The following is a 56,011-nucleotide window of genomic DNA, read 5'->3' as shown; positions in this document are numbered from 1 at the left end:
TGCTCTACCAGCTCGGCGCCCTGATGGCGATCGCCAGGAGCGAGCGGGTCGCCGTCTCCCACATCAGCTTCCATGCGGCCATGGGCAATATGGTCAACCGCGATCCCGTACTCGCCGACCTGATGATGGATGCGATCGCCACTGTGGACCCCGGTCTCGTGGTCTTCGTCACGTCGGGCAGCGAGATCGAATCGGCGGCCAGACGTGCGCGCCTGAAGACGCTGGCGCTTTTCCTCGCGGACCGTGCCTATGATGCCGCTGGCAAACTCGTCGCGCGCGGGCTGCCGGGCGCCGTCATCAAGGACGAAGCCTCGGTGCGCGCCCGCGTGCGGCAATTCCTGCTCGACGGGACCGTCCGCACGATCGACGACGCCGTGATCGCCATGCCGGCGCGCTCCATTCTCGTTCACAGCGACACACCCGGCGCCCTCGAACTTGCCGGCATCGTGCGCGGCGAGATCGAAGCCACGGGTGCGGCACTCGCTCCCGCTGCCGAACTCGCCGAATGATACAAGTCCGATCGCCCGCGGGCGGTCCATAACTCCAATCCCTCACCAGAGGACCATTCCGATGTCCATCAAAGCCGACCGCCTGAAAAACGTCTCCATTTCAGCATCCGCCGCCATGACCCAGCGCGCCAGGGAGCTTGCCGCCAAAGGCGTCCAGGTCGTCAGCCTCTCCTCCGGCGAGCCGGATTTTCCCACTCCGACGCATGCCATCGAAGCGGCGCATGCGGCAGCGCTTGCCGGCGATACGAAATATCCGCCGATGGACGGGACGCCGGCCCTCAAGGCCGCGATCATCAGGAAGTTCAAGCGCGACAACAATCTCGACTATGACGCCAGCCAGATCGTCGTCTCGGGCGGCGGCAAGCAGGTGATCTTCAATGCGATGCTCGCAACCTGCAATCCGGGTGACGAGGTCGTCATTCCGACACCCTCCTGGGTCAGCTATGCCGATATCGTCAAGTTCGCCGGCGGCGTACCCGTCGCCGTTCCCTGCCACGAACAGACCGGCTTCAAGCTGCGCCCGGAGGACCTGGAGGCGGCGATCACGCCGCGCACCAAATGGCTCTTCCTGAATTTCCCGAACAATCCGACCGGCGCGGCCTGCTCCCGGGCCGAGATGGCCGCCATCGCCGAGGTGATGCTGCGTCATCCCCACGTCTGGATCATGACCGACGACATCTACGAGCACCTTGTTTATGACGACTTCCAGTTCTGCACCGTGGCGGAAGTCGAGCCGAGGCTCTATGAACGCGTCCTGACGATGAACGGTGTCTCCAAGGCTTACGCGATGACCGGCTGGCGGCTCGGTTTCTGCGCCGGCTCGAAAGAGCTGATGGCAGCCATCAGCAACGTCAACGGCCAGAATGGCGGCGGCATCGCAACGCTGACGCAGGCGGCCGCGACCGCCGCACTCGACGGACCTCAGGATCTCCTGAAGGAGCGGGCGGCGATCTACAAGACGCGGCGCGACTTCGTCCTCGACAAACTGTCGGAGGTGGAAGGGCTGCGCTGCCACAGGCCGGAGGGCGCCTTCTATATCTATCCCAATATATCGGGGCTGATCGGCAAGACCAGCAAGGGCGGGCGAAAGATCGAGACGGATGTCGACTTCGTCATGGCGCTGGTGGAGGAGCATCATGTCGCGACCGTGCAAGGCGCGGCTTACGGAATGAGCCCCTTCTTCCGCATTTCCTACGCCACCAGCATGGAAAAGCTCGGCGAAGGCTGCGCCCGCATAGCTCAGTTCTGCAAGGATATGCGCTGACGCGCGGAGCTTAGCCTTTCAGCCGCGCCGTCAGCCCGAGAAGGATGTCCCGGACGGCAAGGGCCGGCTCCGACAGCGGGTTCTGGTCGGAAACGCAGAGCGACAGGGTTTCCTCTATCCTCGGCGAGACGAGCCGGCAGATCAGCGGCTCGCTCGATTCCGAGACGATGCGATCGGCGATGGCCTTCGGCATGATCGTCGCGCCGAGGCCGCTCGCGACCGCACGGGCGAGGGTCCGTACGATTTCGACTTCCGCCACGACCTTCAGATTGGTGCGGGTGCGCGTGAAGGCGGTATCGACCGCCCGGCGGACGAAATTATAGGCCGGCGGCAACAGCATCGGTATCCCGTCGAGCGCGCTGACCGGAACGGGTTTTGCATCCGCCTCGATCGCAAAATCGCGATGCGCCACCAGAAAAAATTCCTCGCTCAGGATCGGCTCGAACCGCACGCCCTTGATCGGGCCGGTTCCATGCAGAAGCGCCATCTCCAGCCGGCCGTTCATGATCATCTGGCTATAGGTCTGGCCGACGCTTTCAGTCAGATGCAGCAGGATGCCGGGATGCAGTTTCCGGGTCTCCGCCAGCAGATCGACCGAGAGCGTCGCGGCGCTGCTGAACGGCACGAGACCAACGGATACACGCCCGGCAAGCGAATTGCCGGCCGCCGAAGCATCGGCCTGCGCCTGCTCCATCTGCCGGAGGATGATCTGCGCATGGCGGTACACCGCATGCCCGGCATCGGTCATGCTCACGCCCTGCTGGCTGCGGATCAAAAGCTTGTGGCCGAAATGCTCCTCCAGCGCCGCGAGCTGCTGGCTCAGCGCCGGCTGGGCGATATGCAAGAGATCCGCCGCGCGCGTGATGCTGCCGCTGTCGACGATCACGATGAAAGATTTGAGGCGTCTGATGTCCATGAGGATCGGGGTACCATTCTGATCTGCATGGCGGCATGTTTGCAGAGGCGCATTGCTTTTGCAACGCGACACGGTCTCAGGCAAGGCCGCACCGGGATGCCGGCATTACCGTTTTCTCTTCTTCGGCAAGCCGCACCTGCTCCATAACCGTTGCTTATTGCTCCAAAGATAATCGGTCTTAGGCAAGGGGTTAAAGCTTCGCTACTGTCTCAATCAACAACAAGGGAACGACAATGCCATTCTCCGACTACAAGACCGCACTGATAACAGGCGCATCTTCCGGAATCGGCGCAGCCGTTGTCGAGCGGCTCCGCCGGGAGAACATCGAGGTCCATGCCGTTGCCCGTAGCGCCGAAGCGCTGCAGCAGCTGGCCGCGCGGACGGGCTGCATCCCTCATGTCATCGATGTGACCGACCGCAAGGCAATCGCCGAACTCGCGGATCGGGTGGAATTCGACATTCTCGTCAACAATGCCGGCGTCGACCGGCCGAAGAAATTCCTCGAAGCCGACGAAGGCGACATCGATCTCCTCATCGACGTCAATCTGCGGGCCGTCCTGCATATCTGCCGCCTGGTGGTGCCGGGCATGGTGGCGCGCGATCGCGGCCATGTCATCAATATCTCGTCGATCGCCGGCGCCTACAATTTCGGCGGCAACTCGTCCTATCACGCCACCAAGGCAGGGGTGAGCATGCTGTCCAACCAGCTGCGCATCGACGCCTTCGGCAAGCGGGTGCGCGTCACTGAGATCTGCCCCGGCCGGGTCGCCACCGACATTTTCAATCACGTCCACGGCAATGACCCGAGCGTCCGGGAACGGTTCATCGACGGCTTCGAATTGCCGCAGGCGGCTGACATCGCGGACGCCATCGCCTTCGCCATCGCAGCTCCGGTGGCCGTCAACATCGGGCACATGGAGATCACGCCGACGCTGCAGGTGATGGGCGGCCTGCAGACGGCGAAGCCGCAGCCTGTGGCGAAGACGGATCAATCCGGGGAACCAAAACCGTGAGCGGCTTCGACCTTTCGGCAATCCTCGGAAATCCGGAATATGCCGCCATGCTGCTGCATGGCATTGAGATGACCTTCATCATCTATGCCGGTTCCTGGTCGCTGGCGATGACGCTGGCGCTGCTGCTGCTGGGTCTGCGCCTATCCCCCTTTCGTTTCGGCGATCCGTTGGTCGCCGCTTACGTATCCTATCACCGCAACGTCCCGACCCTGGTGCAGCTCATGCTCTGGTATTTCGGGATCTTCACACTGATGCCGAACGGCATCGCGACATGGCTTGCCAGCCACAACGCGGAAGCCATCTTCGCGGTGGTCGGGCTCGGGCTCTGCCAGGCCGCCTACTTCAGCGAAGATCTCCGTTCGGGCGTGCGCTCGGTCAGCGACGGCCAGATGCAGGCGGCGCGCGCGCTCGGGCACGGCTACGTCTCGGCGATGCGTTTCGTCATCATGCCGCAGGGCGTGCGCAATGCGCTGCCGCCGCTCATCAATCACAGCGTCTCCCTGTTCAAGAACAGCAGTCTCGCCGTCGTCATCGGCGCGTCTGAACTGACGCATGCCGTCAAGGAAATCGAAAACCTCAGCTTCCGCACCTTCGAGGTCTACCTGATCGGCACGGTCCTCTACCTCTTCTTCTCACTCGTGATCATGAGCATCGGCGCCTATCTGTCGATGCGCGCAGATCCTGCCAGGAGTGCGCGCGCATGATCCAGGACATGATCGCCATCGTCCGCGACTACTGGCTGCTGCTGTTGATCGGCCAATATCCGAACGGACCGCTCGGCGGGCTCGCCAACACGCTGATCCTTTCGGCGCTCAGCATCATTCTCGCCTTTCCCGTGAGCATCCTCTTCGCAATGGCGCGGCTTTCCAAGTCGCCGCTGCTGCGCTGGCCGGTCACCGCGCTTGTCTATTTCACCCGCGGCGTGCCGCTGCTGATGCTCATCCTGTGGAGCTATTTCCTCGTGCCGCTACTGACCGGCGCCGATGTGCCGAGCTTCGTCACCATGCTGACGACCCTCGTGGTCTATCAGAGCGCGTTCCTCAGCGAAGTCGTCCGCGCCGGCATCGTCGCGCTCGGACCGGGCCAGATGGATGCCGCGCGTGCGCTTGGCCACGGCTATATGGGCGCGATGCGCTATATCATCCTGCCGCAGGCGCTCTACAACATGATCCCGAGCATCATCTCCACCTTCGTCTCGACGATCAAGGATACGACGCTCGGTTATGTGATCAACGTGCCGGACCTGACCTTTGCCGCAAGCCAGGTCAACAACCAGCTCCTGACGCAGCCCTTCCAGGTCTTCCTCATCCTGGCGATCGTCTACTTCATCATCTGCTGGACGCTCACCTACTTCGCAAATCGCCTCGAGCGGCGCATCACGCGGCGGCGTGCGGGACTTCTCAACGTTCCCACGGCCTCCCTGGCCGCGCCATCGAAAATCGTATCGGAGCAGCTATGACCATGTCAGTTTCCGCGCAGGAATCGCAGACGATCCGGCTTTCGCAGGTCTGCAAGAGTTACGGTGACTATCCGGTCCTGAAGAACATCGATGCTGATGTCGCGCGCGGCGAGGTGGTCGTCATCTGCGGTCCATCCGGTTCGGGGAAATCGACGCTGATCCGCACGATCAATCGCCTGGAAGAGATCAACAGCGGATCGATCAGGCTCGACGGGCAAGACATCCACGCGTCGATGCGGGCGAAGGAGCTCAACGCAATGCGCAGCCGGATCGGCTTCGTATTCCAGAACTTCAACCTCTTTCCGCATCTTTCGGTGGCTGAAAACGTGTCGATGTCACCGATCCGGGTGAAAGGCGTGGCGCCGGATGTCGCGCACGAGAAGGCGCTCAAGCTCCTCGACCGCGTCGGCCTCGCCGACAAGGCCCGAGCCTATCCCGGCCAGCTCTCGGGCGGCCAGCAGCAGCGGGTGGCGATCGCCCGCGCTCTTGCCATGGAACCGCCGGTGATGCTGTTCGACGAGCCGACGAGCGCGCTCGATCCCGAAATGGTCGGCGAAGTTCTCGCCGTCATGAAGAGCCTGGCGTCGGAAGGCATGACCATGCTCTGCGTCACCCACGAAATGGGTTTCGCGCGCGAGGTCGCCGACCGGATCTGGTTCATCGATGCCGGCCAGATCATCGAAATGGCGACGCCCGAGGACTTCTTCACCAATCCGACCCATCCCCGGGCTCAGCGTTTCCTCGCTGATCTCAGGCATTGATACCAACCACCAAAAACAAAGGAGAACAGCAATGAACTGGAAATACCTGAGCCTCACCGTCGCATTCGCCGGCCTGGCCGCCGCCATGCCCGCAAAGGCCGATCAGCTCGACACCATCATGTCGGCAAAGACCCTGCGCTGCGCGACTTTCGCCGACGTTCCTCCCTTCGCTTCGCCCGATCCGAAGACCCGCGAAATGGCCGGTTTCGACGTCGATCTCTGCGGCGCCATCGCCAAGGAATTGGGCGTCAAGGCTGAAATCAAGCCGGTCTCGGTCGAAGCCCGCGTGCCCGAGGTCAAGCTCGGCCGCGTCGATATCACCGTCGCCAACCTTGCCTATACGCTGAGCCGCGCCGAGCAGATCCAGTTCAGCGATCCCTATTATCTCGCCAAGGAAATGCTGATCGTGCCGGCGGACGATGCCGGCAAGACGAAGGCCGATTACGCAGGCCAGCGCATTGCGTCGACCAAGGGTTCGACCTCGGAAATGTCGATCAAGCTCAACAAATCCGACCCGCTGACCTTCCAGGATACCGCCTCGGCCTACCTCGCCGTTCAGCAGGGCAAGGCGCGCGGCATGGTGGCGAACACCATGACGACGACCAAGTTCGTCAATGAATCGAAGAGCAAGGGCAAGGAAATGCGGATGATCGAGGAGCCGATGCTCTACCAGCCGATCGGCATCGGCATGGCCAAGGATCAGCCGGCGCTGACCGCCAAGATCAACGAGATCCTGCACAAGCTCGACGAGTCCGGCGAGATCAACAAGATCTGGGACAAGTGGCTCGGCCCGAGCACCGAGTACAAGATGACCCGCACCGACAAAGTCGTGCCGCTCACGCAGCTGAAATTCGACCCGATCCCGTAGACCGACCGGTCTCGGAACCTCCCGAAGACAATGCAACCGAGATCAGGCGGCGGGATATGCCCGCCGTCTACCAACGATGTGAGGCATCCATGATTCATATAAAAGATATCGCTGAACGGCCCAGCAAAGCTGACATCGAGGCCGTTTCGAAATTTTCGCCGGCGACCATCCACGAAGCCCAGGGGCGCCGCGGCGCACTCTCCTCGCGGCTCAAGCCCGTCGACTACCGCATGAAACTCTGCGGCCCGGCATTCACGGTCAAATGCGCACCGCGCGACAACATCATGCTGCAGCTCGCCATCAACTACGCAAAGCCGGGTGACATCATCGTCGTCTCGGCGGGCGAATACGAAGAGGCCGGCTCCTTCGGCGACGTGCTTGCCAACGCCTGCCTCGCAAAGGGCATCGGCGGCCTCGTGACCGACACCGGCGTGCGCGACACGCTGCAGCTGCGGGAACTTGGCTTTCCCGTCTTCTCGCTCAGCGTCTGTATCAAGGGAACCGTGAAGGAAACCATCGCAGCCGTAAACGACCCGATCATCGTCGGCGGCGAAATCATCAATCCCGGCGACATCATCGTCGGCGATGCCGATGGACTGGTGGTCGTGCGCAGGCAGGAAGCGCAGGAAGCCGCGAGACTTTCGCAAGCCCGCGAAGATGCCGAAGCCGGCTATATCGCAGCCTACAAGCAGGGCAAGTCGGTCATCGAGGTCAGCAAGCTGGAACCGGTGCTGAAGGCCAAAGGCCTCGTTGTCGATATCTAGGACGGCATTGCCGCTGTGTTGCAAGCCGGCCGGCCATTCCGGCCGGCTGCCGGATGATCGCATGACGCCATGGCCTGGCTTCTGTTCCATAATTCCGCTTATGCAACATTTGTTATAACATTACATCTTTTGTAAAGATGCAGTGGCCCATGTACGAGCGCACCTGCTCCCCTCCTCACGTCCCGCGAAATCGACTGCCACAGTCCTCGGAACCCGCTCCACGTTACTTTTCAGCGCCGGGGTTGACATGAACTCGATCGAGGACGTAGCCTCCGCAGCATTCACCAGGGGGGTCCCGGCAAGGGGCTGAGATACTGCTGGACAATACGGCTTTGCCTGTTGTGGCGCAGTGACCCGTTGAACCTGATCCAGTTCATACTGGCGTAGGGACGGTGCAAGCGCTCGAAGGCTTCGGATTCCCGCATGGAATCCATGCCGGCGTCTTTTCATCATTCCGGCTGACTGACTGGGTCTCCAACTGAACTTTGGAGCCTCAAACCATGACCATTGCCGCAAAGACCTTCACCCCAACCGTCACGACCGGCCCGTTGCCGGCATCGAAAAAGATCCACATCGCTGGCGAGATCCATGCCGACATCAAGGTCCCGATGCGGCAGATCAGCCTCCATCCGACTTCCGGCGAGCCGCCGGTCATCGTCTATGATTCCTCCGGCCCCTACACCAGCGAAGGCGCCGATATAAGTATCGAAAAGGGTCTTGCCGCACTGCGCCGCGACTGGGTGTTCGCCCGCGGCGACGTCGAGCTCTATGAAGGCCGCCGCATCCGTCCCGAGGATAACGGCTTTGCCAGCGGCGAGCGGCTGACGCCCGAATTTCCGGCAAAACGCCAGCCGCTGCGGGCCAAGGACGGCAAGGCCGTCACGCAGCTGGCCTATGCGCGGGCCGGCATCATCACGCCGGAGATGGAATTCATCGCCATCCGCGAAAATCTCGGCCGCAAAACGCAAGCCGGGGCGATGCTTCGCGACGGCGAGAGCTTCGGCGCCCACATTCCCGACCATGTGACGCCGGAATTCGTCCGCCAGGAGGTCGCCGCCGGCCGGGCGATCATTCCGGCCAACATCAATCATCCGGAATCGGAACCGATGATCATCGGCCGGAATTTCCTGGTGAAGATCAACGCCAATATCGGCAACTCGGCCGTCACCTCGTCGATGGCGGAGGAAGTCGAGAAAATGGTCTGGGCCTCCCGCTGGGGCGCCGATACCGTCATGGACCTTTCGACCGGGCGCAATATTCACAATATCCGCGAATGGATCATCCGCAACTCGCCGCTGCCGATCGGAACCGTGCCGCTCTACCAGGCGCTGGAGAAGGTCGAGGGCATCGCCGAAAACCTCACCTGGGAAATCTATCGCGATACGCTGATCGAGCAGGCCGAACAGGGCGTCGATTACTTCACCATCCATGCCGGCGTGCGGCTGCACTACATCCCGCTGACCGTCAACCGCGTCACCGGCATCGTCTCGCGCGGCGGCTCGATCATGGCGAAGTGGTGCCTGCACCATCATCGCGAGAGCTTCCTCTACGAGCACTTCGAGGAAATCTGCGACATCTGCCGCGCCTACGACGTCTCCTTCTCGCTCGGCGACGGCCTGCGCCCCGGCTCGATCGCCGACGCCAACGATGCGGCGCAATTTGCCGAACTCGAAACGCTCGGCGAGCTGACGAAGATCGCCTGGGCAAAGGATTGCCAGGTGATGATCGAAGGGCCGGGCCATGTGCCGATGCACAAGATCAAGGAAAACATGGATAAGCAGCTTGCCGTCTGCGGCGAGGCGCCCTTCTATACGCTCGGGCCGCTGACGACCGACATCGCCCCCGGCTACGATCACATTACCTCTGGGATCGGCGCGGCGATGATCGGCTGGTTCGGCACGGCCATGCTCTGCTACGTCACGCCGAAGGAGCATCTCGGCCTGCCTGACCGCAACGACGTCAAGACCGGCGTCATCACCTATAAGATCGCCGCCCATGCCGCCGATCTCGCCAAGGGCCATCCTGCGGCGCGCATCCGCGACGATGCGCTGTCGCGCGCCCGTTTCGAATTTCGCTGGGAAGATCAGTTCAACCTTTCCCTCGATCCCGAGACGGCCCGCTCCTTCCACGACGAGACGCTTCCGAAAGAGGCGCATAAGCTCGCCCACTTCTGTTCGATGTGCGGCCCGAAATTCTGCTCGATGCGAATATCGCATGATATCCGCTCAGAGGCGCAGAAGGAGGGTCTGGAAGCCATGGCCGCCCGTTACCGCGATGGCGGTGACCTCTATGTTCCCGCCTCTTCGATCGAAGCGCCGGGAGCTTGAGATGCGCGTCCTCGTGAAAGGGGCCGGCGTCGCCGGCCTCGTCGTCGCCCATGAACTGCACGCCCGTGGCGCCGAGGTGAAGGTCGTCGATCCCCACGTAAATTTCGATCACGCAGCATCCTGGCTGGCTGGCGGCATGCTGGCCCCCTGGTGCGAGCGGGAAAGCGCCGACGAGGCCGTGCTCCGGCTTGGCGTGCAGGCCGCCGACCGCTGGGATGCGATCCTGCCCGGCGAGGTCATCCGCAACGGCACGCTGGTGGTCGCGCCGGCGCGCGACTATGTCGAGCTGAAACGCTTTGCCGGCCGGACGAGCGGTTATCGATGGGTGGAAGAGGAAGACATCGCCTTGCTCGAGCCGGCCCTTGCCGGCCGGTTCCGCCATGGCCTGTTCTTCCCGGAGGAAGCGCATCTCGATCCCAGGCAGGCATTGGGCGCGCTGAAAGAAAAGCTGGCGGCACAGGGCGTCGTCTTTGCAGCCGACGATGCGGAGGATGGCGATTTCTCCGATATCATCGATTGTACGGGCGCCGCACGCATCGGACAGATTGACGATCTGCGCGGCGTACGCGGCGAAATGCTCTATCTGCATACCGACGAAATAGAGCTGTCACGGCCCGTCCGCCTGCTTCATCCCCGCATCCCGGTCTATGTCGTGCCTCGCGGCGGCGGCCTCTTCATGGTCGGCGCGACCATGATCGAGACCGATTTCGGCGGGCCGATCACCGCCCGCTCGTTGATGGAATTGCTGAATGCGGCTTACACGCTGCATCCAGCCTTCGCTGACGCTGCTCTCGTCGAAACCGGCGCCGGCATTCGTCCGGCTTTTCCCGACAATCTTCCGCGGGTCCTGCGGCAAGGCAATGCCGTGGTCCTCAACGGCCTTTATCGTCATGGATTTCTCCTGGCGCCTGCAATGGCGGCACAAGCCGCGGATCTCGTCTTTTCCGAACGAACGAAGCAAAGGAGCTCCCAATGCGTCTGATCATCAATGGCGAACCCCAGACCACAGCCGCAACCACCCTTTCGCAGCTGCTGATCGCCCTCGAATACGAAGGCGAATGGCTGGCGACCGCGGTCAACGGCGAACTCGTTCCTCGCGAAGACCGCGACGATCACGCTCTTAACGACAATGACAGGATCGAAATCCTGACCCCGATGCAAGGAGGCTGACATGCTTGATCTTTACGGAAACCAGATCGGATCGCGGCTTCTTCTCGGCACCGCGCGTTACCCCTCCCCGGCGGTGCTGGCCGAGGCCGTCAAGCGATCCGGAACGGACATCGTCACGGTGTCGCTGCGGCGTGAAACGGCCGGCGGGCGCAACGGCGGCGCATTTTTCGAGATGATCCGCGCGCTCGGCGTGCGCGTGCTCCCGAATACGGCCGGCTGCCATGGCGTCTCCGAGGCGGTGCTGACGGCCAAGATGGCGCGCGAGGTGTTTCAGACCAATTGGATCAAGCTCGAGGTGATCGGCAATCACGACACACTGCAGCCTGACGTCTTTGCGCTCGTGGAGGCCGCACGCATCCTCGGCAGTGAAGGCTTCGAGGTCTTTCCCTATACGACGGACGATCTGGTCGTGGCCGAGCGTTTGCTGGAGGCGGGATGCAAGGTGCTGATGCCCTGGTGCGCGCCGATCGGAACGGCGGCGGGGCCGCTCAACCTTTCTGCCCTTCGCACCATGCGCGCGCATTTTCCCGATGTGCCGCTGATCGTCGACGCAGGGATCGGGCGGCCGTCGCATGCGACGATCGTGATGGAACTGGGGTTCGATGCGGTCCTGCTCAACACCGCGGTTGCCGGCGCGGGCGATCCCGCCGCCATGGCGGAAGCCTTTGCCAAGGCGATCGATGCCGGCAGGCAGGCATTCGGCGCCGGCATGCTGGAGCCGCGCGATATGGCGGTTCCCTCGACGCCGGTCATCGGAAAGGCGGTTTTCGCATGACGCTCGATCCCTTCTACCTGATCGTCGACAGCGCCGCCTGGATCGAAAGGCTGGTTCCGCTTGGCGTCAAACTCGTGCAACTGCGTGTCAAGGAGCGAGCGCTGCCTGACATACGCGCGGACATACGCGTGGCAAAAGCCGTCTGCGAGGCGCATGGATGCCAGCTGATCGTCAATGACCACTGGCGGCTTGCGATCGAGGAAGGCTGCGATTTCATCCATCTCGGCCAGGAGGATCTGGCCGCCGCCGATCTTGCCGCCATCCGCAGGGCCGGCCTGAAACTGGGCCTTTCCACGCATGACGAGGCGGAACTGGAAGTCGCGCTTGCGGCCCGCCCGGACTATATCGCGCTCGGGCCGATCTATCCCACCATCCTCAAGGCCATGCCCTGGGCGCCGCAAGGCCTTGAGCGCCTGCGCGACTGGAAGAGCCGCATCGGCCCGCTACCGCTCGTCGCCATCGGCGGGCTGAACGTGGAACGGATCGGCGGCGTGTTCGAAAACGGGGCCGACAGCGCTGCCGTCGTCACCGACATCACACGCAATTCCGATCCCGAGCGACGAACGCTCGAGTGGATTGCAACAACCCGCACATTTTGCCGAGAGGGGTGAAGAAGGATCGGCAGACTTCGCGCCTTGCCAAATTTTGTCATAGTGGCTAACTTACTCTCTATGAGCACCATGAATATCTCGTTGCCCGACAGCCTGAAACACTTCGTCGATCAGCAGGTCGCCGGACGAGGTTATGGTACGAGCAGCGAGTATGTACGCGAGCTCATCCGTCGCGATAAAGAACGGCAGCACTTGCGCGATCTCCTGCTTGAAGGTGCGTCATCTGAAATGACAGAGCGGGTTGATGCCAACTATTTCAACAGCTTGCGTGACCGCGCCTTGAAACAAAGCTCCAAGTGACTGCCAAGTCTGTTATCCCCCGCCAATCGGCTCGTGAGGACGCTGAGAGTGCTGTGGATTACTATGCTCGCGAGGCGGGCGCCCAAGTCGCGGTAGACTTCGTTGATGCGCTGCAATCGACATATGCTTTGCTCGCCGAGCATCCTGCGTCGGGTTCTTTGCGCCAGGCATACGAACTTGGCCTGCCCGATCTGCGCAGTATAAAGCTAAGGGACTTTCCCTATATCGTCTTCTATCTCGAGCAGGCCGATCATGTCGATGTATGGCGTATCCTCCACGACAAGCAAGATATCCCGGCATGGCTCCAAGAGTCCGGAACATCCAACTAATCCGGCACCCGCATGTTATGCTCAAACGGCTGTCGCCGATAAGAGCGCGGCATCAACCTACCTATCCTGAAGATCGTCCGGTCCATAAACCTGGCTGGAAAACCGGCCGTCCATGTTAGATGTGCAAGGCGCTTCCCAATGCCTTCGCCGCTGCCTCCATGATCGCTTCGCTGCGGGTCGGATGCGCGTGGATGGTGCCGGCGATGTCTTCCAGGCGCGCGCCCATCTCGATCGCCAGAGCAAACGCGGCCGAAAGTTCGGAGACCCCTGCCCCCACCGCCTGCAGGCCGAGAACGAGATTGGTGTCGGCGCGGGCCACGACGCGGACGAAGCCCTCTTCCGACAGCATTGTCATCGCCCGCCCGTTGGCGCTGAACGGAAACTGACCGGTGCGGATCTCATAGCCCTGCGCCCGCGCCTCCGCGGACGAGAGGCCGGCGCTGACGATCTCGGGGTCGGTGAAGCAGATGGCGGGAATGCAGCGCTTGTCCCAGGCCCGCTTCTTGCCCGCAATGATTTCCGCCACCATCTCCCCTTGCGCCATGGCGCGATGAGCCAGCATCGGCTCGCCGGTCACGTCGCCGATCGCATAAATGCCGCGCATCGAGGTGCGGCAACGATCGTCGATCCTGAGATAAGGGCCGGCGCGGTCGAGATCGAGCTCTTCGAGACCGGAGCCCGCCGTGCGCGGGCGGCGGCCGACGGTGACGAGGATGCGGTCCGCCGGCAGGGTCTCTCGCCGGCCATCCGAGGTTTCGACGATCAATGCCTCGCCATCGTCGGCAAGCCCCATCGCCTTCGCCCCTGTCAGCACCCGGATGCCGCTCTCGGTCAGCTTGCGCATGACGGGACGCACCAGCTCGGCATCATAGAGCGGCAGCACCTGCGGCGTCGCCTCGACGACGGTCACGTCAGATCCCATCTTGGAAAAGGCAGTACCGAGTTCCAAGCCGATATAGCCGCCACCAACCACGACGAGCTTCTTCGGCAGTTCCGTCAGCGACAGCGCCTCCGTCGAGGAAATGACCCGGCCACCGAAAGGCAGGTCGGCGAGTTCCACCGGATCGGAGCCGGTGGCGATGACTACCGTTTCGGCGCGGATGATCTGCTGGCCGGTCTCGGTCTCCACCTCCACCGTCTTGCCGTCACGGAAGCGGGCCTGGCCGTGGACGATCTTGACCCGCGCCTTCTGCAACAATCCCGAGACGCCGCCCGTCAACCTGCCGACGATGCCGTCCTTCCAGGCGATCGTCCTTCGCAAATCAAGTGAAGCGCCTTCGATACGGATGCCCATCGGGTTCTTGCCGGCAAGCATCTTCTGCGTGGCGTCGAATTCCTCGGCCGCATGGATCAGCGCCTTGGAGGGAATGCAGCCGACCGTCAGGCAGGTGCCGCCCGGCTTTCCGGCCTCGACGATGACGGTATCGATGCCGAGCTGTCCGGCGCGGATGGCGCAGACATAGCCGCCCGGGCCGGCGCCGATGACGAGGAGCTTGCAGACAATCTCTTTCATGGGTCAGCCTTCGATGAAGATGAGCGCCGGTGTTTCGAGGAGCGTGCGGATGCGCTGGACGAAGGTCGCCGCATCCCAGCCGTCGATGATGCGATGATCGAAACTGGAGGAGAGGTTCATCATCTTGCGCGGCACGAATTGCGTCCCGTCCCAGACCGGTCGTGTGGCGATCTTGTTGACGCCGATGATCGCCACCTCGGGGTGATTGATGACAGGTGTCGAGACGATCCCGCCAAGGGCGCCGAGCGAGCTGATGGTGATGGTGGAGCCTGAAAGCTCGTCGCGCGTCGCCGTGCCCGAGCGCGCCGCTTCAGCCAGCCGCGCCATCTCGGCGGCGCAATCCCATATGCCGCGCGCTTCCGCATGGCGCACGACAGGCACGGTGAGGCCGGCCGGCGTCTGCGTGGCGATGCCGATATGGACGGCACTATAACGCGTGATGATGCCGGCATCGTCGTCGAAAGTGGCGTTGACCTCCGGCTGCCCGGCGATGGCTTTGACCAGCGCCCGCATCAGGAAGGGCAGAACCGTCAGCTTCGGGTGGCCTGCCCTGCGGTCACCGTTCATGGTGGCGCGCAGCTCCTCGAGCGCGGTCATATCCACTTCCTCGACATAGGTGATGTGGGGGATGCGCGAGGTGGACAGCACCATCTTTTCGGCGATGCGGCGGCGCAGGCCGGTGAGCTTGATCTCCTCCGTCGCCGTCTTCCTGGCAAGACCGTTCTTTGCCGCGGCAGGAGCGCTCCCTTGGGCCAGAAACTGCTCGATATCCTCGCGGAGGATGCGCCCGGCCGGTCCTGTCCCCTGCACTTGCCTCAGATCGACGCCGCTTTCCCTGGCGAAGAGCCGCACCGAGGGCGCGGCGAGCGGCTTTTCGGCGGGCTGCGCGGCAGGAGGCGGCGGCGCGGGCTTTGCCGTTTCGACCTTGGCCGGTTCGGCAATCGGCGCCTGCGAGATCTGCATCGGCTGAGCCTCGCCCACATCTCCAGCGGTCTCGATCCGCACCAGCGGCGCCTTGACGGCAATACGGTCTCCGACCTCGCCGGCAAGCCAGATGACCGTGCCGTTGACGGGAGAGGGAATTTCGACGGTCGCCTTGTCGGTCATCACGGCGGCGATCACCATGTCCTCGCGGACAGGATCTCCCGGCTTCACATGCCATTCGACAAGCTCGGCCTCGGCGACCCCTTCACCGACATCGGGCATCTTGATGATGAATTCGCCCATGGCTCAGGCCTCCATGACTTCGGCGAGCGCCCGCCCGACCCGGCCTGGACCGGGAAAATAGTCCCACTCCTGCGCATGCGGATAGGGCGTGTCCCAGCCAGCGACGCGCACAACAGGCGCTTCGAGATGATAGAAGCAATGTTCCTGCACCAGCGACACGACTTCGGCGCCGAAGCCCGACGTCAAGGTCGCCTCATGCACGACGACGCAGCGCCCGGTCTTGGTGACCGATCTGACGATCGTATCGAGATCGAGCGGCAGCAGGCTTCTCAAATCGATCACCTCGGCATCGATGCCGGCATCCTCGGCCGCGGCGAGCGCCACATGCACCATGGTGCCATAGGCGATCACTGTCACCGCCGATCCCGTGCGCCGCACCTCGGCCTTGCCGATCGGAATGGTATAATGGCCGTCGGGCACCTCGCCGAGGTCGTGTTTCGACCAGGGCGTCACCGGCCGCTCGTGATGGCCGTCGAAGGGGCCGTTATAGAGCCGCTTCGGCTCCAGGAACATGACGGGATCGGGGTCCTCGATCGCCGCGATCAGCAGGCCCTTGGCGTCATAGGGATTAGACGGCACGATCACCTTCAGCCCGCAGACATGGGTGAAGAGCGCTTCCGGGCTCTGGCTGTGCGTCTGGCCGCCGAAGATGCCGCCGCCTGTCGGCATGCGCACGACGATCGGGCAGGTGAAATCGCCGTTGGACCGGTAGCGGATGCGCGCCGCCTCCTGCGTCAGCTGGTCATAGGCCGGGTACATGTAATCGGCGAACTGGATTTCGACGCAGGGTTTGAGCCCGTAGGCCGCCATGCCGATCGCCGTACCGACGATACCGGATTCGCTGATCGGCGTATCGAAGCAGCGCGTTCTGCCGTATTTCGCCTGCAGGCCCTGCGTCGAGCGGAAGACGCCGCCGAAATAGCCGACATCCTCGCCGAAGACCACGACATTGTCGTCGCGCGCCATCGAGACGTCCATGGCGCTGCGCACGGCCTCGATCATCGTCATCCTGGCCATGTCAGTACCCCGCCTTCTGCCGCTGGCGGCGAATATGCGGCGGCATCTCGGCATAGACGCCTTCGAAAATGTCGCGCACCGAAGGCTTGCCGCCGGCATGCAGCGTGCCGTGCGTCTCCGCCTGGCGCTGCGCTTCGATCACCTCGTCCATGATTTCGGCTTCCGCCTGCACATGCCGCTCCTCCGACCAGACGCCCTTGACGATCAGATGTTTCTTCAGCCGTAGCACGGGATCGCCGAGCGGCCAGGCTTCCGATTCCGTTTTCGGCCGATAGGCGCTCGGATCGTCGGAGGTCGAATGCGCGCCGACGCGGTAGGTGACATGTTCGATCAGCGTCGGCCCGAGATTGCGCCGGGCGCGCTCGGCCGCCCAGCGGGCGACGGCATGGACGGCGAGATAATCGTTGCCGTCGACCCGCAGCGCCGGAATGCCGAAACCGAGGCCGCGGGCGGCGAACGTGCCGGAGCCGCCGCGGGCAATGCCCTGGAAGGTGGAGATCGCCCACTGATTGTTGACGATGTTGAGGATGACGGGCGCCTTGTAGGTCGAGGCGAAGACGAGCGCCGAATGGAAATCGGATTCCGCCGTCGATCCGTCGCCGATCCAGGCCGCGGCAATGCGGCTGTCGTTCTTGATCGCCGAAGCCATCGCCCAGCCGACGGCCTGCACATACTGGGTGGCGAGATTACCCGAGATGGTGAAGAAGCCGTGTTCCTTGGAGGAATACATGATCGGCAGCTGCCGGCCATGCAGCGGATCGCTCTCGTTCGAGTAGATCTGGTTCATCATCTCGACCATCGGGTAGTCGTCGGCGATCAAAAGGCCTGCCTGGCGATAGGTCGGGAAATTCATGTCGCCTTTGTTGAGCGCCTTGCGGAAGGCACAGCTGACGGCCTCTTCGCCGAGATGCTGCATGTAGAAGGAGGTCTTGCCCTGGCGCTGCGCCATCAGCATGCGGGCATCGAAGGCGCGCAGCTTCATCATGTTGCGAAGCCCGGTCAGCAGTTCCTCATCGGAGAGCGACCCGGCCCAGGGACCGACCGCCTCGCCATCACGGTTCAAGACGCGGATGATCGAATAGGCGAGATCGCGGATATCCTCGGATGCGACATCCACCTCCGGCCGCGGCACGGAACCGGCCTTGGCGATCTTGACGTTGGAAAAATCGGGCTGGCCGCCCGGGCGGACGGCGGGTTCGGGGACGTGCAGGCTCAAACGAGCGGAATCCACCATGTTTTTTCTTTCCTCCCTTTGCCGGCCGTGCTCCCCTCCCCGGAAGCAGGGCCGGATGTGGTTCTTATAGATTGCGGGCGATCACCATGCGCTGCACGTCGCTCGTCCCCTCGTAGATCTGGCAGATGCGCACATCGCGATAGATCCGCTCGACCGGATAATCGGCCATGTAGCCGTAACCCCCATGGATCTGGATCGCGTCCGAGCAGACACGTTCGGCCATCTCCGAAGCAAAGAGCTTCGCCATCGAGGCTTCCGAAAGGCAGGGCAGCCCCGCCTCCCGAAGAGAAGCCGCATGAAAGACGAGCTGGCGCGCCGCCTCGATCTGCACCGCCATATCGGCAAGACGGAAGGCAACGGCCTGATGCTCGAAAATCGGCTTGCCGAAGGCAGTACGCTCCTTGGCATAGTCCCGCGCCGCCTCGAAGGCTGCGCGCGCCATGCCGACGGCCTGCGCGGCGATGCCGATCCGCCCGCCCTCGAGATTGGCGAGCGCAATGCGATAACCTTCGCCTTCGGCACCGAGCCTCAATTCCGCAGGAATGCGCATGGCGTTGAAGGCGATCTGGCAGGTATCGGTGGAATGCAATCCGAGCTTTTCCTCGACCCGGATCACCTCGTAACCCGGCGTCTCCGTCGGCACGATGAAGGCGGTGATGCCCTTCTTGCCGGCGTCGGGATCGGTGACGGCGAAGACGATGATGACGTCGCCGTTCTTGCCCGAGGTGATGAACTGCTTGGCACCGTCGATCACGTAATGATCGCCGTCGCGCCGCGCCCTTGTCTTCAGGTTCGAGGCGTCGGAACCGGCCTGCGGTTCGGTGAGCGCAAAGCCGCCGATCCATTCGCCGCTTGCGAGTTTCGGCAGGAAGCGCTGCCGCTGCTCCTCGGTGCCGAATTTCAGGATCGGCACGCAGCCGACAGAGCTGTGCACGCTCATGATCGTCGAACACGGCCCATCGCCGGCGGCAATTTCCTCGAGTACCGCGGCATAGGCGACCACACCGGTATCCGAGCCGCCATAGGCTTCCGGCACCAGCATGCCGAGGAGCCCGAGTTCGCCCATCTCCTTCAGCTCCTCGCGCGGGAAGAGATGCTCCCGGTCGCGCTTGGCCGCCCCCGGCGCCAAGCGGTCGCGGGCAAAGTCGCGGGCGAGATCCGAGATCTGCTGCTGGAGTTCGGAAAGGATCATCTATTTGCCTCCCCGCTAATGCCGCTCGATAGCGACGGCCGTCGCCTCGCCGCCGCCGATGCAGAGCGCGGCCATGCCGCGCTTCAGATCGTAACGCTCCAATGCTGAAAGCAGCGTCACCAGAATGCGGGCGCCCGATGCGCCGATCGGATGGCCGAGCGCGCAGGCGCCGCCATGCACGTTCACCTTTTCATGCGGCAGGTCGAGATCGCGCATTGCCGCCATGGCGACGACGGCGAAAGCCTCGTTGATTTCGAAGAGGTCGACATCCGCAAGCGCCAGGCCGGTCCGGTCGGAGAGTTTCTGCAGCGCGCCGATCGGCGCGGTAGCGAAAAGGTTGGGCGCCTGCGAATGGGTGGCATGGCCAAGGATGGTGGCGAGCGATGTCAGGCCGCGACGCTCCGCCTCGGAACGGCGCATCAGAACGAGGGCTGCCGCGCCATCGGAGATCGAGCTGGAATTGGCGGCCGTCACCGTGCCGCCATCGCGAAAGGCGGGCTTCAGCGTCGGGATCTTGTCGAGCTTGGCCTTACCCGGCTGTTCGTCGCGGCTTGCGACCTGCTCTGTCTTGCCCGATCTGACTGTCACCGGCACGATCTCGCTGTCGAAACAGCCTTCCGCGATCGCCTTCTGCGCCCGCGTCAGAGAGGCGATGGCGTAGTTGTCCTGCGCTTCGCGCGTGAATTGATAGGCCTCGGCGCAATCCTCCGCGAAGCTGCCCATCAAGCGCCCCTTGTCATAAGCATCCTCCAACCCGTCGACGAACATGTGATCCACGACGCGCCCATGGCCGAGTCTGTAGCCGCCACGGGCCTTGTCAAGGAGATAGGGCGCATTCGTCATGCTTTCCATGCCGCCCGCGACAGCGATCGAAACGCTGCCCGCGGCGATCTGGTCATGCGCCATCATGACCGCCTTCATGCCCGAGCCGCACATCTTGTTGACGGTGCTGGCGCCGGTCGCGAAGAGGAGGCCCGCATGGATCGCCGCCTGGCGCGCCGGAGCCTGCCCCTGCCCCGCCGGCAACACACAGCCGAAGACGACCTCCTCGATCGCCTCGGCTTCGACGCGGCTGCGCTCAAGTGCTGCGCGGATCGCCGCCGCTCCGAGTTCCGGTGCAGTCGCCTCCTTCAACTCTCCCTGGAAACTGCCGATCGGCGTGCGCGCCGCACCGACGATGACGATTGGGTCCTGCAATGCCATCTTTCCTCCTTGGGCGTCACGCTCAACGCGCGCCCATCCGCAATGCGCCGTCGAGGCGAATGACCTCGCCGTTCAGCATGTTGTTTTCAACGATATGGCGCACCAGTCCGGCAAATTCCGCCGGCCGGCCAAGCCGCGGCGGAAAGGGCACGCTCTGGCCGAGGGCTGTCTGAACCTCGGCCGGCATGCCCGCCATCATCGGCGTTTCGAAAATGCCGGGCGCGATCGACACGACGCGAATGCCGTGACGGGCAAGCTCGCGGGCGATCGGCAAGGTCATCGCCGCCACCCCGCCCTTGGAAGCGGCATAGGCCGCCTGGCCGATCTGGCCGTCGAAGGCGGCGACCGAGGCCGTGTTGACGATCACGCCGCGTTCGCCTTCAGCATCCGGCGCCGCGTTCTGGATCGCGGCAGCGGCAAGCCGGATCATGTTGAACGTGCCGATGAGATTGATGCCGATGGTGCGCGCGAAACTCTCCAGCCGGTGTGGTCCGTCGCGGCCGATCACCTTTTCGGCCGGAGCGATGCCTGCGCAATTGACCAGCCCGCGCAAGGCGCCGAAGGCTTCGGCTGCCGCGGCGACCACCGCCGATCCATCGGCGCCATCGGCGACATCTGCCTTGACGAAACGGGCATCACTACCGAATTCCCGCGCGATCGCCTCGCCCGCTTCGACGTTGAGATCGGCGATCGTCACACGCCCGCCGGCCTCGACCAGCATGCGCGCCGTCGCCGCTCCGAGCCCGGAACCGCCGCCGGTGACGATGAAACTTGCCCCACGGATCAGCATGAATCTGTTCCTCCCTGCCGGCCGCGTCCTCCTCCGAGCGCCACCGACGCCCACGATTCTATTCGTTCCACCTATTGCAAGCGATGACAAAACTGCTCCATTATTTCGGCCAGTTTTGCCATAGAGGGGATGGGATGGCCGAGATCGAACGACGCATGATCGCACCTGCTTTCGTCGAGGAGGCGCTCGACAGCCTGCGGCGGCTCGGCAAGCCGACGGCGCCGATCCTCGCCCGCGTGGGTCTGCCGGCCGTCGACCAGCCGGTTTCGGCGGAAACCTATGGCGCGCTCTGGCTGGCGATCGCCGCCGAGCTTGACGACGAATTCTTCGGCATGGGCGGCCGGCCGATGCGCAGCGGCAGTTTCACGCTGCTCTGCCATTGCGTGCTGCATGCGCCGACGCTCGGTCAGGCGCTGCGCCGGGCGCTGCGCTTCCTCGATGTCGTGCTCGACGATCCCCGGGGACGGCTCGTCATCCGCGACGGACTGGCGGAGGTCGAACTCAGGGATGCGGACAGCCCGCGCTCGGCCTTCGCCTACCGCACCTACTGGATCATCCTGCACGGCATCACCTGCTGGCTGGTCGGCCGCCGCATCCCGATCCGACTCGTGGATTTCCGCTGCGCCGAGCCGAAACAAGGCGCCGACTACCGGCTTTTCTTCGGCGCGCCGGTACGTTTCTCGCAGCCGATCAGCCGTCTCGGTTTCGACAGCGCCCTGCTCGACCTGCCGATTTCACGCAGCGAACAGGCGCTGAAACAATTCCTGCGCGGCGCGCCCGCCAATATTCTCGTGCGCTACCGCTACGATGCCGGCATCGCCGCCGCCGTCCGCCGGCGCTTGAACCAGGCAACGCCGGCCACGTGGCGAAGCTTCGCCGAACTCGCCGCCGACATGCGCATGCCGCCCTCGACGCTGCGCCACCGCCTGCACGACGAAGGACAAAGCTATGCCGCCATCAAGGACGACATCCGCCGCGACCTCGCCGTCGAACTGCTGCTGAATACCTCGAAAACGATCGGCGAGATCGCCGTACAGCTCGGCTATTCCGAACCCAGCGCCTTTTTTCGCGCATTTCGGAAGTGGATGGGCAAGAGTCCCGAGGCTTTCCGACGGGAGGAAGCGGGAGGACAGGGCCGCGCAGGTTAGGCGTCTTGCTCCCTCTTCTCCCCAGCGGGGAGAAGGTGGCCCGAAGGGTCGGATGAGGGGGCCACACGGCACGCCCTTGCTTGCCTTCGCTTACGCTAGCGCATTCGCAGCTCTGCTGCTCACCCCCTCATCTGCCTGCCGGCATCTTCTCCCCGCTGGGGAGAAGCGGAATCGTGGCAAACGCCGCGTACCTCCCTCCTCAGTCATGAGCAGGACGAAACTCATGGCTCATCGTCGTAGCCTTCGCCCTTTGCCAGCCGCTCAATCGCCTTACCAAACAATTCGGCATGCTCGTCAGGCATCTCCAAGGTGGCATGGGCGCGGCGCGGATCTGTGCCACTGCGCAGGCGCTCATAATGCTCAAAGCTCATCAGCACGAAACGCGGCTTATTGTGGCGGGTAAGAACGACCGGTTCGCGGCTCGCGGCATCAGTGACGTCACCGACCTGTTTGTTGAGATCACCCGTCGTAAACTGTCGCATCGAATAATGTCTCCTATATGATTTCCATATATTCCATATTTTCCATATTTTCAAGAAAATGGAGTTCTTATACCCATCATTCAACGGCACTTTGAACCTGCCGCAACCCGCGCTACATATTTCAGCGGGAGGAGTGCCATGTTTGATTTTTCGCTCGGCGAAACTGCGGACGCGATCCGCGAAACGACGGCGCGATTTGCCGCCGGTCATATTGCTCCGCTCGCCGCGGAGATCGACGAAAGCAACACGTTCGCGCGCCAGCTCTGGCCTCAGATGGGCGCGCTCGGCCTGCATGGCATCACCGTCGAGGAAGAATTCGGCGGCGCCGGCCTCGGTTATCTCGAGCATGTCGTCGCCATGGAGGAAGTCTCGCGCGCCTCGGCCTCGGTGGGCTTGAGCTACGGCGCCCATTCCAATCTCTGCGTCAACCAGATCCGCCGCTGGGCTTCGCTCGAACAGAAAAACCGCTATCTGCCGAAGCTGATATCAGGCGACCATGTCGGCTCGCTTGCCATGTCGGAGGTCGGCTCGGGCTCCGATGTCGTCTCCATGCGGTTGCGCGCCGATAAAAAGGGCGACCGCTATGTCCTCAACGGCACGAAATTCTGGATCACCAATGCACCGCATGCCGACGTGCTCGTCGTCTATGCCAAGACCGATCCGGCCGCCGGCCCGAAAGGCATTTCCGCCTTGATCATCGAAAAAGGCCTGCCCGGCTTCAGCGTCTCCAAGAAGCTTTCCAAGCTCGGCATGCGCGGCAGCGATACGGCCGAACTGGTCTTTCAGGATTGCGAGGTGCCGGCCGAGGCGCTGATGGGCCGGGAGGGCGAAGGCGTGAAAATCCTGATGTCGGGCCTCGATTACGAGCGCGCCGTGCTTGCCGCCGGCCCGCTCGGCATCATGCAGGCCTGCCTCGATGTCGTGCTGCCCTATGTGCGCGACCGCAAGCAGTTCGGCAAGGCGATCGGCGATTTCCAGCTGATGCAGGGCAAGATCGCCGACATGTACGTCGCGCTGAATTCGGCGCGCGCCTATGTCTATTCCGTGGCGCGGGCCTGCGATGCCGGCCGCGCCACGCGCACCGATGCGGCCGCCGCGATCCTCTTTGCCAGCGAGAATGCCGTGAAGGTCTCGCTCGAGGCGATCCAGGCGCTCGGCGGCGCCGGCTATACCAAGGAATGGCCGGTCGAGCGTTTCCTGCGCGACGCCAAGCTTTACGATATCGGCGCGGGCACCAATGAAATCCGCCGCTATCTGATCGGCCGGGAGCTCATCGCATCATGACGGTGATTTCGACGGCGATCGACCGCGACAGCGACAGCTTCAAAACCAATACCGCCAAGAACAGAGCGCTTATCGACGAGCTCTACGAGCGCTCGGCGAAAGCGCGCGAAGGCGGACCGCAAACGGCGCGCGAGCGCCATACCGGCAAGGGCAAGCTCCTGCCGCGCGACCGCATCCAGCTGCTGCTCGATGCCGGCAGTCCCTTCCTGGAGATCGGCGCGCTGGCGGCCAACGGCATGTACGGCGACGAGGCGCCGGGTGCGGGCATCATATCCGGTATCGGCCGTGTTTGCGGCCGCGAGGTGATGATCGTCGCCAATGACGCGACGGTGAAGGGCGGCGCCTATTTTCCGATGACGGTCAAGAAACATCTGCGGGCGCAGGAGATCGCCCTGCAGAACCGGCTGCCCTGCATCTACCTTGTCGATAGCGGCGGCGCCAATCTTCCGCATCAGGCGGAAGTCTTTCCCGACCGCGACCATTTCGGCGCGATCTTCTACAACCAGGCGCAGATGTCGGCCGAAGGCATTCCGCAGATCGCCTGCGTGATGGGAAGCTGCACGGCCGGCGGCGCCTATGTGCCCGCCATGTCCGATGAGACGGTGATCGTCCGCAATCAGGGAACGATCTTCCTCGCCGGCCCGCCGCTGGTCAAAGCCGCGACCGGCGAGATCATCTCGGCCGAAGAGCTCGGCGGCGCCGAAACCCATGGCCGCCGCTCCGGCGTCGTCGATCATGTCGCCGAGAACGACGAACATGCACTGCTCCTGGTGCGCGATATCGTCGCCAGCCTCAACAGCGTCAAATCGGTCGATATCGACATCCAGCCTCCGCGGCCACCGAAGCTAAACGTCGAAGACCTTCACGGCATCATCCCCGACGATGTGCGCTCACCCTATGACGTGCGCGAAGTCATCGGCCGGATCGTTGACGGCTCGGAACTGCACGAGTTCAAGCCGCTCTTCGGCACTACGCTCATCTGCGGCTTCGCCCGCATCTGGGGCATGCCGGTCGCCGTCATCGCCAATAATGGCGTGCTCTTTTCCGAAAGCGCGCTGAAGGGCGCGCATTTCATCGAGCTCGCCTGCCAGCGCCGCGTGCCCCTGCTCTTTCTGCAGAATATCTCCGGCTTCATGGTTGGCGGCCGCTACGAGGCCGGCGGCATCGCCAAGGATGGGGCAAAACTGGTGACGGCGGTCGCGACCGCGACCGTGCCGAAGGTCACCGTCATCATCGGCGGCAGCTTCGGCGCCGGCAATTACGGCATGTGCGGCCGCGCCTATCGCCCGCGCTTCCTCTTCACCTGGCCGAACAGCCGCATCAGCGTCATGGGCGGCGAACAGGCAGCCTCCGTGCTCGCTACCATCCGCCGCGACGCGATGGAGGCGCGCGGAGAGGACTGGCCCATTGACGACGAGGAGGCCTTCAAGGCGCCGATCCGCGCCGGCTACGAAGCGGAGGGCAATCCCTATTATGCCACCGCCCGCCTCTGGGACGACGGCATCATCGACCCGCGCCAGACGCGCGATGTGCTCGGCCTTGCCTTTTCCGCCTGCCTGAATGCGCCGATCCCTAGAGGGACGCGCTTCGGCCTGTTCCGGATGTGAGGCGCGCCATGATGGAAAGCCTTCTCATTGCCAACCGGGGCGAGATCGCCCGCCGCATCATCCGCACCGCAAAGATGCTCGGCATCCGCACGATCGCCGTCTATTCCGAGGCCGATGCCGGCCTGCCCTTCGTCAAGGAGGCCGACGAGGCAATCGCCATCGGCCCGCCGCCCGCCCGAGAGAGTTATCTCTCGCAGGAGCGCATCCTGGAGGCTGCCCGGGAAACCGGCGCTGCCGCGATCCATCCGGGCTATGGTTTCCTCTCCGAAAATGCCGAATTTGCCGAAGCGGTTGAGAAGGCCGGCATCATCTGGGTCGGCGCGCCGCCGGCCGCCATCCGGGCGATGGGGCTTAAGGACGCTGCCAAGGAACTGATGCAGGCAGCCGGCGTGCCCGTCACCCCCGGTTATCTCGGACCGGACCAAAGCGAAGAGAGGCTCTCGGCCGAGGCCGATGCCATCGGCTATCCCGTGCTCATCAAGGCCGTTGCCGGCGGTGGCGGCAAGGGCATGCGCCGTGTCGACCGGCGTGAGGATTTCGCCGAACTTCTCGCCTCCTGCCGCCGTGAGGCAGCCGCCTCCTTCGGTGACGACCGCGTCCTGATCGAACGCTATATCGCCAATCCGCGTCATATCGAGGTGCAGGTCTTCGCCGACCGGCACGGCAACTGCGTCCACCTCTTCGAGCGCGATTGCTCGCTGCAGCGCCGCCACCAGAAAGTCATAGAGGAAGCCCCTGCCCCTGGGCTCGATGCCGCGACCCGCGCTGCGATCTGCGATGCGGCGGTCAAGGCGGCAAAAGCGGTGAACTATGTCGGCGCCGGCACCATCGAATTCATCGCCGACACGTCCCAAGGCCTGCATCCCGACCGTATCTGGTTCATGGAGATGAACACGCGCCTGCAGGTGGAACATCCGGTCACTGAAGCAATCACCGGCGAGGATCTGGTACTCTGGCAGTTGAAGGTCGCGAGCGGCGAGCCGCTGCCGAAAAGCCAGGAGGAGATTTCCATGAACGGCTGGGCCTTCGAAGCCCGGCTCTATGCCGAAAATCCCGCCGCCGGTTATCTGCCCTCGACCGGCCGGCTCGAACATCTCAAACTCCCCACAACCGTCCGCATCGACAGCAGCGTCGAACGGGGCGATGAAATCACCGCCTTCTACGATCCGATGATCGCCAAGATCATCACGCATGGGCCAAACCGTGACGCCGCACTGTCGAAGCTCGCATCCGCCTGCGCCGGCATCGAGGTCTGGCCGGTCAAATCCAATGCCGGCCTTCTCGCCCGCATCGCCATCGACCCGGATTTTCGCGCCGCACGGATCGATACCGGCTTTCTCGACCGCCACGGCGAAAGCCTTGTGCCGAAGGAACCGGATGAGACGACAATCGACAAAGCGGCCACGGCACTTTCGAAGGCCGCAAATGTGGACCCCTGGTCGGCGCTGACCGGTTTTCGCATTGCTGGGCCAGGCGACAGCCGTGTGCGCGTGCGCATCGACGGTCATCTCCATTGGGGACGCGCGCGCGCCGGTCTCGAAGCAAATACCGTCGAGATGGACGAGGCGACGCTGCTTTTCGACGCCGGCAATGCCTGGCCGATCGGCCTTCCCCATGCGGGCGAGGTCGAGGCAGATCACGGCGCCGGCGACGGCGCGATCCTCTCGCCCATGCCCGGCCTCGTCATCTCTGTGGACGTCGCCGAAGGCGATCATGTCGCCAAGGGGGACCGCCTGCTGACGGTGGAAGCGATGAAGATGGAACATGCGCTACGCGCGCCCTTCGACGGCATCGTTGGGAAATTGCAGGTTTCCACGGGCCTCCGGGTTTCGGAAAACCAGCTGGTCGTCACGGTCATAAAGGAGGAGGCGTGATGGCCGGCCGCTATTTCGACGAATGGACGGTCGCCGACCACATCGCCCACGCAATCCGCCGAACCGTCACCGAGACCGACAACCTGCTGTTCACGACGCTTTCCCACAATCCGCAGCCGCTGCATCTCGATGCCGATTATGCCGCCGGCACCGAATTCGGCCGGATCGTCGTCAACGGCACATTCACCTTTGCGCTCACCGTCGGCCTTTCGGTCGGTGACACCACGCTCGGCACGCTCGTCGCCAATCTCGGCTATGACAAGGTGACGATGCCGAAGCCTGTTTTCATCGGCGATACGCTACGGGTGGAAACCGAGGTGGCGGAACTGCGCCGCTCGAACTCCCGCCCCGATGCCGGCATCGTCACATTCCGGCACGTGACCCTGAACCAGCGTGACGAGATCGTCTGCCAATGCCTGCGCACGGCGATGGTGAAGGTGAAACCGTCATGAGGCTGCGCTCGCTGCTCTTCGTGCCCGGCGACCGGCCGGAGCGCTTCGACAAAGCGCTCGCCTCCGGCGCCGACGCCGTCATTCTCGATCTGGAAGATTCCGTTGCACCCGCAAACAAGCCGAGAGCACGGGAGGCCGTGCACGAATTCGTTCTGGGTCGTGCCGACGAGAGCGCTCTGCTGATCCGCATCAATCCCCTGACTTCCCCGGAATTCGAAGGCGATCTTGCCGCACTCAGCGGCCTTCATCCCTTCGCGATCATGCTGCCGAAGGCCGAGGGTGCCGCCTCCGTGCGCAAACTCGCAGGCTCATTGACGCCGGCCGTTCCCATCTTGCCGATCGCGACGGAAACGCCGTCCGCGATCTTCGAGATCGGCAGCTACCGCGACGTCTCGGCGAACCTTTGCGGCCTGACCTGGGGCGCCGAGGATCTGCCCGCCGCGATGGGGGCTGCGACCGCGCGAAGGACGGATGGCCGTTATACCCCGCCTTACGAGCTTGCCCGCTCGCTCACCCTATTTGCAGCCCATGCCGCCGCCGTTCCGGCAATCGAAACCGTCTACCCAGATTTCCGCGATCTCAACGGTCTCAGGGCCTATGCCGGCCGCGGCCGGCGCGACGGTTTTTCCGGCATGATGGCCATCCACCCGAGCCAGATCGAGGCAATCAACCACGCCTTCACGCCTGACGCTTCCGAAATCGCCTGGGCGGAAAAGGTTGCTGCCGCCTTTGCCGCCAGGCCCGACGCCGGCGTCATCCAGCTTGACGGACGCATGCTTGACTTGCCGCATCTCAAGCTTGCGCTGCGCATTCTGGAAAGCGCCGGACAATCGGAACCGAGCTAGCTCAATTGTAGGGGGAGTAACATTGCCTCCGCGGCCCGTGATTGGGCTGAAAACTATTGTCATAGGCCGAATACGACCGATAGCGGCGCGCGCACCAATCGTAATGTCTCTCGTCATACCGGATCGAATATTCCTCTGACGGCGCAGGAGCGGGCGGCGGCATGATAATCGGTGGCGGCCCCGGAGGGCCTGGAATCAGCGGGATGGGCGGCGGGACCTGCGCCATGGCAGCCGATTGCGCGGCCAGAAGCAGGCAGATCGTGGTGAACGTCCGTAAATGTCTCATCGGTCAATCCTCATACGGTTGCAGCGCGCGCGCCTGAACGACGCACCAATCATCAACGACTGAACTTCAGATCCGGCTTGTCGCCGTCCCACCCCTGCAGTCCGCCGGGAACCGAGCGAAAGCGGAGGCATCGCGTGCCCATCTTGCCTGATATGCACATCGCGTCGTCCTTGACCGTCCATGTGACGGAGAGCGTAAACGGCATCGGGCCGCGAATGCTGCCGGTGCCGTCCTTGTTCAGGGTGAACTTGAGGGTCTTGCCATCAGGCGCCAGTGCCGACCACGGTGCTCCATCGGCGAGGATTGCCGCGGCCTTCGGCGATGGCAGGAACTGTTCCTGCTGGGAAAAAGACGGGCTCGCCGCAAGAGCTGCGACGGCCAAGGCTGCAAGTCGTAGATATGTCTTCATGTCGATGTCCTTTCATGCTGGATTTGCTGAAGTGTCTGGAGCCGCCGCCGGCTGGAGCGGCGGTCGTTATCTGGCCGCTATCGGGCTGCCGCGCCCTTGTCGCTCCAGCCTGGCGGCAGTCCGAGCTGGCCCGCGATAGCCCCCTTGATCCCGGGCGCGGGTCCGAATGCCTTGCAGGCGTCGTATTTCGGGTCGCTGCCGAGGGATGTCTTGATCGTTTGCATCAGCCGGATGGAGGGCGTTCCCCTGAACGGATCCTGCCCTTTCGTCAGCATGCGGCTGAAATCGGCGCCGAACTGAGATGAGAGGGAATAGGCGTCGCCGACTTGGGATATCCGTGCCTTTGTCGTGAGCATGTTCGCCCCGCGCGACCAGATCATGGCTGCCTGCTGCGAGCCGTCCTGACCGACAGCCTCGGCTTCCGCGGAGAGACCGCCGAGGCCGAGCGGAATCCTCGGGATCGGAACGAGCGCCACAGAAGCGCCGAGTGTTGCGACTGCGGAGGTCGCGGCAACCGCACGGTTCGTTGCGACGATGTCGGTGACTGTCGCATGGACGACGAGGTCTGCCGGCTGGTTTGAACCCACGACCTTGAAGCGGTCGCTGAGACCCATGCACAGCGACCGATCGACGGCGTTCGTCAGCAGCGCCAGGTCTTTGGGATCGAAGGAGCCGCCGGCGGCATTATCCACCGCCGTCGGAACGATGCGCACCGTCTGCGCGGCAAGAACCGCGGCCGAATTCACACGCAATCTTGCCTTCGTCAGGGAACCGCCCGACGCCGCCATTCCCGCATAGGAACCGAGCGAGGCGCCTTGCTTCAACGGCACGCTCGCGCAGGAAGAAAGCAAGGCAAGCAGGACGGCGCAGATTGCCGCCCGCGCAGGCATTTCGGATAGCTGGATGCTGAGGGTCATCGGCGAATCTTCTGAACCGGGATCGTGGATTCAGGTTTTAGCGACACCAGCGTTAATGGCCGTAAAGCGAGTGTAAAGTTGGGTAAAATATTGAATTATAAGGCCCCGCACCGTCCCTTGACCTCTGAAGCCAGGGGGCAGGCCGGCGATCAGCCCGACTTTGCCGTCCGCTTGGAGGCAAGCGGCTCCGGTGAAGGCAGATAGCCGGCGCCGATGGCGACATAGAGATCGACATAATCCTTGGCGACCTGCTGCACGGTGGCCGCCAGACTTGCCTCGGCATCGGAGACCGAGCGCTGCGCGTCCAGAACATCGAGCAGCGACGAGGCGCCATCCCTGTAGCTGGTTGTGGAAAGCGCCAGCGATTCCTGCGCCGTCTGCACCTGTCTGCGCAGCGGCTCCAGCGTCCGCGTGTCGTGGCGAACGGCGGACAACGCGTTTTCGACCTCTTCGACGCCGTTCAACACCGCCGCTTTCCATGCCAGATATTGGGTCCTGGCATCGGATTTCTCGATGTCCACATTCGCCCGCAATTTGCCGCCATCGAAGATCGGCAGGTTGAGTGTGGGCCCGAAAGACCAGCTGGTCAGGCTTGCGCCGCTGGCGCCTGACGATTTGACCCAGCTCGGCGAAATCGAGCCGGAGAGCGAAATCGACGGGTAGAGCTGTGCTTCGGCTGCGCCGATATCGGCGACCGCGGCCGCCAGCTCGCGTTCGGCCTTTCTTATATCGGGACGGTTGCGGATGAGATCGGCCGGGATACCGGCGCGGATGTCGCCCCGGAAGACCGGCTGGCCTGTATTCTTGCGCAGCTCGTCCGTCAGCGAAGCCGCCGGCATTCCGAGCAAGGTGGCAATGTGATGGGCCGATTCGGTAAAACTCTGTTCGAGGCCCGGAATGTCAGATTTTGTCGACTGTACCAGGCCCTCGGCCTGAACGACGTCGAGCCGGGAGGCCGCACCAGCTTTCAGCTGCAGCTGCGTGAGTTCGTAAGTCTGCTGGCGGGATTTCAAGCTCGCCTGTGAGAGCGCGATGCGCTCCTGATAGTAGCGGGCGTCGATATAGCTCTCGACTAGGTCTTTCAGGAAGGTGAGCCTAGCATTGTCGGCCGTCGCATAGGCAGCCCCCAGCGAGGCGATGGCACTTTCCCTTGAGCGACGGTACTGGCCGAAGAAGTCGAGCAGCCAGGAAAGGCTGGCCTCGCCGCCTGTGGTGTTCGTGGTGCCGACCGTCGTACGCAACCGCCCCTTCTCGCCGGACAGGGTATGCGATCCGTCGACGGTCAGGCTCGGCAGAGCGCTGGCGCCGGCAACCGTGACGTTGGCGGAAGCCGAGTTGATGCTTTCGAGCGCCTGCAGCACATCGAGGTTCTCGCTGAGGCCGTGAACGACCAATCCGTCGAGCTTCGCGTCGCGATAGGCGGTCCACCATTGCTCCGTCACGACATTGCCGTTGCTCTTATTGCTCCCCTCTTCGAATTTCGCCGGAAGCGGCATCTGCGGAGGAACGTGGTCCGGGCCGCTGACGCAGCCCGCCAGCAGAAGGGCGAGAGCGGATACGGCGTAGCGGAGGAATGATAGTCTTGTGTGAAGCGACATACTCACTGGCGAGCCTTCCGAACCTGGATCGAGGGTTCAGGCTTAGCGACGCCAAGGTTAATGGCGGTTAAGAAACTGTAAAGTTAGGTAAAATCCCGGCAGAAGGATCAGGGCTTTCTGGGCAGCTCCAGGGTGATCGCCAGGCCACCCGCCTCCGGCAATGACGCATGCACGCGCCCGCCATGGCGTTCGATGGCCTGCCGGGTGATGGCGAGACCGAGACCATATCCGCCTCTCGGCACGGCATCCTTCCCGCGTGAAAACGGCTGGAAGATCCGTTCGAGTTCATCCCGTTTGACGCCTGGCCCCTGATCCGTGACGCAGATCTTGAGGCGGTCGGCCGCCGTCTCGCAGGACACCGAGATGAACGAATGATCGGCCGTATATTTGACGGCGTTGCGGACGACGTTTTCGAGCGCCCTGTAGATCAGCTCGCCTTCGACCTCAGCCCGGAAGATGCCGTCGACGCTCGTCGTAATCGAGACCTCCCGTGCCTGGGCTTCGAAGGCCGCATCGCCGAGGATTTCGTTCAGGAGTTCGATGACGTCGAGGGTCTGCGTCTTCAGCGGCAGGCCGGCCCCCGCCGTCAGCCTCGCAAGCGTCAGAACCTCTCCCACCAGCGTATCGAGCCGTTCGACCTCCCGGTCCATGCGCTCCAGCATGGCGCCGAGTTTGGCCGGGCTCTGCCGGAGCACGCCGACGGCGGCCTGCAGGCGGGACAAGGGCGAACGCAGCTCATGGGAAACGTCATGGAACAGTCTCTGCTGCGCATCCTGAAGCTCCTGCAGCCGTGCGGCGGTGGAATCGAAATCATGCGCCAGTGCTGTGACCTCGTCCCTGCGCCCCGCCATCTTATCGCCGATACGGACGTCGAAACGGCCGTGGGCAAGAGCACTCAGGCCGTCGCGAAGGTGGACGACGGGACGAATGAGGTATCTGGCGAGTGCGGCCGCTGCGACCGTGCTCGAAACGAAAATCGAAAGCCAGGGCACCAGCAGGGCCAGATTGTCCATAATGTTGAGAAGGAAGCTCGGTTCCGGCGCCACGGAGATCCGGTAGCAAATGCCATCCTTCAGGACGGACCTCGTCTCCGCCGTGCCTTCGCCTGCGCACACGCTTGGACCCGCTATCTTCGAAAGCGTCAGCCCAAGCGGCGCCGTCACCTCACTTGTGCGGATGAAGCGCTGGGCGGCCTCCTCCCCGTCCCTTGTGAGCACGTTCGCCGTCAGATTCAGAATGGTCGCACGCTCCTGATACTCCCGATCGCGGCCGGGAGGCGGGATCTGAAACAGGTTGACGATCACGATGATGACCGTGAGCGTCGTTGCAAGCGTCAGCCAGATCGTCGCGAAGAACTTCCAGAAAAGCCGGGGCATGATCAGTCCACGAGAAGTTGATAGCCCTGGCCGCGAACGGACTGGATCCAGGATTGACCGTCCTCCCGCAGCCCGAGCTTCTGGCGAACGCTGCTGATATGGACGTCGATCCGGCGATCGAACGGGGTGAGCGGCTTGCCGAAGGCCCGCTTCGAAATATCCTGTTTCGACACCAGCTGGCCGGCGCTGCGGGCGAGAACTTCGAGCAGGCTGAACTCGGTGCCGGTCAGCTCCAAAGTCTCACCGCGCCATTCAGCACTTCTGCTGCCGGAATGGATCACGAGCTGCCCTGCCTTTACCGTGTCTGTGGACATGCCTGTTGCCGGCTGGCCCACGCGCCGCAGGATGGCGCGCAGCCTCGCGGCAAGCTCGCCCGGCGAACAGGGCTTCGGCACATAGTCGTCGGCGCCGAGATTGAGACCGGATATCCTGTCCACGTCATCGCCTCTTGCCGTCAGCATCAGGACCGGAACCTGGCTGAGCTTCCTGATCCTCTGCAGCACTTCGATGCCGTTCATGCGGGGCATCATGATGTCGAGCACGATGATGTCGACCGTATTGCCGGCAGCCGCGGCAATCGCGGCGCGGCCGTCCGTATCCGTTACGACGTCATATCCTTCCTCGACCAGATATTCCTGCAGAAGCGTCGTCAGCTCGGCATCGTCGTCGATGAGGAGAACCTTGTTCATTCGCGTTGTCCGTCATTAGTCCCGGCAAGCCATACAGCACAAACACCATCACGCGGCCAAGTTTTACCCAACTTAACACTAACTTGACCGCACTTAACGTTCGCCCCGTTACATACCTGCCATGACATCGACGCGCGCCGAAACCCGGTTGCCGTGCATGAGCGGCAATCCTTCGTCGAATTGGCGCCGACCGGGAAAAGGCGCCGATGCCTTGACCACAAGGAATGCATCGTTGAGAAAAACTTCCAGACTATTCGCCTCCGCCTTCGTTACGATGGCGCTGTTTGCTCCCCTCCGCAACGCCATGGCGGAACCGGCCGCGGCGACCGCCCTCACCGTCTCTTTGACGGCGCCGGCTCAGCGGGAGTGGTCCGAGACCGTTCCCGCGAGCGGGTGGCTGAAACCGTGGCAGGAAGCGGTCATCGCCTCCGAGACGAGCGGGCTGCGCATAACCGATGTTCTGGTCGATGTCGGTTCCGTCGTCACCAAGGGCCAGACACTCGTGCGGCTTTCCCAGGAGAGCGTGCTCGCCGATCTTCGCAAGCAGGAGGCCGCCGTCGCGACCGCCAAGGCAAGCCTCTCGAAGGCCAAAGCCAATGCTGACCGGGCGCGACAGCTCCAGCCTTCAGGGGCGCTCTCCGACGAGAAGATCGTCGAGTATCTCGCCGACGAGCAGACGGCGACGGCAAGTCTTACATCCGAAGAGGCCGCGCTCGACAGCGAAAAGATCAAGCTTGCGCAGACGACCATTACCGCCGTCGACGACGGTCTCATCACGTCGCGTTCCGCCGATCTCGGCGCCGTCGTCTCCGCCGGCACGGAACTGTTCCGCATGGTTCGCCAGCAGCGGATCGAATGGCAGGCCGAGGTTTCGGCACGTTATCTCCCGCGTATTTCGCAAGGCCTGAGCGTCCAGGTCAACGGCCCTGAAGGCCACGCCATCGAGGGCAAGGTGAGACTTGTCGGGCCATCGGTCAGCACCGACACCAGCCGAGCGATCGTCTACGTCACGCTGCCGGACGACACCCGTCCGCGCACGGGACTTTACGTCACAGGCAACATCGAGTTGCAGACCTCCCCGGCGCTGACCGTGCCCGAGACCGCAATCGTGTTCCGGGACGGGATCAGTTACGTCTTCACCGCGAGCGAGGATCAACGGGTGCAAAGGGTCCGGGTGGAAACCGGCCGCCGCAACGATGGCGAGGTGGAAATCGTCTCCGGCATAGATCGGACATCAAAGGTGGTGACCTCGGGCGGCGCATTCCTCTCGGACAATGACCTCGTGAAGATCGCGGAGAAAAACTGATGAATTTTTCCGCATTCTCGATCCGCAACCCCGTCCCGGCAATCTTGCTGTTCGTGATGCTGACGGTCGGTGGGCTCTTGGCCTTCAAGACCCTGGCAGTCCAGAACTTCCCCGATATGGACCTTCCGACGATCAGCGTCACGGCGACGCTCGACGGCGCGGCGCCGACACAGCTCGAAACCGAGGTCGCCCGCACTATCGAGGATAGTCTCGCCTCTCTCAGCTATCTCGACCACATCACCACGACCATCACCGACGGCACCGTCTCGATCAAGGTTTCCTTCAAGCTGGAGAAAAACAGCGAAGCGGCGCTCAACGAAGTCCGCAACGCCGTCGACAGCGTCAAAGGCGATCTTCCCGCACAGATGGAAACGCCAAGCGTCACCAAGGTCACGGTCCAAAGCTCCGCGCTGGTCACCTATGCCGTCCGCTCGACTGCTCTCAACGAAACCGAGCTTTCCTGGTTTGTCGACAATGATCTGACCAAGGCGCTGCTCTCGGTGCCCGGCGTCGGACAAGTCAACCGCATCGGCGGGATCGACCGCGAGGTTCACGTCGATCTCGACCCCGCGACGATGGCGTCGCTCGGCGTCACCGCGGCGACCGTATCGTCGCAGCTGAAGGCCGTGCAGGCGGATACGTCGGGCGGCCTCGGCGAAATCGGCTACACCCGTCAAACCCTGCGCACGCTCGGCGCTCTGCCGTCGGTCGAGGCCCTGAAAGGACTGAGAATTCCCCTGGCCAACGGCCAGCAGGTTCGCCTCGACGAAGTCGCATCGGTGACGGACAGTTTCGCCGAGCGGTCCTCGATGGCCTATCTCGACGGAAAGCCGGTGATCGCGGTCGAGATCAAGCGCTCGAACGGCTTTTCCGACAGCGGTGTCGCCGGCGATGTCGACAAGGCGATCAAGCAGTTCGCCGTCAAACATTCCAATGTCCAGATCGACGAAGCCTACAGCACGATCGGCCCGATCATCGACAATTATGACGGTTCGATGCACATGCTGTTCGAAGGGGCGATCCTGGCGATCATCGTCGTCTGGCTCTTCCTTCGCGACTGGCGCGCAACGATCCTATCGGCCGTGGCGCTGCCCCTGTCCGTGATTCCGACCTTCCTGGTCATGTACCTCTGCGGCTTCAGCCTTAATATCATCACGCTGCTGGCGCTGTCGCTGGTGGTCGGCATCCTGGTCGACGACGCCATCGTCGAGATCGAGAACATCGCCCGCCACCTGCAGATGGGCAAGCGGCCGATCGATGCCGCCCTCGAAGCGGCCAACGAGATCGGGCTTGCCGTCATCGCAACCACCTTCACGTTGGTCGCGGTCTTCCTGCCGACGGCCTTCATGAGCGGTATTCCGGGGCTTCTGTTCCGCCAGTTCGGGGTTACCGCCGCCGTTGCCGTCCTCGCCTCGCTCGTCGTCGCGCGCCTGCTGACGCCGATGATGGCCGCCTATTTCATGAAGGCCCATCCGAGCGAGGAAAAGGACGGCCGCATCATGCGCGCCTATCTGGCCATCGTGAAGGCCGCCATGACCCGCCGCAAGACCACGGTGGCCGTGACCGCCGTCATCGTGGCGCTTTCCCTTTCCACCATTCCCCTGCTGAAATCCGGCTTCCTGCCCGCCTCCGACGACGCGCGGACCCAGATCACGCTGACCATGCAGCCGGGCGCCACCATAGAGCAGACCGATGCGGCGACCAGGAAAGCCGCCGACATCGTCGGCAAGCTCACGGACGTCACCCGTGTCTTCTCCTCGGTCGGCTCCACATCTTCGGGCGGCGGCGGCCCGGACGCCAGCACCACGAGCAGCGTCAATTCCGCCACGATCGTCGCCGTGCTGACGCCGATCGGCGAGCGTGACCGCAAGCAGTCGGAAATCGAAAACGATATCCGGCAGGCTCTGTCGGTTCTATCAGGCGTGCGCGTCGCCGTCGGCGGCGGCGCCAACGGCACGAAGCTCGAAATCACCCTTGCCAGTGACGATGCCAACGCCCTCGATAGCGCAAGCACCGCGCTCGAAGAACAGCTCCGCACGCTGAAAGGCATCGGAGCGGTCACATCGACCGCGGCAAGGCAGGCGCCCGAGATCCAGATCACGCCCGATTTTGCGCGCGCCGCAGCGCTCGGGGTGACGTCGAGCGCTATCGCCGAGGCCGCGCGCGTAGCAACGAACGGCGAATATTCCGCCAGCCTGCCGAAGCTCAACCTGCCGCAGCGTCAGGTTCCGATCGTCGTCCGCTTCAGCCCGGAGTCCCGCACCAGTCTGGACGATATCAAGAACATGCGGGTGGCGGGCACGAACGGCAATGTCGATCTCGGATCGATCGCCGATATCCGGATCGGCGGCAGCCCGTCCGAAATCGACCGCATCGACCGGATGCGCAATGTCACCGTGTCGGTCGAACTCAATGGCCGCATCCTCGGCGACGTCAACCGCGAGGCACAGGCGCTGCCGGCGCTCCAGCATCTGCCATCGGGCGTGACACTCGTCGAACAAGGCGAACTTCAGCGCAGTTCGGAGCTGTTCCAGAGCTTCGCGCTGGCCATGGCGATCGGCGTGTTCTGCATCTACGCGGTCCTCGTCCTGCTGTTCCACGACTTCCTGCAGCCGCTCACCCTGCTGATGGCCCTGCCGCTCTCGCTCGGCGGCGCGCTCGTGCCGCTGGTCTTGACCGGAACCAGTTTCTCGATGGCCGCCGTCATCGGGCTGCTCATGCTGATGGGCGTGGTGACGAAGAACTCGATCCTGCTCATCGAATACGCGATCATGTCGCGCCGCCAGGGCATGCCCCGCTTCGATGCTCTCGTGGATGCCTGCCACAAGCGCGCTCGGCCGATCGTCATGACCACCATCGCCATGGCATGCGGCATGCTTCCGGTCGCCCTCAGCCTGACCGGCGGCGATTCGAGCTTCCGTCAGCCGATGGCGATCGTCGTGATCGGCGGCGTGATGATGTCGACGCTGCTGAGCCTCATCGTCATCCCCGTCATCTTCACCTTCGTCGACGACCTGGACGAAGCGCTCAAACGGTTGCTGCGCCGGATCGGGCTGGCCCAGGAAATCACTGAGGATAAACCGCAAGCGTCCAACGATCACGCGGCGATCGCCTTCAAACCCGAGCAATCGAAGCGAGGACACGGTCAGAGATAACCTTATCGCGAACGATCGGCCAGATGCACCGCGCCCGATACGGGCCTTTCATGGCGACTTTCATGGCAACCTCTTCGGTCAAATTCCCTCCCCCGGAAGGAGACCGCGGGACGTATATCCCCCGCAGGCGGCCTCGCGCCGCCTGCGCGTCCTGCCGGCAGCGCACCTCGCCTGCGCCGCGGAAAGAACCTTTACCAAACTTTACACTTCCTTAACCGCGCTTAACATCCGAACAGCTATTAGAGTTCGACCTCATTCAATCCGGAGTGTCGTGTGTCCAAGGCACATCGAAATATTCCCTATCGCCGTTTCGCGGAGCGGAAAACTATACACTCCGAGACATCGCGGCAAATTCTCAGTTCAAATTTGTCATTTTATTATTATTGTACTTTTCTATACGCTGGAATTATTAGCGTTACTCAGATTTTCATTAGAAATCATTGCATCTCAGTTGCCGGCCTTTTAAACCTTAGAATTCACTCAGGTCGCGCAGACAATGTTCGCATAGAGCACGGTGCTCTATCTGACGACATTTCAATTGGAGGAACGGGGTGATCGATCACATGCCCTGGTGATCAGGGCATGGTTGCCGGACAGATCGAACAGCTCAATAGGTTTTGCACGGCGCCACTCCCTTGCTCTTGCCGGTGTTGCCACGACATGCGGTTTTCCTGTTTTCCTGCGTTCGGCCACATCAAGATAGGCTGATCGCCACCGGCCGGTCGAGGTCGCGGGCGATATAGTCCTGAATCTGGCGGACGATCTGCCCGGCGTGGGCGATTGCCAACCGGTCGGCACGATCGGCATCGCCCGCTTCGATCGCGGCGATGATTTCCTCGTGTTCGTCGACATATTGGCGCGGCAGGCGGTCGTCGAAGGTCGAATAATACAAGCGAAGGATGCGCCGGCCTTCGTCGAGCAGCCTGGCGAAGAAGGCCGTGTAATAGGGATTGCCGGCAAGCTCGGCGATCGCCACGTGAAATTCGCGGTTCGCCTCGATCATCGCATAGGCATCGCGGGCGGCGACCGCATCGGCGAAATCCTTCTGGTGCAGGCGGATGGTCTTCATGATTTCGTCATTTCGCCTCTCGGCGGCCCCGCGCGTCGTGACCCGGTACATCAGGGTCAGCGCTTCGAAATAGGTGGGCAGGCCCGCGAAATCGATCGGCGCGACGATCGTGTTCCGGTTCGGCAGGGTCGTGACCAGCCCATCGGCGGCAAGCCGTAAGAGCGCCTCGCGAATGGGCGTCCTCGACATGCCGAAACGCTCCGACAGCCGCACCTCATCCAGCGGACTGCCAGGTTCCAGCGCCATCGACAGGATTTCCCGGCGCAGCGTGACATAGACGCTCTGCGTGCCGGAACCGCGCACCCGCACATTTTCCGCGTCGTTCTGCATCCGTCTCTCCCCTTCATGAGAGCCTTGTATTGTGTTTTGGCCGACTTCCGCAACGCCCAACGAATTTGCGAAATCAAGGTGATTGAGTCTTGTCGACAGTTTGTATATAAGGAACCGACTTTAACGGAGGTTCGATCGATGACAACAGGATGGAAGGGCGTATTTCCCGCCGTAACGACGCAATTCAACGAAGATCTGTCCGTGGATCTTTCCGCGACCCAGCGCGTCCAGGACGCGCTCGTCAACGACGGCGTCAACGGGCTGATCGTCATGGGCACCTGCGGCGAGAACAACTCGCTCGATCCCGATGAGAAGCGCACGATCCTCAAAGCCGCCGTCGAGGTCGTCAACGGCCGCGTTCCCGTCGTGACGGGCGTCTCCGAATTCGACACGCGCCGCGCCGTCGCCTATGCCCGCGACGCCGAAAAGCTCGGCGCCGACGGCCTGATGCTGCTGCCGGCCATGGTCTATGTGCCGAAGCCGGAAGAGCTGATCGCGCATTTCCGCACCGTCGCCGAAGCGACCTCGCTGCCGATCATGCTCTACAACAACCCGCCCGCCTATCGCGTCAACATCGGCGCCGACGTGCTGAAGGTGCTCGCCGACGTGCCGAACATCAAGGCGGTCAAGGAAAGCGCGCCTGATCCGCGCCGCTTCACCGATCTCATCAATGAATTCGGCGATCGTTTCGATATCTTCGCGGGCCTCGACGACGTCGCGCTCGAAGGCCTGATGCTCGGCGCCAAAGGCTGGGTCTCCGGCCTCACCAGCGCCTTTCCGGAGGAATCCGTGCAGCTCGTCGCGGCCGCCGAACGCGGCGACTGGGAAGAGGCGCGCAGGATCTACCGCTGGTTCATGCCGCTTCTGCATCTCGATGCCGAACATGACCTCGTGCAGTCGATCAAGCTGGCCGAACAGATCATGGGCCGCGGCTCAGAGCGCGTGCGCATGCCGCGCCTGCCGCTTTCCGGCGCGCGGCGCGCCGAAGTCACCGCCATGGTCACGAAGGCCGCCGTCACGCGTCCTTCGAAACTCGGCAAGGCCGCCTGAAGTCGACGATGATCTACGTCACCCCGACCTCGGCGAAATCGCCGGCCAATGATAGAAGCGGCTCGTAATCGGCTTCGGAAAGCACTGCGAAATCGACGAGGCCGAGGGTGGCGCGCGTGGTGGCGAGCGATGGCTCCCTGATGGCGGTATCGAGTCCGCTTCGCAGGAGGTGGATTCTCTCGTCCGACGCATCGCCTGAGGTGATGAACGGCAGGCCGGGGCCTTTAGGCGTTTCGGCGATGATACGAATGCCCTCGATTTGGCCGGGATCGAAACGGCGGATATTGGCGTAGGTGATGCAATCGATCGCCGCGCTGTCCGCTCGGCCATCGGCGACGGCGGCGATGCTGCCGCCGTGGCTGCCGGTTTCGATGATCCGGCCGAAGAACCGGCCGTCGCGGCCAAGCGGGGCGACTGCTGCGCGAAAGAGATTGCTGCCGGAATTGCTGTCGGGGCTGTTGATCGCGGCGGTGGTGCCGCGAAGGTCCTCAAGCGAGCGAAGCGGAGAGCCCTCGCGGACGATGATGAAACTGCGCATCAGCGGGCCGTCGCAGCCGGGATGGCCGTAGACGGGCGTCGCCACCAGGCGAACTCTGCCCCGCAGGCTGCTTGCAAAAGGATAGCCGCATGTCTGCGAAAGGAGAAGATCCGGCCTCAGCCAGGCTTCCTCATATGGAACCGTCTGATCGAGCTTCTCGGGCAGATCCCCGAGGCCGGCTTGCGAGAGATATTGCCGGAGGAACGACCAGAGTTCGGCCGTCGCATCCGCGAGTGGCGTCGACGTGACATACATGGCGATGCTGACGAGAGGCATTCCGGTCTTTCCTGCGGCGAAGCGCAGGCATCGACCAGATCAGGCGATGCCGCCCAGGCATACATATTTGAGTTCGGTATATTCGTCCAATCCGTGCCTCGACCCCTCGCGGCCGAGACCCGACATCTTCACGCCGCCGAATGGCGCTTCGGCGGTGGAAACGAGACCGGTATTGACGCCGACCATCCCATATTCGAGTGCTTCGGCCACACGGAAGACCCGCGAGAGGTCACGCGCGTAGAAATAGGAGGCGAGCCCAAATTCGGTGTCGTTCGCCTTTTCGATGACATCCTGCTCGTCGCGGAACCGAAAGAGCGGCGCAAGCGGCCCGAAGGTTTCCTCGCGCGCCACCTGCATGCCGGCATCGACGTCACGCAGAACCGTCGGCTCGAAGAACAGGCCGCCAAGTGCGTGGCGCTTGCCCCCCGAAACGACGCTCGCACCCTTGGCGACGGCATCGCGAATATGAGTCTCTATCTTGGCGACGGCGTTGTCGTCGATGAGCGGACCAAGCACGACGTCGCGCTCCAGGCCATTACCGACCTTCAACGTCGCAACCGCCATCGCGAGCTTGGCGGCAAAGGCCTCGTAGACGCCGTCCTGGACATAAAGCCGGTTGGCGCAGACGCAGGTCTGGCCGTTGTTGCGGAACTTGGCGATGATCGCGCCCTCGACGGCAGCATCGAGATCGGCATCGTCGAAAACGATGAAGGGGGCATTCCCGCCAAGCTCGAGACCGAGCTTCTTGATCGTCGGCGCGCATTGCCGGTAAAGCAGTTCGCCCGTGCGGGTAGAGCCGGTGAAGGTCAGGACTCTGATGTCGCGGCTTGCGGTGAGAACCCCGCCGATCGCAGCCGCATCGCCGGTGACGATGCTGAGGAGGCCCGGCGGCAGGCCGGCGCGCTCGGCGAGAACGGCGAGCGCGATGGCCGAGAACGGCGTCTGCGGGGCAGGTTTCAAGACGACGGCGCAGCCGGCGGCAAGCGCCGGCCCGACCTTGCGCGTGACCATCGCATTCGGAAAATTCCAAGGCGTGATGGCCGCCACCACGCCGGCGGGCTGGCGCATGACGAGGAGGCGCTTGTCCGGCTGATGTCCCGGTATGATCTCGCCGTTGATGCGTCTTGCTTCCTCGGCGAACCATTCGATGAAACTTGCGCCATAGGTGATCTCCCCCTTGGCCTCGGCGAGCGGTTTTCCCTGCTCCAGCGTCAGGATCATCGCCAGATCGTCACGGTTCTCGATCATCAGACGGTGCCACGCCTTGAGAATGGACGCGCGCTCCCCGGCCGTCTTCTTCGCCCAAAGCTTCTGGGCGATGACGGCCGCCCTGATGGCCGCCTCCGTCTCCGCGGCGCCGAGATCGGGGACCGCGCCCAGCGCCTCGCCCGTCGCCGGGTTGCGGATCACCGTCGCTTGCCGGCCTTCCGCTTCGATCCAGCGATCGGCAACCGGGCATGCCTGACGGAACAGCGAGGAATCAACGAGCTTCATAAGACGACTTTCAGCAGAACACGTGAGCGGCACCGGGATCGAAGTCCAGATGCACCGTATCGCCGCGGCTGAGCCCGGTGATCGCTTCGTGACCGAACGGCAGGCGAACCGAAAGCGCCTCGCCCGTCGCCGTTTCGGTCGCGACGTGGATGTTGTTGCCGAGGAAAGTGATGTCGCTGACCGTTGCGGCAAGACCGGTTCCATCAGCCTGGGCTCGTGACAGCCGAATGCGCTCCGGCCGCAGCATCAGCGCTGCCCGGTTGCCGGAAGCGCCCTTCCCGTGCACCGGAATGCGGTTGAAGACGGTCCCGCCGCCGAGCGAAATCGTCGCCTGTCCGTCGGATGACGAAAGCAGATCGCAGGAAATGAAGTCGCTGTCGCCGATGAATTCGGCAACGAAGCGGGTCTTGGGATTGGCGTAGAGTTCGGGACCGGTTCCGATCTGGTCGATGACGCCCTTCGAAAAGACGGCGATACGGTCGGAGAGGCGCAAGGCCTCCTCCTGATCATGCGTGACGTAGAGGATCGTCACTTCGGTCTGCTGGTGGATGCGGCGGATCTCGTGCTGGATTTCCTCGCGCAGCTTCTTGTCGAGCGCCGACAGCGGCTCGTCCATCAGCAGCACCGGCGGATCATAGGCAAGGGCCCTGGCCAGCGCGACGCGCTGCTGCTGACCACCCGACATTTGCGCGGGCTTGCGATCCTCGAAACCTTCGAGCCGAACGAGGCGCAGCATCTCCCTCACCTTGCTGTCGATCTCGGCTTTGGACTTGCGCCTGACCTTCAGCGGAAAGGCGATGTTTTCGCCCACCGTCAGATGGGGAAACAGGGTGTAGCGCTGGAACACCATGCCGATATTGCGCTTGTGCGACGGCGTGGCGAGCAGGGTCTTGTCCTCCAGCGTAATGTCGCCTTTCGTCGGATTGTCGAATCCCGCCAGAATGTAGAGCGTCGTGCTCTTTCCCGATCCCGACGGCCCGAGAAAGGTCAGGAACTCGCCGCGCCGGACGTCGAGAGTGACATCGTGCACGGCGACGACTGCGCCGTATTCCTTGCGTATACCGCGGATCTGAAGGAATGGTTCGTTCATTGTTTCAGTACCTTACGCACGACGGCAACCAGGGCCATCAAGATGATCGTCAAAAGGATGAGAAGGGTCGACGCCGCGGCGACGACGGGCGTCAGGTCTTGCCGCAGCGTCGCCCATACTTTCACGGGCAGCGTCTGCAGGGTCGGGCTGGACATGAAGATCGCCACCACCACCTCGTCCCAGGATGTCAGGAACGAGAAGACGGCGGCCGAAAACAGCCCATGGCTGATCGCCGGAAGCGTGACCCTGATCTTGGCTTCCAGAGGAGTGGCACCACAGAGAACCGCCGCGTCCTCGATCGACTTGTCGAAACCCTCCAACGCGCCCGATATTGACAGGATCGAGAAAGGCAGCGCCAGCACCAGATGCGAAATGACGAAGCCCGTCAGGGTGCCGCCAAGGCCGATCCTCAGGAAGAAGGCATAGAGGGCGACCGCGAGAACCACGACCGGCAGGATCATCGGGGTCAGGAACAGCGCTTTCAGCGTATCGCGGAACATGAAGGAACCGCGCACCAGCCCGAAAGACGTGACAAGCCCCAGCAGCACCGACAGAACCGTCACGATGACCGCGATCTTCAAGCTCGTCAGAGCCGATTCCAGCCAGCGCGGATCGGCGAAGAGCTCGCCGTACCATTGAAATGTCCAGCCCGGCGGCGGAAAGATCAGCCATTGCGACGAGCCGAAAGACAGAGCGGCGATGAAGACGATCGGCAACAGCAGGAAGGCGGCCGTCAGAAGCGTTATGCCGAGAAGGACGTATTTCCACCAGCCGAGACGGTCGAAATTGAGCAACATATCAACGTCCTCCCTGGTTCTGGTTGCCTAGGAAATGCAGCTGCACGGCATAAAGCGACAGGGTCACCACCAGGAGGACCAGCGCCGCGGCACCGCCCATTCCCCAGTTGACCAGCGACTGCACGAACTGCGCGATCAGCTCTGCGAGCATCATGTTTGCCGTACCCCCGAGAAGCGACGGCGTGACGAAATAACCAAGCGACATGACGAAGACCATCAGGGCGCCGGCCGCCAAGCCGGGTGTGGCCAGCGGCAGGAGAACACGCGTCAGGCACTGCCAGCGGTTGGCGCCGCAAAGGGCCGCCGCCTGCAGGATCGACGGGTCGATCTTCTTGATCACGCCGTAGAGCGGCAGGATGATGAAAGGCAGCATGATATAGGTCATGCCGATCGTCACGCCGGTCAGATTGTTGACGAGCGCTAAGGGCTGGTCGATCAGGCCCATTCCCATCAGCATCTTGTTGATGAGCCCCGTCCGCTGCAACAGCACCATCCAGGCATAGGTGCGGGCGAGCAGATTGGTCCACATCGACAGCAGCAGGATCGCAAAAAGCACCGAGGTCAGCCGTCCGGGCATGATTGCGAGCGCCCAGGCCACGGGAAAACCGATCAGCAGGGAGATCACCGTGACGAGACCCGAGACGATGAAGGTATTGGCGAAAATCTTGAGATAGGTCGCCGACCCGACCAGCTGCGCATAGTTGCCCAGGCCCGGCACGGGTTCCAGCACGCTTCGCAACAGAAGTATCGCCACCGGCACGATGAAGAAGATGCCGACGAAGGCGAAGGCCGGAGCCACCGCGCCAAAACCTGTTTTCCTGCGCACCTTTGGCAAAGGCGCAATGATGCCGGAGGCATCGCTATACGTCGACATGACAGTCCTTCCCACCCGTCAATTTCCGCGGGGCGCCAAGGTGCTAACAATTAGCCCGGCGTCGCGGGGGGCACGGCGACCTTCGCCGTGCCCGTTCGCCTCGAGTTTCAGCTTATTTCGCCTGCCAAGCGTACCACTTCTCGCCGATGGCATCGCGGTTATCCGCCCAGTAGTTCATATCGGCGTTCACCTGGCTTGCCGTCTGCTGGTCCGGCAGGGTCTTGGCCGTTTCCGGGTCCATCAGCTTGGCCGAGTCGAGGTTGATCGGCGCATAGCCGGTGGCTTTTGCGAGGGCCGCCTGCGGCTCGGCCGAAGTCGCCAGTGCAATGAACTTCATCGCCGCTTCCAGATTCGGCGAGCCCTTCGGCACGACGAGGGCATCGGCAGCGGTGATGTTCTGCTCCCAGGAAGTTTCAACCTTGATGCCGGTCGCGGCAAGCGCCGTCATGCGGCCGTTCCAGACGCTGCCGAAGGGCGCTTCGGCAGATGCCAGGAGCTGCTGCGACTGAGCGCCGCCCGACCACCAGATGATGTCGGACTTGATCGTGTCGAGCTTCTTGAAGGCGCGGTCGAGATCGAGCGGATAAAGCTTGTCGGCAGGCACGCCGTCGGCCAGCAGCGCCGCTTCGATCACGCCGGGAGCCGACCACTTGTAGAAGGTGCGCTTGCCCGGGAATTTCGCCGTGTCGAACAGGTCGGCCCATGTCTTCGGGCAGGCTTTGACGGCATCGGCATTGCAGCCGATGACGAAGGAATAATAGAAGCTGCCGACCGAATAATCGGTGACGAAGCGCGGGTCGAGCTTGGATTTGTCGATGACGGAGAAGTCGAGCTTCTCGAGCTGGCCGTTCTTGCCGGCCTGGGCGGCATAATCGCCTTCGACGTCGACGACGTCCCAGGTGACTTCGCCAGCCTCGACCATGGCCTTGAGCTTGCCGTAGTCGGTCGGGCCGTCCTGCACGACGGTGATGCCGGTCTTCTCGGTGAACGGGCTCGCCCATGCCGCCTTCTGCGCATCCTGGGTCGTTCCGCCCCAGCTCGAGAAGACCATGTTGTCGGCCTTGGCCGGCGCGGAGACCGCGACGAATGCGGCAACCGCCGCGAAAGCAAATGTCGTTTTCATGTTCCCTTATCCCTGTTCTGGTTTGTCCTACGGGTATGCCTTATGCCGTCAGTGCGCCTCGCCCCTGGGAGAAAAGCTTGCTGGCTTCATAATCTTGTTTTCCGCCACCTCGATGAGATCGCGAATCTTGGGCAGGAAGGCCTGCCACCGGGGGTCGGCCAAAAGCCGCTGGCGTCTCGCCTCCCGGTCATCCAGGCTTGTGAAGGCCCAGATGTGGACGATTTCGTTGATCGTCCCGATCTCCGAGAAGAAGTAGCCGACCAGCGCGCCGAGATGGCTCTTCTGGATCTCGATCCCCTCTTCCTCCACAACCTTGAGATATTGCGGGATCGTGCCGTTCTTCAGCCGATAGGTGCGGATTTCGTAAAACATCGACGCTACCTCATCACGAAGGGATCGGGGATCGGATCGTCCGAGGTCCTGAGCCAGATCGTCTTGGTGCGGGTGTAATCGAGGGCTGCGGCCATGCCGCCTTCCCGGCCATGGCCGGACAGGCCGAAGCCGCCGAAGGGCGCGATCGGCGACACGGCGCGGTAGGTGTTGACCCAGACGATGCCGGCGCGGATGCCCTTCATCAGCCGGTGCGCCCGGGTGAGGTTCTGGGTAAAGAGCCCGGAGGCGAGGCCGTAGCGGGTATCGTTGGCAAGCCGCAGCGCCTCGGCCTCGGTTTCGAACGAGACGACCGACAGGACCGGCCCGAAGAACTCCTCGATCAGCGAGGGCGACGCGACCTCATCGCAATCGAGGATCGTCGGCGCGAAGTAAAAGCCTTCGCGGTCGATCTTGCTGCCGCCGGTGACGAGACGGGCGCCGCTTTCGATCGAATTGGCAACGAGCGCGCCGATATTGTCCTGCTGGCGCTTGGTAGCGAGCGGACCGACCTCCGTCGCCATGTCGAGCGGCGCGCCGATCCGGATCGCCTCGGCCTTCTCGCGCAGCAGGGCGACGAATTTGTCCTTGACGCTGCGTTCGACAATCAGGCGCGATCCGGCAACACAGCTTTGTCCCGTTGCGGCGAAGATGCCGGCGACCTGGGCGTTGGCGGCACTTTCGAGATCGGCATCGGCGAAGACGATGAAGGGCGACTTGCCGCCGAGTTCCAGCGATGTCGAAGCGAGGTTTTCGGCCGAGTTGCGAACGACGTGCCGCGCAGTCTCGGGACCGCCGGTGAAGGCGACATGCGCGACCTTCGGATGGCGGCCGAGCGCCGCACCGCAGGAGGCACCGAAACCGGTGATGACGTTGACGACGCCGGCGGGGAAGCCCGCTTCATGCACGAGACGCGCAAATTCGAGAAGCGGGGCCGGCCCGTCTTCCGAGGCCTTGACCACCATCGTGCAGCCGGCGGCGAGCGCCGGGCCGATCTTCACCGCAGAAAGGAAAAGCTGGCTGTTCCACGGCACGACCATGGCGACGACGCCGATCGGCTCGCGGCGAAGCCAGACATCCATGTCAGGCTTGTCGATCGGCAGGTAGGAGCCTTCGATCTTGTCTGCAATGCCGGCATAGTAGCGATAATATTCGGCAACGTAGGCGATCTGCGCTGATGTTTCGCGGATGATCTTGCCGGTGTCGCGCGTTTCCAGCTCGGCGAGCACCTGCGCGTTGGCGGCGACGAGGTCGGCGAGCTTATAGAGCAGCTTGCCGCGCTGCGTGGCCGTCATCTTCGCCCAGGGGCCCTCGTAGAGCGCCCTCTCGGCAGCGTTCACGGCCCGATCGACATCGCCTTCGCGCGCTTCGGGCATTTCAGCCCAGATCGCGCCGGTGGCCGGATCGATGCTCGGATAGCTCGCTTCACCATCCGAGAATTCGCCGTCGATGTAATGCTGGAAACGCCGCATGGTCCTACTCCTGAAATGCCGGCATGACCTCGGCGATGAAGCGTTCGAGCGACGCCTTCTTGCGCTCGAAACTCATGCCGGTGTCGATCCAGAAGGAATATTCGTCGTAGCCGAGGGCTTCATACGCCTTGAGCCTGCTGATGACGGTCTCGGCATCACCAACGACATTGTTGGTGCGCATGACTTGATCCGACAGCATCGCATTCGCTCTGATCTGCTCGTCCGGAATCCGTTCGATCAGCCCTTGGGTAATCGGCTTCTCATTCTTGAACCAGGCGAAGAAGTAGTTGTAGTAAACGCTGAGTTCATGAGCCGCCTGGGCGACGTCTTCTTCCGACGAGCCGACATAGGTGTGGCGCAGCAGCATGATCTTCGGCCGCTCGACATCGGGGTTTTTGGCGCAGGCATCATTGAAGCGGTCCATCAGCGACTGGACTTCGTCGTCACCCTGCCAGAGCGGCGTGACCTGGACGTTGCAGCCGTTGGCGACGGCGAATTCGTGCGAATTCGGATCGCGCGCGGCCACCCAGATCGGCGGGTTCGGCTGCTGCAGCGGCTTCGGCGCCGAGGTGGTCGCGGGGAACTTGAAGAACTCTCCGTCATGGGCGTAGTCGCCAGCCCATATGCCCTTGACCGCCGGGACGAGCTCGCGCATGCGCTGGCCGGCACCCCAGGCGTCGAGACCCGGCAGCAGGCGTTCATATTCGAAGGAATAGGCGCCGCGCGCGATCCCGATATCGAGCCTGCCGTCGCAGATGATGTCGGTCATGGCAGCTTCGCCGGCAAGCTTGATCGGATGCCAGAAGGGAGCGATCACCGTTCCCGTCCCAAGCCTTGCCCGCGACGTGCGGCGCGCAAGATCGGCAATGGTCACGAACGGGTTGGGCGCGATGGTGAAATCCATGCCATGGTGCTCACCCGTCCAGATCGCATGCATGCCGCCCTTGTCGGCGATCTCGCAGAGCGCGACGAATTCCTCGTAGAGGCTCTTGTGGCTCTGGCTGGCGTCGAGCCGTTCCATATGGACGAAGAGGGAGAACTTCATGCTTTTGCGCCCTTGGCTGGAATGGGATGAACTTTGCCGCCGGTCTCGTCGCCGAAATAGACGCCGAAATTGCCGATCGAGCTTTCCATCGCGAAGCGGTTGACGATGTCGGCGGTCGAAGTGGTCTTGAACTTTGCCGCAGCCAGTGCGTCAGGTTTCACGAACCTGCCGCTCGCCGGCTCCCCATCGCCTGCGACAGCGTGGTAGACGATATGCTGCTTGCCGTCGCTCTTGCCCTCGTAAACCGAGTAGAGAAAGCCGATGCTGACCTTCAGCCCGGTGAGCGTCTCCAGATATTTTTCCAGCGCCTCGGTCGGGTTGCCGTCATGAGCGTCGATGCTCGGGAGAGCGAACACGTCGTCGCCGAGGAGCAGGACTTCTCCGCGGCGTTCGACGACGGCCGCAAGTTCGATATTGCCTTCGGCCGCGGCGGAAACCGCCTTGCTTGCGAGCGTCGGCGTGAAGTAGCCGCCGCGGGCATAGCCGAGACCGTTGCGGCCGCTATTGTCGAAGGATTCGATGCGTCCCATCAGGATGACGTGGTCGCCGGCCTCGATGACCTCTTCCATAGCGCATTCGAACCATGCCGCGACGTTCGAGAAGACTGGGCAGCCAGCCGACCCCTTGGCCCATTCGACCGCCGCAAATCGGTCTTCAACGGGGCGTGCGAAGGTATTCGACACGTCCTTCTGCGTTTCCGACAGCACGTTGATCGCGAAATGCTGCGCGCCGGTCATGGTCGCGAAATTGCGCGAGGTCTTGGCAAGGCAAACGAGAAGCAGCGGCGGGTTGAGGGAGACCGAGGTGAAGGAATTCGCGGTGAACCCGATCGGATTCCCCTCGCCGTCGCAGGCAGTGACGACGGTCACGCCGGTCGGGAAAGCTCCGAATGCATCGCGCAATGCCCTGGGATCAACAGTCTGGATTGTCATCGTTCATCCTCCCCGGACGACAGCCACTCAGCGAGCAGCGAATTGACGATATGAGGCGCGGTCAGGTTCACCATATGACGATGCCCTTCCACGATGCGGACCCAGCCCTTCGGCGCAAGCGCCGCCATTTGCTCCGCCATCAAGGGCGTCGAATTCGGGTCATCGGAGCCCGTCAGGAATAAGGCCGGGCCTTGAACGTCCTTCCAGCCATCGGCATAGGTCTCGTCTCCTCCGGCGAAGGCGGCGTAAGCAACAGCATATCCCTCGGGATCGACGAGGTTGAGCCACTTTCGCGTCAATTCGCGCGCGACGTTGCTCTCCGGATCATCGCCGAACCAGCGCGCCAGCGGACCTTCCTTGTCCACGCCGGTGACCGGAATGGCCGCAGCCCGCGCGAGCACGGCAGCTTTCGCTTCCGGGTCGCGCCTGTAGACGCCGTTGAGATAAGCGACGCGCTTGATGCGCTTGCCGAAGGTCGCGGCCGCACCTCCCGATACCAGTGCGCCCATCGAGTGCCCGGCAACATTGGCCGTATCGATTGCCATCTCGTCGAGAAACCGTCCGAACCAGGCGACAAACTCCTCGAGCGGGCTGCCGACCGGCAGCTTCGCGCTCTCGCCGTGCCCCGGCATGTCGACCGCGATGACGCGATGGCCCTCGGACAGCGCTGCAATCTGCGGCGCCCAGGCTTCGAGCCGCATGCCGACACCATGGATCAGAACCAGCGGCTCGCCGTTGCCGGCCTCGTGATAGGCCGTTCCGCTTGCCGTCCTCTTGCGGGGCAGAGCACCGGCGGCCTTCGCTGCAGCGGTGCCTGAGATCGATCCGGCCGTCAGCATGTCAGAGCCCACCCTTTCAAACGCCCGCCGGATTGGCGACGTCCTGCCCCAGGTCCTTGAGATCCTGATAGCGGTCGCCGATGCGGTGATGCGGACGCCCGCCCACCGAAGCGCCGAGAACCACGACGATCTCGTCGGCGGCAGGCGCGTCGGGGATCGACGTCTGGATGGTCAGATAGTGCGAGCGGCGGCCTTCATCGTTCTTGTCCATCAGCGGGATCATGATCGGCGCATTGGCCGGGCCGCGCGTATTGCAGAAGGCAAGATAGGATTTCGCGCCGACGGCCTGACGATAGAAATTGCCGAAGCGCAGCGTGTGGATGAGCGCGGATGCGTGCTCGATCTCACCGTTGAGGCCGACGACGGCCGCCTTTCCATAACCTTCGACAGCTTCGCCGGAGCCGACGGCGTCGATGATCATCTTGGTCAGCAATTCGCCGAGAATGGGAGCGGCTGCGTGGATTTCCGGCTTGAGGTCTTCGACGAAGCCGCGCCCCGCCCAGGGATTGTTCACGACCGCGAAGGCGGTGAAGAGCTTGAGCGGCACCGCAGCGGCCTTGCCGCCCTCGATCAGCGTCGTTTCGATCTGCAGTCCCGTCTTGCGAATTTGAATGGCCATCAAACACCTCATTTCTCAATTTCGTATTATGGTATACCATAATATCTGAGTGTCAAGTTCGTTCCCGGAAACGATGGGGATTTGAGTGCGCTCCTAAATAATTCCTTTAAAAGACAAATGCTTACTAGCTAGGTCGATTGCACCCAGAGTTTGCGACATCCCAGTTTATATGATACCGCCTGATATATTATTGATTATGGCATACCATCACATTGAGCAAAGTTGAGTGTCAAGCCGAAAGGCCGGATTCTTCTGAGAAGCCCATCCCGTAATGCGGTAAGATCGTGTGACAGCGACCGCAGGTCGGGAGAGGCAAAAGCAGTGTCATCAATCAATCCCGAACTTTTCCGCGCATCGCCGGAAGCGGAAATCCACGTTCATCTCGAAGGGTGCTTTGATGTCGAAACCCTTGTTCGATGGGCTGGCAAAGCCAATGTTCCGCTGCCCCGTCCAGCCGATCGCCTGTTCGAGTTTCAGGGGCCTGCTGATTTTCTGCACTTTCTGGACCAAGCTTATCGCGGCTTCGCCACGGCAGCCTGGCAAGGGGCGTCTGGCCTTTGAAGCGCGTTGCCATCTTCGATGTTGAGAGAAGGTTGCCGGTTTGGCATGCGATGTCGGACCTGTTTCTCGACACCGAATTGGAGACAGGCGACTATCGCCGGATCGCCGGGGTGCTCAAGATATCCGGGTACTCGCTTGCAGAGCTCCGGTTGATCCTCGAGGATGAGGTGGCTCCGGCCTTTGCATCAAATCTTCTGTCCGTCGCAGGAGAATGGGCGGGTTGGAGCGAGAACGATGTTGAAACCATCATGCTCCAATCGCTGTCGCGACGACGTGTTTGGCTCATGTCATGGCTGAAACGGTTAGTGCATCGACGTTACGTCAGACAAGCGTGGGAGAAGATCGAGCAATTCCTCGAACAGGAATGATGCCCGCCTCCCACCATATCGCGGCGGTTCCGCCGCGCCTATTCGGCGGACTTCTTGGCCGACAGCACGGCTTCGGCAATCGCGCTGGCGGCGGCGACGTGATCCATCGCGGCCCGCTGGGCTCCCTCGCCGTCGCCGCGGCGGATGGCGTCGATGATCTTCGACATCTGCGCCGGCCCTTCGATGCCGCGCCTTTCCGTCTTGATCGTCATCGAACGCAAGTGGTTAATGCGCACGGTGAGAAGGTTGACGACGCCCCAGGCGACGTGCCTGTCGACCATCGTGAACAGCGTCTGGTAGAAGGAAGAGGTGTTTGCCAGCACGCCCGCCATGTCGTTGTCACGATAGCTGTTGCGTATTTCGTTCAGGGATTCTTCCAGCGCGGCGACGATCTCGGGGCTGCTGTGCTCCGCGCAGAGCCGCGCCGCCATGCCTTCGAGAGCACCGCGGATCTCATAGATCTGCTTGGCTTCCTCGATGTCGAGCTGCGCGACGATCGGCCCCTTGTTCGGCAGATTGGCGACCAGCCCTTCCGATTCCAGATGCCTCAGAACCTCGCGCACGACCGTGCGGCTGACGCCGAGCTGGGCGCAGAGGTCGCGCTCGACAAGCCGGTCTCCGGGACGAAAATATCCGTTGACGATCGCCTCGCGGACCTTGTCGAGCGCCAATTCCCGCAATGTCTTTGCAGGACGCTCGACCCTGATTGCTGCGTCCTTCAGAGCGCCGCTCATTCTGCACCTCAGTGTTGACCGGCTTCGCACGTTGCCGCAGCCGAATTCGAAATCGTATTATGGCGTACCACGCACTGTAGCTGTGGGCGGCCGGCAATTCAACAAGCTCCGAACCGACCCTTGGGGATAGCCAGTCTATGCCTCGGACGCCGGGCACTTCGCGACGATCTCTTCGACCACGGCTTTGGCCTGCACCCGAATGTCGGGGACGGCCGTAATTTCCCAGAATTGCCCCGCCGTCAAGGCGCCGACGGCAAACAGCCGAGCGGGCGAGATCCGGGATGGCGCCACCACCTCGGAAGCAGCATCCACCTGAATCCCGAGACCGAGAGGATCGGCGGCGATCAGCTGAAACCGGCTCATTTCCTGCAAAAGCGGTGAATGACTGATGCCGGCGCGCTCCATCCCCGTGCAGTTGACCAGCCAATCCACCTTGATTGCGTCGAGATCGCGTGTCGCCCTGACCCTGTATCCGGCAACGAGCCTGCCCTCCCCGGCCTCGAGCGATTTCAGGAAGCCGGCATGGAAACGAACCGTTCCGTCCGAGACAAGTTTGTCGAAGCTGTCGAACACGTCAGGCGCGACCCGGTGACGGTGGATGTTCCACCAGGGAAGCGCATGCCTGAGAAAACGAGCCCGCTCCTTGCTGGAAAGCCGTTGCCAGAGAGCCTGCGTTTGAGGCCGCAAGCCATCCATCACGCTTCGCCAATCGTCGACCGCCCTGCTCTTTTCCCGCAAGCTCTTCAATATGCCGCTGATCGTCGCCGGAAGCGCCTCGACATCGATCGGCAGAGGTGCGGGCGGTTTTTTCGCATGCCCGAGGGGCGCAAGACCGCGGCGCGAAAGCACGTCGATCCTGCCTCTATGGCCGTGAGCGCGAAGGGCGAGAACCTGATCGATCATCGTCAGGCCGGAGCCGAGAATGCAGACCGCATCGGACGATGCGACACGCCTCAGCCAAGAGAGCCGCCACGGGTTCTCGACGATCCGCGATCGCACCGATGACGGCACGCCGGCCGGATCGACCGGCAGGCTGGCGTTGCCGACACCAAGGCAGAGCACCACGTTCTTTCCGGCAATCTCGTCGCCATTGCCGAGATGGAAGGCCAGAGTGCTGCTGTAACGTTCCACGCATCCCGCCGCCTTGGCCCTGATGAAATCGACCCGGCAGCGACCGTCCCGCTTTCGCAGCAGGTGCGCGAGCGTATCCCTGACATAGAGGCCGTAATCGCTGCGCGAGGCGAAATCGCCTGCCTGCAATCGGCGTCCGCGGCTTTTCAGCCAGTCGACGAAATCGTCGGGCTGATGCGGCAACAGGCTCATACGGCCCGCGGGCACGTTGAGGCGATGGAGATAAAGCTCCGTCCGGTACGCCGTCCCGCGGCCGAAGCCGGGGTCGTCGCCAATGACCGCAACCTTCGCCGAAGCGGGAAGCTGCTCGATGAGATTGCAGGTCACTGATATCGCCGAAAAACCGGAACCGACCACGATAACGTCGTATATCATCGCATTCTCCCTGACATTCCGCAGCGCCTTGGTTTCTGCCGCTCACTCGTCCTCGGGATCGTGCGAGCGGCAGAATCACGAAAACAATTATCTCTATAGTCTATAAATATAGTTTGTTATTTCTCCCGCTAGGACGAATCGACATTCATCTGAGCCAGATCATCGCTGCGACGAGATATACGCAGCCTTTGAAGTGAATGGTTCTGCGGTCATAACGTGTGGCGAAACGACGGAAGTGCTTCATTCGGTTGAAGC

At 62.8% G+C, this 56,011-nt stretch carries 55 protein-coding genes, 1 pseudogene and 1 riboswitch (1 of these 57 cut by a window edge); of the genes and pseudogenes, 26 read left to right on the top strand and 30 right to left on the bottom strand.

What is annotated here, in order from left to right; all coding sequences use genetic code 11:
• Both ATY78_RS16420 and ATY78_RS16415 read left to right on the top strand, forming a co-directional pair.
• A protein-coding gene (locus ATY78_RS16420; RefSeq protein WP_088683378.1) for a 5-oxoprolinase subunit PxpA crosses the window boundary here: on the top strand, positions 1–509 show its 3' portion. Its footprint begins 259 nt before the window's first position; the window shows 509 of its 768 coding nt (coding positions 260–768); the start codon falls outside the window, past its left edge; its stop codon occupies positions 507–509.
• A gap of 61 nt (positions 510–570) precedes the next feature.
• A complete protein-coding gene (locus ATY78_RS16415; protein ID WP_088683377.1) occupies positions 571–1,773 on the top strand; it encodes a pyridoxal phosphate-dependent aminotransferase in 1,203 nt (400 codons plus the stop codon).
• A 10-nt stretch (positions 1,774–1,783) separates the two neighbouring features.
• On the opposite strand, the gene nac is transcribed toward ATY78_RS16415, so the two are convergent.
• Entirely contained in the window at positions 1,784–2,689 is a 906-nt protein-coding gene (nac, locus tag ATY78_RS16410; RefSeq protein WP_088683376.1) for a nitrogen assimilation transcriptional regulator NAC, read from the bottom strand.
• A gap of 233 nt (positions 2,690–2,922) precedes the next feature.
• Here nac and ATY78_RS16405 point away from each other — a divergent pair, with 233 nt between their 5' ends.
• The 13 genes from ATY78_RS16405 to ATY78_RS16345 all read left to right on the top strand — a co-directional run bounded on the left by ATY78_RS16405 (position 2,923) and on the right by ATY78_RS16345 (position 13,066).
• Entirely contained in the window at positions 2,923–3,702 is a 780-nt protein-coding gene (locus ATY78_RS16405; RefSeq protein WP_088683375.1) for an SDR family oxidoreductase, read from the top strand.
• A complete protein-coding gene (locus ATY78_RS16400) occupies positions 3,699–4,406 on the top strand; it encodes an amino acid ABC transporter permease (RefSeq protein ID WP_088683374.1) in 708 nt (235 codons plus the stop codon). Before ATY78_RS16405 ends, ATY78_RS16400 begins: the two co-directional genes overlap by 4 nt.
• Entirely contained in the window at positions 4,403–5,161 is a 759-nt protein-coding gene (locus tag ATY78_RS16395; RefSeq protein WP_088683373.1) for an amino acid ABC transporter permease, read from the top strand. Before ATY78_RS16400 ends, ATY78_RS16395 begins: the two co-directional genes overlap by 4 nt.
• The gene (locus tag ATY78_RS16390; protein WP_088683372.1) at positions 5,158–5,922 is read left to right on the top strand and encodes an amino acid ABC transporter ATP-binding protein; all 765 of its coding nucleotides are present in this window, start codon (positions 5,158–5,160) and stop codon (positions 5,920–5,922) included. The genes ATY78_RS16395 and ATY78_RS16390 overlap by 4 nt, the downstream gene beginning before the upstream one ends.
• A gap of 31 nt (positions 5,923–5,953) precedes the next feature.
• Positions 5,954–6,790, top strand: coding sequence for an ABC transporter substrate-binding protein (locus tag ATY78_RS16385; protein ID WP_088683371.1), 837 nt, complete (start codon positions 5,954–5,956; stop codon positions 6,788–6,790).
• A gap of 89 nt (positions 6,791–6,879) precedes the next feature.
• Positions 6,880–7,554, top strand: a complete 675-nt coding sequence (locus tag ATY78_RS16380) for a 4-carboxy-4-hydroxy-2-oxoadipate aldolase/oxaloacetate decarboxylase (RefSeq protein WP_007812547.1) — start codon at positions 6,880–6,882, stop codon at positions 7,552–7,554.
• 276 nt (positions 7,555–7,830) lie between these two features.
• Positions 7,831–7,962: riboswitch (TPP riboswitch) on the top strand.
• 92 nt (positions 7,963–8,054) lie between these two features.
• Positions 8,055–9,881 carry a phosphomethylpyrimidine synthase ThiC gene (thiC, locus tag ATY78_RS16375; RefSeq protein WP_088683370.1) on the top strand — a complete coding sequence of 609 codons (1,827 nt, stop codon included), beginning with the start codon at positions 8,055–8,057 and terminating at the stop codon, positions 9,879–9,881.
• Between the two features lies 1 nt (position 9,882).
• Positions 9,883–10,863 carry a glycine oxidase ThiO gene (gene thiO, locus ATY78_RS16370; RefSeq protein WP_088683369.1) on the top strand — a complete coding sequence of 327 codons (981 nt, stop codon included), beginning with the start codon at positions 9,883–9,885 and terminating at the stop codon, positions 10,861–10,863.
• Positions 10,854–11,051 carry a sulfur carrier protein ThiS gene (thiS, locus tag ATY78_RS16365; protein WP_088683368.1) on the top strand — a complete coding sequence of 66 codons (198 nt, stop codon included), beginning with the start codon at positions 10,854–10,856 and terminating at the stop codon, positions 11,049–11,051. Before thiO ends, thiS begins: the two co-directional genes overlap by 10 nt.
• A 1-nt stretch (position 11,052) precedes the next feature.
• Positions 11,053–11,826, top strand: a complete 774-nt coding sequence (locus ATY78_RS16360; protein ID WP_088683367.1) for a thiazole synthase — start codon at positions 11,053–11,055, stop codon at positions 11,824–11,826.
• Positions 11,823–12,437: a thiamine phosphate synthase gene (locus tag ATY78_RS16355; protein WP_088683366.1), complete on the top strand. Its 615-nt coding sequence runs from the start codon at positions 11,823–11,825 to the stop codon at positions 12,435–12,437. Before ATY78_RS16360 ends, ATY78_RS16355 begins: the two co-directional genes overlap by 4 nt.
• A gap of 60 nt (positions 12,438–12,497) precedes the next feature.
• Complete coding sequence (locus ATY78_RS16350; protein WP_088683365.1) at positions 12,498–12,737, top strand: type II toxin-antitoxin system ParD family antitoxin; 240 nt, start codon at positions 12,498–12,500, stop codon at positions 12,735–12,737.
• Positions 12,734–13,066: a type II toxin-antitoxin system RelE/ParE family toxin gene (locus ATY78_RS16345; RefSeq protein ID WP_088683364.1), complete on the top strand. Its 333-nt coding sequence runs from the start codon at positions 12,734–12,736 to the stop codon at positions 13,064–13,066. The genes ATY78_RS16350 and ATY78_RS16345 overlap by 4 nt, the downstream gene beginning before the upstream one ends.
• Positions 13,067–13,181: 115 nt before the next feature.
• Here ATY78_RS16345 and lpdA read toward each other — a convergent pair whose 3' ends face one another.
• The 7 genes from lpdA to ATY78_RS16310 all read right to left on the bottom strand — a co-directional run bounded on the left by lpdA (position 13,182) and on the right by ATY78_RS16310 (position 21,242).
• Positions 13,182–14,579, bottom strand: a complete 1,398-nt coding sequence (gene lpdA / locus ATY78_RS16340) for a dihydrolipoyl dehydrogenase (RefSeq protein WP_088683363.1) — start codon at positions 14,577–14,579, stop codon at positions 13,182–13,184.
• A gap of 3 nt (positions 14,580–14,582) precedes the next feature.
• On the bottom strand, positions 14,583–15,806 hold the full coding sequence (locus tag ATY78_RS16335) for a dihydrolipoamide acetyltransferase family protein (protein ID WP_088683362.1): 1,224 nt from the start codon (positions 15,804–15,806) through the stop codon (positions 14,583–14,585).
• Positions 15,807–15,809: 3 nt separating this feature from the next.
• A complete protein-coding gene (locus ATY78_RS16330; RefSeq protein ID WP_088683361.1) occupies positions 15,810–16,823 on the bottom strand; it encodes an alpha-ketoacid dehydrogenase subunit beta in 1,014 nt (337 codons plus the stop codon).
• 1 nt (position 16,824) lies between these two features.
• Positions 16,825–18,057: a 3-methyl-2-oxobutanoate dehydrogenase (2-methylpropanoyl-transferring) subunit alpha gene (locus ATY78_RS16325; RefSeq protein ID WP_088683360.1), complete on the bottom strand. Its 1,233-nt coding sequence runs from the start codon at positions 18,055–18,057 to the stop codon at positions 16,825–16,827.
• A 64-nt stretch (positions 18,058–18,121) separates the two neighbouring features.
• Positions 18,122–19,249, bottom strand: a complete 1,128-nt coding sequence (locus tag ATY78_RS16320) for an acyl-CoA dehydrogenase family protein (protein WP_088683359.1) — start codon at positions 19,247–19,249, stop codon at positions 18,122–18,124.
• A 15-nt stretch (positions 19,250–19,264) separates the two neighbouring features.
• Entirely contained in the window at positions 19,265–20,452 is a 1,188-nt protein-coding gene (locus tag ATY78_RS16315; protein ID WP_088683358.1) for an acetyl-CoA C-acyltransferase, read from the bottom strand.
• A 22-nt stretch (positions 20,453–20,474) separates the two neighbouring features.
• Positions 20,475–21,242, bottom strand: coding sequence for an SDR family NAD(P)-dependent oxidoreductase (locus ATY78_RS16310; RefSeq protein ID WP_088683357.1), 768 nt, complete (start codon positions 21,240–21,242; stop codon positions 20,475–20,477).
• Between the two features lie 83 nt (positions 21,243–21,325).
• On the opposite strand from ATY78_RS16310, the gene ATY78_RS16305 reads away from it, so the two are divergent.
• On the top strand, positions 21,326–22,390 hold the full coding sequence (locus tag ATY78_RS16305) for an AraC family transcriptional regulator (RefSeq protein ID WP_088683356.1): 1,065 nt from the start codon (positions 21,326–21,328) through the stop codon (positions 22,388–22,390).
• A 221-nt stretch (positions 22,391–22,611) separates the two neighbouring features.
• On the opposite strand, the gene ATY78_RS16300 is transcribed toward ATY78_RS16305, so the two are convergent.
• Positions 22,612–22,872, bottom strand: a complete 261-nt coding sequence (locus ATY78_RS16300) for a type II toxin-antitoxin system Phd/YefM family antitoxin (RefSeq protein ID WP_088683355.1) — start codon at positions 22,870–22,872, stop codon at positions 22,612–22,614.
• 138 nt (positions 22,873–23,010) lie between these two features.
• Here ATY78_RS16300 and ATY78_RS16295 point away from each other — a divergent pair, with 138 nt between their 5' ends.
• The 5 genes from ATY78_RS16295 to ATY78_RS16275 are packed head-to-tail and all read left to right on the top strand — an operon-like array spanning position 23,011 to position 28,934.
• Positions 23,011–24,156, top strand: coding sequence for an isovaleryl-CoA dehydrogenase (locus ATY78_RS16295; protein ID WP_088683354.1), 1,146 nt, complete (start codon positions 23,011–23,013; stop codon positions 24,154–24,156).
• Entirely contained in the window at positions 24,153–25,763 is a 1,611-nt protein-coding gene (locus ATY78_RS16290) for a carboxyl transferase domain-containing protein (protein ID WP_088683353.1), read from the top strand. The genes ATY78_RS16295 and ATY78_RS16290 overlap by 4 nt, the downstream gene beginning before the upstream one ends.
• An 8-nt stretch (positions 25,764–25,771) precedes the next feature.
• A complete protein-coding gene (locus ATY78_RS16285; protein WP_088683352.1) occupies positions 25,772–27,637 on the top strand; it encodes an acetyl/propionyl/methylcrotonyl-CoA carboxylase subunit alpha in 1,866 nt (621 codons plus the stop codon).
• On the top strand, positions 27,637–28,089 hold the full coding sequence (locus tag ATY78_RS16280; RefSeq protein WP_088683351.1) for a MaoC family dehydratase: 453 nt from the start codon (positions 27,637–27,639) through the stop codon (positions 28,087–28,089). Before ATY78_RS16285 ends, ATY78_RS16280 begins: the two co-directional genes overlap by 1 nt.
• The gene (locus ATY78_RS16275; protein ID WP_088683350.1) at positions 28,086–28,934 is read left to right on the top strand and encodes a CoA ester lyase; all 849 of its coding nucleotides are present in this window, start codon (positions 28,086–28,088) and stop codon (positions 28,932–28,934) included. Before ATY78_RS16280 ends, ATY78_RS16275 begins: the two co-directional genes overlap by 4 nt.
• A gap of 1 nt (position 28,935) precedes the next feature.
• Here ATY78_RS16275 and ATY78_RS16270 read toward each other — a convergent pair.
• The 6 genes and pseudogenes from ATY78_RS16270 to ATY78_RS16245 all read right to left on the bottom strand — a co-directional run.
• Positions 28,936–29,031, bottom strand: a pseudogene (locus ATY78_RS16270) (BA14K family protein); the annotation flags it as partial.
• Between the two features lie 241 nt (positions 29,032–29,272).
• Positions 29,273–29,629, bottom strand: a complete 357-nt coding sequence (locus tag ATY78_RS16265; RefSeq protein WP_190237473.1) for a hypothetical protein — start codon at positions 29,627–29,629, stop codon at positions 29,273–29,275.
• Positions 29,630–29,706: 77 nt separating this feature from the next.
• Complete coding sequence (locus tag ATY78_RS16260; protein WP_088683348.1) at positions 29,707–30,546, bottom strand: DUF3313 domain-containing protein; 840 nt, start codon at positions 30,544–30,546, stop codon at positions 29,707–29,709.
• Between the two features lie 149 nt (positions 30,547–30,695).
• Entirely contained in the window at positions 30,696–32,150 is a 1,455-nt protein-coding gene (locus ATY78_RS16255) for an efflux transporter outer membrane subunit (RefSeq protein WP_088683347.1), read from the bottom strand.
• A gap of 101 nt (positions 32,151–32,251) precedes the next feature.
• Positions 32,252–33,520 (bottom strand): ATP-binding protein, encoded by a 1,269-nt coding sequence (locus ATY78_RS16250; RefSeq protein ID WP_088683346.1) that lies wholly within the window; start codon positions 33,518–33,520, stop codon positions 32,252–32,254.
• Between the two features lie 2 nt (positions 33,521–33,522).
• On the bottom strand, positions 33,523–34,209 hold the full coding sequence (locus ATY78_RS16245; protein WP_088683345.1) for a response regulator: 687 nt from the start codon (positions 34,207–34,209) through the stop codon (positions 33,523–33,525).
• A gap of 274 nt (positions 34,210–34,483) precedes the next feature.
• Between ATY78_RS16245 and ATY78_RS16240 the strand changes: the two genes are divergently transcribed.
• Both ATY78_RS16240 and ATY78_RS16235 read left to right on the top strand, forming a co-directional pair.
• Entirely contained in the window at positions 34,484–35,515 is a 1,032-nt protein-coding gene (locus ATY78_RS16240) for an efflux RND transporter periplasmic adaptor subunit (RefSeq protein WP_245313588.1), read from the top strand.
• Positions 35,515–38,670, top strand: a complete 3,156-nt coding sequence (locus ATY78_RS16235) for an efflux RND transporter permease subunit (protein WP_088683344.1) — start codon at positions 35,515–35,517, stop codon at positions 38,668–38,670. Before ATY78_RS16240 ends, ATY78_RS16235 begins: the two co-directional genes overlap by 1 nt.
• A 694-nt stretch (positions 38,671–39,364) precedes the next feature.
• Here ATY78_RS16235 and ATY78_RS16230 read toward each other — a convergent pair.
• On the bottom strand, positions 39,365–40,069 hold the full coding sequence (locus ATY78_RS16230; protein ID WP_088683343.1) for a GntR family transcriptional regulator: 705 nt from the start codon (positions 40,067–40,069) through the stop codon (positions 39,365–39,367).
• Positions 40,070–40,207: 138 nt separating this feature from the next.
• On the opposite strand from ATY78_RS16230, the gene ATY78_RS16225 reads away from it, so the two are divergent.
• Positions 40,208–41,119, top strand: coding sequence for a dihydrodipicolinate synthase family protein (locus tag ATY78_RS16225; RefSeq protein ID WP_088683342.1), 912 nt, complete (start codon positions 40,208–40,210; stop codon positions 41,117–41,119).
• Positions 41,120–41,132: 13 nt separating this feature from the next.
• Here the strand turns inward: ATY78_RS16225 and ATY78_RS16220 are convergent, their stop codons facing one another.
• The 12 genes from ATY78_RS16220 to ATY78_RS16165 form a co-directional block, all read right to left on the bottom strand.
• Positions 41,133–41,933, bottom strand: a complete 801-nt coding sequence (locus tag ATY78_RS16220; protein ID WP_088683341.1) for a PhnD/SsuA/transferrin family substrate-binding protein — start codon at positions 41,931–41,933, stop codon at positions 41,133–41,135.
• 39 nt (positions 41,934–41,972) lie between these two features.
• Positions 41,973–43,427 carry an NAD-dependent succinate-semialdehyde dehydrogenase gene (locus ATY78_RS16215; protein WP_088683340.1) on the bottom strand — a complete coding sequence of 485 codons (1,455 nt, stop codon included), beginning with the start codon at positions 43,425–43,427 and terminating at the stop codon, positions 41,973–41,975.
• A 10-nt stretch (positions 43,428–43,437) separates the two neighbouring features.
• Positions 43,438–44,517 (bottom strand): ABC transporter ATP-binding protein, encoded by a 1,080-nt coding sequence (locus tag ATY78_RS16210; protein ID WP_088683339.1) that lies wholly within the window; start codon positions 44,515–44,517, stop codon positions 43,438–43,440.
• Positions 44,514–45,314 carry an ABC transporter permease gene (locus ATY78_RS16205; RefSeq protein WP_088683338.1) on the bottom strand — a complete coding sequence of 267 codons (801 nt, stop codon included), beginning with the start codon at positions 45,312–45,314 and terminating at the stop codon, positions 44,514–44,516. Before ATY78_RS16205 ends, ATY78_RS16210 begins: the two co-directional genes overlap by 4 nt.
• Before the next feature lies 1 nt (position 45,315).
• Positions 45,316–46,188: an ABC transporter permease gene (locus ATY78_RS16200; protein WP_088683337.1), complete on the bottom strand. Its 873-nt coding sequence runs from the start codon at positions 46,186–46,188 to the stop codon at positions 45,316–45,318.
• Between the two features lie 112 nt (positions 46,189–46,300).
• Positions 46,301–47,311 carry an ABC transporter substrate-binding protein gene (locus tag ATY78_RS16195; RefSeq protein WP_088683336.1) on the bottom strand — a complete coding sequence of 337 codons (1,011 nt, stop codon included), beginning with the start codon at positions 47,309–47,311 and terminating at the stop codon, positions 46,301–46,303.
• A 48-nt stretch (positions 47,312–47,359) separates the two neighbouring features.
• Positions 47,360–47,683 (bottom strand): NIPSNAP family protein, encoded by a 324-nt coding sequence (locus ATY78_RS16190; protein WP_088673801.1) that lies wholly within the window; start codon positions 47,681–47,683, stop codon positions 47,360–47,362.
• Between the two features lie 5 nt (positions 47,684–47,688).
• Positions 47,689–49,152, bottom strand: a complete 1,464-nt coding sequence (locus tag ATY78_RS16185; protein WP_088683335.1) for an aldehyde dehydrogenase — start codon at positions 49,150–49,152, stop codon at positions 47,689–47,691.
• A gap of 4 nt (positions 49,153–49,156) precedes the next feature.
• Positions 49,157–50,197: an LLM class flavin-dependent oxidoreductase gene (locus tag ATY78_RS16180; protein ID WP_088683334.1), complete on the bottom strand. Its 1,041-nt coding sequence runs from the start codon at positions 50,195–50,197 to the stop codon at positions 49,157–49,159.
• Positions 50,194–51,129: a flavin reductase family protein gene (locus ATY78_RS16175; RefSeq protein WP_088683333.1), complete on the bottom strand. Its 936-nt coding sequence runs from the start codon at positions 51,127–51,129 to the stop codon at positions 50,194–50,196. The genes ATY78_RS16180 and ATY78_RS16175 overlap by 4 nt, the downstream gene beginning before the upstream one ends.
• Positions 51,126–51,968 carry an alpha/beta fold hydrolase gene (locus ATY78_RS16170; protein ID WP_088683332.1) on the bottom strand — a complete coding sequence of 281 codons (843 nt, stop codon included), beginning with the start codon at positions 51,966–51,968 and terminating at the stop codon, positions 51,126–51,128. Before ATY78_RS16170 ends, ATY78_RS16175 begins: the two co-directional genes overlap by 4 nt.
• 16 nt (positions 51,969–51,984) lie before the next feature.
• Positions 51,985–52,587, bottom strand: a complete 603-nt coding sequence (locus tag ATY78_RS16165) for an amino acid synthesis family protein (RefSeq protein ID WP_088683331.1) — start codon at positions 52,585–52,587, stop codon at positions 51,985–51,987.
• 321 nt (positions 52,588–52,908) lie between these two features.
• On the opposite strand from ATY78_RS16165, the gene ATY78_RS28210 reads away from it, so the two are divergent.
• Together ATY78_RS28210 and ATY78_RS16155 are read left to right on the top strand one after the other, a co-directional pair.
• A complete protein-coding gene (locus ATY78_RS28210) occupies positions 52,909–53,148 on the top strand; it encodes a hypothetical protein (RefSeq protein ID WP_141105646.1) in 240 nt (79 codons plus the stop codon).
• Positions 53,145–53,516 carry a hypothetical protein gene (locus ATY78_RS16155; RefSeq protein WP_210191803.1) on the top strand — a complete coding sequence of 124 codons (372 nt, stop codon included), beginning with the start codon at positions 53,145–53,147 and terminating at the stop codon, positions 53,514–53,516. The genes ATY78_RS28210 and ATY78_RS16155 overlap by 4 nt, the downstream gene beginning before the upstream one ends.
• Positions 53,517–53,554: 38 nt before the next feature.
• On the opposite strand, the gene ATY78_RS16150 is transcribed toward ATY78_RS16155, so the two are convergent.
• Positions 53,555–54,250 (bottom strand): GntR family transcriptional regulator, encoded by a 696-nt coding sequence (locus ATY78_RS16150; RefSeq protein WP_088683328.1) that lies wholly within the window; start codon positions 54,248–54,250, stop codon positions 53,555–53,557.
• Between the two features lie 135 nt (positions 54,251–54,385).
• Positions 54,386–55,756, bottom strand: coding sequence for an FAD/NAD(P)-binding protein (locus tag ATY78_RS16145; protein ID WP_088683327.1), 1,371 nt, complete (start codon positions 55,754–55,756; stop codon positions 54,386–54,388).
• Positions 55,757–56,011 lie beyond the last annotated feature (255 nt).

Source organism: Rhizobium sp. R635, assembly GCF_002211285.1.
In the GTDB taxonomy this organism is placed as follows: Bacteria; Pseudomonadota; Alphaproteobacteria; order Rhizobiales; family Rhizobiaceae; genus Rhizobium.
Note: the sequence above shows the minus strand (reverse complement) of the source record. Positions and strands in the feature narration are given on the sequence as shown.

Excerpts from the sequence above, each read along its gene's own strand:
- ATY78_RS16415 (WP_088683377.1), top strand. The coding sequence starts at position 571 with ATGTCCATCAAAGCCGACCGCCTGAAAAACGTCTCCATTTCAGCATCC.
- nac (WP_088683376.1), bottom strand. The coding sequence starts at position 2,689 with ATGGACATCAGACGCCTCAAATCTTTCATCGTGATCGTCGACAGCGGC.
- ATY78_RS16405 (WP_088683375.1), top strand. The coding sequence starts at position 2,923 with ATGCCATTCTCCGACTACAAGACCGCACTGATAACAGGCGCATCTTCC.
- ATY78_RS16395 (WP_088683373.1), top strand. The coding sequence starts at position 4,403 with ATGATCCAGGACATGATCGCCATCGTCCGCGACTACTGGCTGCTGCTG.
- ATY78_RS16390 (WP_088683372.1), top strand. The coding sequence starts at position 5,158 with ATGACCATGTCAGTTTCCGCGCAGGAATCGCAGACGATCCGGCTTTCG.
- ATY78_RS16385 (WP_088683371.1), top strand. The coding sequence starts at position 5,954 with ATGAACTGGAAATACCTGAGCCTCACCGTCGCATTCGCCGGCCTGGCC.
- ATY78_RS16380 (WP_007812547.1), top strand. The coding sequence starts at position 6,880 with ATGATTCATATAAAAGATATCGCTGAACGGCCCAGCAAAGCTGACATC.
- thiC (WP_088683370.1), top strand. The coding sequence starts at position 8,055 with ATGACCATTGCCGCAAAGACCTTCACCCCAACCGTCACGACCGGCCCG.
- thiO (WP_088683369.1), top strand. The coding sequence starts at position 9,883 with ATGCGCGTCCTCGTGAAAGGGGCCGGCGTCGCCGGCCTCGTCGTCGCC.
- thiS (WP_088683368.1), top strand. The coding sequence starts at position 10,854 with ATGCGTCTGATCATCAATGGCGAACCCCAGACCACAGCCGCAACCACC.
- ATY78_RS16360 (WP_088683367.1), top strand. The coding sequence starts at position 11,053 with ATGCTTGATCTTTACGGAAACCAGATCGGATCGCGGCTTCTTCTCGGC.
- ATY78_RS16355 (WP_088683366.1), top strand. The coding sequence starts at position 11,823 with ATGACGCTCGATCCCTTCTACCTGATCGTCGACAGCGCCGCCTGGATC.
- ATY78_RS16350 (WP_088683365.1), top strand. The coding sequence starts at position 12,498 with ATGAGCACCATGAATATCTCGTTGCCCGACAGCCTGAAACACTTCGTC.
- lpdA (WP_088683363.1), bottom strand. The coding sequence starts at position 14,579 with ATGAAAGAGATTGTCTGCAAGCTCCTCGTCATCGGCGCCGGCCCGGGC.
- ATY78_RS16335 (WP_088683362.1), bottom strand. The coding sequence starts at position 15,806 with ATGGGCGAATTCATCATCAAGATGCCCGATGTCGGTGAAGGGGTCGCC.
- ATY78_RS16330 (WP_088683361.1), bottom strand. The coding sequence starts at position 16,823 with ATGGCCAGGATGACGATGATCGAGGCCGTGCGCAGCGCCATGGACGTC.
- ATY78_RS16325 (WP_088683360.1), bottom strand. The coding sequence starts at position 18,057 with ATGGTGGATTCCGCTCGTTTGAGCCTGCACGTCCCCGAACCCGCCGTC.
- ATY78_RS16320 (WP_088683359.1), bottom strand. The coding sequence starts at position 19,249 with ATGATCCTTTCCGAACTCCAGCAGCAGATCTCGGATCTCGCCCGCGAC.
- ATY78_RS16315 (WP_088683358.1), bottom strand. The coding sequence starts at position 20,452 with ATGGCATTGCAGGACCCAATCGTCATCGTCGGTGCGGCGCGCACGCCG.
- ATY78_RS16310 (WP_088683357.1), bottom strand. The coding sequence starts at position 21,242 with ATGCTGATCCGTGGGGCAAGTTTCATCGTCACCGGCGGCGGTTCCGGG.
- ATY78_RS16305 (WP_088683356.1), top strand. The coding sequence starts at position 21,326 with ATGACAAAACTGCTCCATTATTTCGGCCAGTTTTGCCATAGAGGGGAT.
- ATY78_RS16300 (WP_088683355.1), bottom strand. The coding sequence starts at position 22,872 with ATGCGACAGTTTACGACGGGTGATCTCAACAAACAGGTCGGTGACGTC.
- ATY78_RS16295 (WP_088683354.1), top strand. The coding sequence starts at position 23,011 with ATGTTTGATTTTTCGCTCGGCGAAACTGCGGACGCGATCCGCGAAACG.
- ATY78_RS16290 (WP_088683353.1), top strand. The coding sequence starts at position 24,153 with ATGACGGTGATTTCGACGGCGATCGACCGCGACAGCGACAGCTTCAAA.
- ATY78_RS16285 (WP_088683352.1), top strand. The coding sequence starts at position 25,772 with ATGATGGAAAGCCTTCTCATTGCCAACCGGGGCGAGATCGCCCGCCGC.
- ATY78_RS16280 (WP_088683351.1), top strand. The coding sequence starts at position 27,637 with ATGGCCGGCCGCTATTTCGACGAATGGACGGTCGCCGACCACATCGCC.
- ATY78_RS16275 (WP_088683350.1), top strand. The coding sequence starts at position 28,086 with ATGAGGCTGCGCTCGCTGCTCTTCGTGCCCGGCGACCGGCCGGAGCGC.
- ATY78_RS16265 (WP_190237473.1), bottom strand. The coding sequence starts at position 29,629 with ATGAAGACATATCTACGACTTGCAGCCTTGGCCGTCGCAGCTCTTGCG.
- ATY78_RS16260 (WP_088683348.1), bottom strand. The coding sequence starts at position 30,546 with ATGACCCTCAGCATCCAGCTATCCGAAATGCCTGCGCGGGCGGCAATC.
- ATY78_RS16250 (WP_088683346.1), bottom strand. The coding sequence starts at position 33,520 with ATGCCCCGGCTTTTCTGGAAGTTCTTCGCGACGATCTGGCTGACGCTT.
- ATY78_RS16245 (WP_088683345.1), bottom strand. The coding sequence starts at position 34,209 with ATGAACAAGGTTCTCCTCATCGACGACGATGCCGAGCTGACGACGCTT.
- ATY78_RS16240 (WP_245313588.1), top strand. The coding sequence starts at position 34,484 with ATGGCGCTGTTTGCTCCCCTCCGCAACGCCATGGCGGAACCGGCCGCG.
- ATY78_RS16235 (WP_088683344.1), top strand. The coding sequence starts at position 35,515 with ATGAATTTTTCCGCATTCTCGATCCGCAACCCCGTCCCGGCAATCTTG.
- ATY78_RS16230 (WP_088683343.1), bottom strand. The coding sequence starts at position 40,069 with ATGCAGAACGACGCGGAAAATGTGCGGGTGCGCGGTTCCGGCACGCAG.
- ATY78_RS16225 (WP_088683342.1), top strand. The coding sequence starts at position 40,208 with ATGACAACAGGATGGAAGGGCGTATTTCCCGCCGTAACGACGCAATTC.
- ATY78_RS16220 (WP_088683341.1), bottom strand. The coding sequence starts at position 41,933 with ATGCCTCTCGTCAGCATCGCCATGTATGTCACGTCGACGCCACTCGCG.
- ATY78_RS16215 (WP_088683340.1), bottom strand. The coding sequence starts at position 43,427 with ATGAAGCTCGTTGATTCCTCGCTGTTCCGTCAGGCATGCCCGGTTGCC.
- ATY78_RS16210 (WP_088683339.1), bottom strand. The coding sequence starts at position 44,517 with ATGAACGAACCATTCCTTCAGATCCGCGGTATACGCAAGGAATACGGC.
- ATY78_RS16205 (WP_088683338.1), bottom strand. The coding sequence starts at position 45,314 with ATGTTGCTCAATTTCGACCGTCTCGGCTGGTGGAAATACGTCCTTCTC.
- ATY78_RS16200 (WP_088683337.1), bottom strand. The coding sequence starts at position 46,188 with ATGTCGACGTATAGCGATGCCTCCGGCATCATTGCGCCTTTGCCAAAG.
- ATY78_RS16195 (WP_088683336.1), bottom strand. The coding sequence starts at position 47,311 with ATGAAAACGACATTTGCTTTCGCGGCGGTTGCCGCATTCGTCGCGGTC.
- ATY78_RS16190 (WP_088673801.1), bottom strand. The coding sequence starts at position 47,683 with ATGTTTTACGAAATCCGCACCTATCGGCTGAAGAACGGCACGATCCCG.
- ATY78_RS16185 (WP_088683335.1), bottom strand. The coding sequence starts at position 49,152 with ATGCGGCGTTTCCAGCATTACATCGACGGCGAATTCTCGGATGGTGAA.
- ATY78_RS16180 (WP_088683334.1), bottom strand. The coding sequence starts at position 50,197 with ATGAAGTTCTCCCTCTTCGTCCATATGGAACGGCTCGACGCCAGCCAG.
- ATY78_RS16175 (WP_088683333.1), bottom strand. The coding sequence starts at position 51,129 with ATGACAATCCAGACTGTTGATCCCAGGGCATTGCGCGATGCATTCGGA.
- ATY78_RS16170 (WP_088683332.1), bottom strand. The coding sequence starts at position 51,968 with ATGCTGACGGCCGGATCGATCTCAGGCACCGCTGCAGCGAAGGCCGCC.
- ATY78_RS16165 (WP_088683331.1), bottom strand. The coding sequence starts at position 52,587 with ATGGCCATTCAAATTCGCAAGACGGGACTGCAGATCGAAACGACGCTG.
- ATY78_RS16150 (WP_088683328.1), bottom strand. The coding sequence starts at position 54,250 with ATGAGCGGCGCTCTGAAGGACGCAGCAATCAGGGTCGAGCGTCCTGCA.
- ATY78_RS16145 (WP_088683327.1), bottom strand. The coding sequence starts at position 55,756 with ATGATATACGACGTTATCGTGGTCGGTTCCGGTTTTTCGGCGATATCA.